At 51.3% G+C, this 57,671-nt stretch carries 44 protein-coding genes, 1 pseudogene, 2 CRISPR repeat arrays and 1 riboswitch (1 of these 48 running past the window's edge); of the genes and pseudogenes, 39 read left to right on the top strand and 6 right to left on the bottom strand.

Translation table 11 applies throughout. The annotated features are described in order from the left end of the window. Positions 1-238 carry the 5' end (the start) of a degradosome RNA helicase CshA gene (locus tag OCV58_RS07425; RefSeq protein WP_154877438.1) on the bottom strand. Its footprint begins 1,343 nt before the window's first position, so only the first 238 of its 1,581 coding nucleotides appear in the window; it begins with the start codon at positions 236-238; its stop codon lies beyond the left edge, outside the window. Positions 239-403: 165 nt separating this feature from the next. Between OCV58_RS07425 and OCV58_RS07420 the strand changes: the two genes are divergently transcribed. Continuing rightward, on the top strand, positions 404-2,557 hold the full coding sequence (locus OCV58_RS07420) for an ATP-dependent helicase (RefSeq protein ID WP_154877452.1): 2,154 nt from the start codon (positions 404-406) through the stop codon (positions 2,555-2,557). 100 nt (positions 2,558-2,657) lie between these two features. Here OCV58_RS07420 and OCV58_RS07415 read toward each other — a convergent pair whose 3' ends face one another. From OCV58_RS07415 to OCV58_RS07405, 3 genes are all read right to left on the bottom strand, one after another. Next, positions 2,658-3,155 carry a flavodoxin family protein gene (locus OCV58_RS07415; RefSeq protein WP_087477464.1) on the bottom strand — a complete coding sequence of 166 codons (498 nt, stop codon included), beginning with the start codon at positions 3,153-3,155 and terminating at the stop codon, positions 2,658-2,660. A 133-nt stretch (positions 3,156-3,288) separates the two neighbouring features. Further along, positions 3,289-3,942, bottom strand: coding sequence for a methionine ABC transporter permease (locus tag OCV58_RS07410; protein ID WP_087477463.1), 654 nt, complete (start codon positions 3,940-3,942; stop codon positions 3,289-3,291). Beyond that, complete coding sequence (locus tag OCV58_RS07405; protein ID WP_154877437.1) at positions 3,923-4,966, bottom strand: methionine ABC transporter ATP-binding protein; 1,044 nt, start codon at positions 4,964-4,966, stop codon at positions 3,923-3,925. The genes OCV58_RS07410 and OCV58_RS07405 overlap by 20 nt, the downstream gene beginning before the upstream one ends. A gap of 95 nt (positions 4,967-5,061) precedes the next feature. Then, positions 5,062-5,159: riboswitch (SAM riboswitch) on the bottom strand. Positions 5,160-5,264: 105 nt separating this feature from the next. On the opposite strand from OCV58_RS07405, the gene OCV58_RS07400 reads away from it, so the two are divergent. The 19 genes from OCV58_RS07400 (at position 5,265) to rlmD (ending at position 29,197) form a co-directional block, all read left to right on the top strand. Further along, positions 5,265-5,414, top strand: coding sequence for a hypothetical protein (locus tag OCV58_RS07400; RefSeq protein ID WP_267312837.1), 150 nt, complete (start codon positions 5,265-5,267; stop codon positions 5,412-5,414). A gap of 182 nt (positions 5,415-5,596) precedes the next feature. After that, positions 5,597-7,108 (top strand): sensor histidine kinase, encoded by a 1,512-nt coding sequence (locus OCV58_RS07395; protein ID WP_154877436.1) that lies wholly within the window; start codon positions 5,597-5,599, stop codon positions 7,106-7,108. Next, positions 7,086-7,775 (top strand): response regulator transcription factor, encoded by a 690-nt coding sequence (locus OCV58_RS07390; protein ID WP_154877435.1) that lies wholly within the window; start codon positions 7,086-7,088, stop codon positions 7,773-7,775. Before OCV58_RS07395 ends, OCV58_RS07390 begins: the two co-directional genes overlap by 23 nt. A 22-nt stretch (positions 7,776-7,797) precedes the next feature. Then, on the top strand, positions 7,798-8,214 hold the full coding sequence (locus tag OCV58_RS07385) for an EamA family transporter (protein WP_267312836.1): 417 nt from the start codon (positions 7,798-7,800) through the stop codon (positions 8,212-8,214). Positions 8,215-8,399: 185 nt separating this feature from the next. After that, a complete protein-coding gene (locus OCV58_RS07380) occupies positions 8,400-9,332 on the top strand; it encodes an NAD-dependent epimerase/dehydratase family protein (RefSeq protein WP_154877434.1) in 933 nt (310 codons plus the stop codon). Position 9,333: 1 nt separating this feature from the next. Beyond that, positions 9,334-10,899 (top strand): ArnT family glycosyltransferase, encoded by a 1,566-nt coding sequence (locus OCV58_RS07375; protein WP_154877433.1) that lies wholly within the window; start codon positions 9,334-9,336, stop codon positions 10,897-10,899. Positions 10,900-10,926: 27 nt separating this feature from the next. Continuing rightward, positions 10,927-11,751 (top strand): undecaprenyl-diphosphate phosphatase, encoded by an 825-nt coding sequence (locus OCV58_RS07370; protein ID WP_154877432.1) that lies wholly within the window; start codon positions 10,927-10,929, stop codon positions 11,749-11,751. A 448-nt stretch (positions 11,752-12,199) separates the two neighbouring features. After that, positions 12,200-12,562: a CRISPR direct-repeat array (repeat unit 32 nt; unit sequence GTCCCTTCTCGTACGAAGGTGTGGATTGAAAT). Between the two features lie 234 nt (positions 12,563-12,796). Then, positions 12,797-14,965: a CRISPR-associated helicase Cas3' gene (cas3, locus tag OCV58_RS07365; RefSeq protein WP_154877431.1), complete on the top strand. Its 2,169-nt coding sequence runs from the start codon at positions 12,797-12,799 to the stop codon at positions 14,963-14,965. A gap of 243 nt (positions 14,966-15,208) precedes the next feature. Then, positions 15,209-15,868, top strand: a complete 660-nt coding sequence (gene cas5c, locus OCV58_RS07360; protein ID WP_154877430.1) for a type I-C CRISPR-associated protein Cas5c — start codon at positions 15,209-15,211, stop codon at positions 15,866-15,868. Next, complete coding sequence (gene cas8c, locus OCV58_RS07355; RefSeq protein WP_267312835.1) at positions 15,865-17,631, top strand: type I-C CRISPR-associated protein Cas8c/Csd1; 1,767 nt, start codon at positions 15,865-15,867, stop codon at positions 17,629-17,631. The genes cas5c and cas8c overlap by 4 nt, the downstream gene beginning before the upstream one ends. Then, entirely contained in the window at positions 17,632-18,534 is a 903-nt protein-coding gene (cas7c, locus tag OCV58_RS07350; protein WP_154877429.1) for a type I-C CRISPR-associated protein Cas7/Csd2, read from the top strand. A gap of 94 nt (positions 18,535-18,628) precedes the next feature. Next, positions 18,629-19,018: a hypothetical protein gene (locus OCV58_RS12265; RefSeq protein ID WP_449566820.1), complete on the top strand. Its 390-nt coding sequence runs from the start codon at positions 18,629-18,631 to the stop codon at positions 19,016-19,018. Between the two features lie 1,120 nt (positions 19,019-20,138). Further along, positions 20,139-21,247: a CRISPR direct-repeat array (repeat unit 28 nt; unit sequence GTTATCTGCCGAATAGGCAGTTTAGAAA). 261 nt (positions 21,248-21,508) lie between these two features. Next, the gene (gene rpsO, locus OCV58_RS07345) at positions 21,509-21,775 is read left to right on the top strand and encodes a 30S ribosomal protein S15 (RefSeq protein WP_087478628.1); all 267 of its coding nucleotides are present in this window, start codon (positions 21,509-21,511) and stop codon (positions 21,773-21,775) included. Positions 21,776-21,911: 136 nt separating this feature from the next. After that, complete coding sequence (locus OCV58_RS07340; RefSeq protein ID WP_154877428.1) at positions 21,912-24,050, top strand: polyribonucleotide nucleotidyltransferase; 2,139 nt, start codon at positions 21,912-21,914, stop codon at positions 24,048-24,050. Between the two features lie 9 nt (positions 24,051-24,059). After that, the gene (gene dut, locus OCV58_RS07335; protein ID WP_095630175.1) at positions 24,060-24,509 is read left to right on the top strand and encodes a dUTP diphosphatase; all 450 of its coding nucleotides are present in this window, start codon (positions 24,060-24,062) and stop codon (positions 24,507-24,509) included. A gap of 73 nt (positions 24,510-24,582) precedes the next feature. Next, positions 24,583-25,140 carry an NUDIX hydrolase gene (locus OCV58_RS07330; protein ID WP_087478625.1) on the top strand — a complete coding sequence of 186 codons (558 nt, stop codon included), beginning with the start codon at positions 24,583-24,585 and terminating at the stop codon, positions 25,138-25,140. A gap of 32 nt (positions 25,141-25,172) precedes the next feature. Further along, positions 25,173-26,345 (top strand): phosphopentomutase, encoded by a 1,173-nt coding sequence (locus OCV58_RS07325; RefSeq protein ID WP_154877427.1) that lies wholly within the window; start codon positions 25,173-25,175, stop codon positions 26,343-26,345. Positions 26,346-26,350: 5 nt separating this feature from the next. Then, positions 26,351-27,655, top strand: coding sequence for a thymidine phosphorylase (locus OCV58_RS07320; protein WP_154877426.1), 1,305 nt, complete (start codon positions 26,351-26,353; stop codon positions 27,653-27,655). A gap of 39 nt (positions 27,656-27,694) precedes the next feature. Then, positions 27,695-29,197: a 23S rRNA (uracil(1939)-C(5))-methyltransferase RlmD gene (gene rlmD, locus OCV58_RS07315; RefSeq protein ID WP_154877425.1), complete on the top strand. Its 1,503-nt coding sequence runs from the start codon at positions 27,695-27,697 to the stop codon at positions 29,195-29,197. On the opposite strand, the pseudogene OCV58_RS07310 reads toward rlmD, so the two are convergent. Next, a pseudogene (locus tag OCV58_RS07310) lies at positions 29,133-29,382 on the bottom strand (transposase); the annotation flags it as partial. The gene rlmD and the pseudogene OCV58_RS07310 overlap by 65 nt on opposite strands. Positions 29,383-29,426: 44 nt before the next feature. Here OCV58_RS07310 and OCV58_RS07305 point away from each other — a divergent pair. From OCV58_RS07305 to drmB, 7 genes are all read left to right on the top strand, one after another. Then, the gene (locus OCV58_RS07305) at positions 29,427-29,738 is read left to right on the top strand and encodes a hypothetical protein (RefSeq protein ID WP_267312834.1); all 312 of its coding nucleotides are present in this window, start codon (positions 29,427-29,429) and stop codon (positions 29,736-29,738) included. A 196-nt stretch (positions 29,739-29,934) separates the two neighbouring features. Further along, positions 29,935-30,429, top strand: a complete 495-nt coding sequence (locus tag OCV58_RS07300) for a type IV toxin-antitoxin system AbiEi family antitoxin domain-containing protein (protein ID WP_154877424.1) — start codon at positions 29,935-29,937, stop codon at positions 30,427-30,429. After that, positions 30,426-30,677 (top strand): hypothetical protein, encoded by a 252-nt coding sequence (locus OCV58_RS07295; protein WP_154877423.1) that lies wholly within the window; start codon positions 30,426-30,428, stop codon positions 30,675-30,677. Before OCV58_RS07300 ends, OCV58_RS07295 begins: the two co-directional genes overlap by 4 nt. A 305-nt stretch (positions 30,678-30,982) precedes the next feature. Then, a complete protein-coding gene (gene vsr / locus OCV58_RS07290; RefSeq protein WP_154877422.1) occupies positions 30,983-32,530 on the top strand; it encodes a DNA mismatch endonuclease Vsr in 1,548 nt (515 codons plus the stop codon). Between the two features lie 16 nt (positions 32,531-32,546). Then, positions 32,547-35,174, top strand: coding sequence for a DrmE family protein (locus tag OCV58_RS07285; RefSeq protein ID WP_154877421.1), 2,628 nt, complete (start codon positions 32,547-32,549; stop codon positions 35,172-35,174). Continuing rightward, positions 35,171-38,857: a helicase-related protein gene (locus OCV58_RS07280; RefSeq protein WP_154877420.1), complete on the top strand. Its 3,687-nt coding sequence runs from the start codon at positions 35,171-35,173 to the stop codon at positions 38,855-38,857. The genes OCV58_RS07285 and OCV58_RS07280 overlap by 4 nt, the downstream gene beginning before the upstream one ends. Next, positions 38,850-40,706 (top strand): MrfA Zn-binding domain-containing protein, encoded by a 1,857-nt coding sequence (gene drmB, locus OCV58_RS07275; RefSeq protein ID WP_154877419.1) that lies wholly within the window; start codon positions 38,850-38,852, stop codon positions 40,704-40,706. The genes OCV58_RS07280 and drmB overlap by 8 nt, the downstream gene beginning before the upstream one ends. Before the next feature lie 1,096 nt (positions 40,707-41,802). Here drmB and OCV58_RS07270 read toward each other — a convergent pair. Continuing rightward, a complete protein-coding gene (locus tag OCV58_RS07270) occupies positions 41,803-42,015 on the bottom strand; it encodes an Ada metal-binding domain-containing protein (protein WP_154877418.1) in 213 nt (70 codons plus the stop codon). A gap of 745 nt (positions 42,016-42,760) precedes the next feature. Between OCV58_RS07270 and OCV58_RS07265 the strand changes: the two genes are divergently transcribed. The 12 genes from OCV58_RS07265 (at position 42,761) to OCV58_RS07210 (ending at position 57,476) form a co-directional block, all read left to right on the top strand. Next, the gene (locus OCV58_RS07265; RefSeq protein WP_154877416.1) at positions 42,761-43,168 is read left to right on the top strand and encodes an MmcQ/YjbR family DNA-binding protein; all 408 of its coding nucleotides are present in this window, start codon (positions 42,761-42,763) and stop codon (positions 43,166-43,168) included. Between the two features lie 1,574 nt (positions 43,169-44,742). Then, complete coding sequence (locus OCV58_RS07260) at positions 44,743-46,380, top strand: putative phage replisome organizer (RefSeq protein WP_154877415.1); 1,638 nt, start codon at positions 44,743-44,745, stop codon at positions 46,378-46,380. A gap of 619 nt (positions 46,381-46,999) precedes the next feature. Beyond that, positions 47,000-47,944: a tetratricopeptide repeat protein gene (locus OCV58_RS07255; protein WP_154877414.1), complete on the top strand. Its 945-nt coding sequence runs from the start codon at positions 47,000-47,002 to the stop codon at positions 47,942-47,944. Positions 47,945-48,165: 221 nt separating this feature from the next. Continuing rightward, on the top strand, positions 48,166-49,206 hold the full coding sequence (hrcA, locus tag OCV58_RS07250; protein WP_154877413.1) for a heat-inducible transcriptional repressor HrcA: 1,041 nt from the start codon (positions 48,166-48,168) through the stop codon (positions 49,204-49,206). Positions 49,207-49,221: 15 nt separating this feature from the next. Continuing rightward, positions 49,222-49,857: a nucleotide exchange factor GrpE gene (gene grpE, locus OCV58_RS07245; RefSeq protein WP_107196524.1), complete on the top strand. Its 636-nt coding sequence runs from the start codon at positions 49,222-49,224 to the stop codon at positions 49,855-49,857. A gap of 33 nt (positions 49,858-49,890) precedes the next feature. Then, positions 49,891-51,753 carry a molecular chaperone DnaK gene (dnaK, locus tag OCV58_RS07240; protein WP_154877412.1) on the top strand — a complete coding sequence of 621 codons (1,863 nt, stop codon included), beginning with the start codon at positions 49,891-49,893 and terminating at the stop codon, positions 51,751-51,753. 23 nt (positions 51,754-51,776) lie between these two features. Continuing rightward, positions 51,777-52,994: a molecular chaperone DnaJ gene (dnaJ, locus tag OCV58_RS07235; protein WP_154877411.1), complete on the top strand. Its 1,218-nt coding sequence runs from the start codon at positions 51,777-51,779 to the stop codon at positions 52,992-52,994. A 19-nt stretch (positions 52,995-53,013) separates the two neighbouring features. Then, a complete protein-coding gene (gene prmA, locus OCV58_RS07230) occupies positions 53,014-53,895 on the top strand; it encodes a 50S ribosomal protein L11 methyltransferase (RefSeq protein ID WP_154877410.1) in 882 nt (293 codons plus the stop codon). Then, complete coding sequence (locus OCV58_RS07225) at positions 53,895-54,623, top strand: 16S rRNA (uracil(1498)-N(3))-methyltransferase (protein WP_087478598.1); 729 nt, start codon at positions 53,895-53,897, stop codon at positions 54,621-54,623. The genes prmA and OCV58_RS07225 overlap by 1 nt, the downstream gene beginning before the upstream one ends. Further along, positions 54,623-55,939, top strand: a complete 1,317-nt coding sequence (gene mtaB / locus OCV58_RS07220; protein ID WP_154877409.1) for a tRNA (N(6)-L-threonylcarbamoyladenosine(37)-C(2))-methylthiotransferase MtaB — start codon at positions 54,623-54,625, stop codon at positions 55,937-55,939. Before OCV58_RS07225 ends, mtaB begins: the two co-directional genes overlap by 1 nt. Before the next feature lies 1 nt (position 55,940). Next, positions 55,941-56,285 (top strand): histidine triad nucleotide-binding protein, encoded by a 345-nt coding sequence (locus OCV58_RS07215; RefSeq protein WP_087478596.1) that lies wholly within the window; start codon positions 55,941-55,943, stop codon positions 56,283-56,285. 267 nt (positions 56,286-56,552) lie between these two features. Continuing rightward, the gene (locus tag OCV58_RS07210; RefSeq protein WP_154877408.1) at positions 56,553-57,476 is read left to right on the top strand and encodes a DMT family transporter; all 924 of its coding nucleotides are present in this window, start codon (positions 56,553-56,555) and stop codon (positions 57,474-57,476) included. The last annotated feature ends 195 nt before the right edge of the window (positions 57,477-57,671 follow it).

The raw sequence follows: 57,671 nt of genomic DNA, 5'->3' as shown, positions 1-57,671 counted from the left end.
ACAGGACGACGGCCTGTATTTCCTTCGACGGCTCGGACGCTAATATTTTTTCTAATACGGGAATGCCGTAGGCTGCCGTTTTGCCCGTACCGGTCTGTGCCTGGCCGATCATATCGCAGCCCGACATGGCGACGGGGATGGCGTTTGCCTGAATCGGCGTCGGTTCTTCAAAGCCCATTTCGTTTAAGGCGTTGAGAATGACGTCGCTAATTTGTAAGGTTTGAAATTTTTCTAACATGTATGCCTCCTTTTGTATAACTTATTTATTATATCATTAGATAGATGAAAAGAATAGAGGGGGGCTGCGTTTTTGCGGCAGGAGAATGGCGGGCTTTCGTATTGAGCGGCGGCGGAATTCCTGTTATAATGAGAAAAACGAATGTTCGCAGAAAGGGAGGATACGATGATGGATTTGCTGCAGGGACTGAACGACGCCCAGCGTCAGGCCGTGACGACAACGGAGGGCTGCGTGCGGGTTATCGCCGGCGCAGGCTCGGGCAAGACGCGAGCCTTGTCGCATCGGTTTGCCTTTTTAGTCAACGAGCTGGGCATCTTGCCGGGCCATATCCTCTGCGTCACCTTTACGAATAAGTCGGCGGCGGAAATGCGCCGGCGCATCCACAACCTGACCGGCGACAACGACACGGGCTACGTCAACACGTTCCATGGCTTCTGCGTATCGGTCCTGCAGGAAGACAGCCACGCCGTCCAGTATCCCAAGAATTTTCTCGTCCTCGATAATGCCGATATCGACGCCATGCTTCAGATGATTTACGAGGAACGGGGGCTGACGCTGCGCAATATGACCTTTTCCGCTGCCCGGGATATGATCGAAATGCGCAAGCTCGTCCAAGAGCCGGAGTATTACGCCGACATGATTACGATGTCCCTGGAGCGGCTGAAAAAGAAGTACGACGAAGCCTCGTCGGCTGCGGACATCATCTTCTACGGCTATTTGTATCAGGAAAAGAAATGCTTCGGCCTCGATTACAACGACCTCATCAAGTTTTCCCTGTATATTTTCAAGGAGCACGACGACATCCGGCTGAAATGGCAACGGCGGCTGGAATACATCATGATCGACGAATTTCAGGATATCGACCTGCTCCAATACGAGCTCATGAGCGTGTTGTGGGGCTATCACAAGAATTTATTCATCGTCGGCGACCCGGACCAGACGATTTATACGTGGCGCGGCGCCAACGTGAAGTATCTCCTCGAATTCGACAAGGCCTTCCCGGGAACGAAGACCATTCTGATGATGGATAATTACCGCTCGACGCCCCAGATTCTGGCGGCAGCCAACGCCCTCATCGACAACAACGTGTGCCGCATGGCCAAGTCTCTCCGGCCGACCTTGCCCGACGGCGACGCCGTGGTCTGCCATTTTTCCGAAAGCCCTCAGGCTGAAGGGCAGTGGCTGGCTAGGCGCATGAAGGCCTTGCGCGAACGCGGCGTGCCTTACAAGGACATGGCTGTCCTGTACCGGGCCCACTACGTGACGCGGACAGTGGAGGAAGCGCTGCTGAAGGAACACATACCCTACGTCATATACAGCGGCGTCCAGTTTTTCAACCGCAAGGAAATCAAGGACGCCCTCAGCTATTTGCGCATCATCGCCTATAAAGACGACTTGTCCTTCCGGCGGATCGCCAACGTGCCGAAGCGCAATCTGGGCAAGCGGCGCATGGCCTTTCTGCAGGAATACGCCGACGCCCGCGGCTGTTCTCTTTATGAAGCCTTGGTCGAAACGATGGATGACGGCCTGTTTAAGGGGACGAAGGCCCGCCAGTTCGTAGATCTCATCGAGTCCTTTGCCGCTGAATACGAGGGCCGGCCCGTATCGGAGGTCCTGTCGGCAATCCTCGACGCCAGCGGCTACGAGAAAGCCCTTCGCACCGAAGGCAGCCAGGAGCGGCTGGACAACCTGGCCGAGCTCAAGCAGGCCGTGTACGAGTATGAAACGACGTGCGGTGAGGAAGTCACGTTGGAGCATTATTTATCCCACGTGGCCTTGCTTACCAACGCCGACGCCGCGCCGGATGACGACAAGGTCAAGCTCATGACGGTTCACGCCGCCAAGGGGCTGGAATTCCCCTACGTGTTCCTGTGCGGCCTGAACGAAGGCATTTTCCCGTCGCGGAAGGTACGGACGATGCAGGCCATGGAAGAAGAACGGCGGCTAGCCTTTGTAGCCCTGACGCGGGCCGAAAGGGGCTTGTATTTGTCCGAAGCGGACGGGCAGCACTTTGATGGTACCGTCCGCTATCCGTCGCGGTTTATCCTGGATATGGGCCCGGACGTGCTGGCGTATGACAATCCGCCGCCGGACAGCCTCGTCCGGGCGACTCGGGACTACATCGAATACAGCGGCAAATACTGGCCTGACCGGGAGGGCAAAACGACCTTTGCGTCGGGCCAGCGGATACGGCACGCCGTCTTCGGCGAGGGAACCGTCATCGACGCCGATATGGACCGGCAAGCCTACGTCGTGCAGTTCGATGCCATGGACACGGCGCGGATGATTTCGTTCCGCGTGAAGCTGGAAGCGATATAACATAGGGAGATTATGCAATGAGGCAGAGAAAAAGGACGCGCCGCCAGATTAAGATGACGCGTCCTTTTGTATGATACATAGTATTGGGTCAAGTATAGTATTATCCCTCTATGCCGAACAACTCGACAGCCTTAGCCGCCATGCGTTCGCCGTAGGTCAGGAAGGTTTCCTTGCTTCCGTCCAGATCTTTGCTTAAGGCTACAGGGCCCAGATGGATGACAGGCGCGCCACATGAGCCGCCGCCGGAATAGGTCATCATGCCGTAGACCATCATATGGTCGAGGATGAGGCGAATGCCCAGGTCGCCGCCGCCGTGGAGATAATCCATCGTCGCGAAGGCTCCGCCCAGCTTGCCGGCGAGCTGGCATTTCTTGCATGGCCCTTCGAGCCAGGACTTGACGTCGGCGCAGACGCTGGCGAAATAAATAGGCGAGCCCAGGACGATGCATTTGCTTTCGGCAGCCCACGCTTCGTCCAAATCGTCGATAGAGCAGGCTTTGGCCTGGACGCCCTGTACCCGTTCCATGCCCTGGGCGATGATTTCGGCCATCTTCTGCGTGTGGCCCGTTTTAGAGTAATACAGTACCATTGCTTTCATACTTCATGCCTCCTTGTTGCATACGTATATATACATCTTACTCATACGGCCCTTTCTTTGTCAAATCCGGCGCTGTATAACATAACCCAGACCATGGCAGGTTCTGCTGCGGTCTGGGTTATATCGTATCTACTTATTTTTTATTTTTCTTGCGCGAGGCGAAGTCGCCGCAGGCCTGGATGAGGTTGACGCCTACGATGAGGATGATGATCGTCGCCAGCATGACGTCGGCGCGGAAGCGCTGGTAGCCGTAGCGGATAGCGATGTCGCCGAGGCCGCCGCCGCCGATTGCGCCGGCCATGGCCGAAGCGCCGATGAGGTTGACGATGAGGACCGTAATGTTGTTGATGATCGTCGGCAGGGCTTCGGGAATGAGGACCTTGCGGATGATCTGGAAGGGCGTGGCGCCCATGGATTCAGCGGCTTCGACGAGGCCGAAGTCGACGTCGCGGATAGACGTTTCAACGAGGCGGCTCAAAAAGGGAATGGCCACGATGGTCAGGGGCACGCAGGCCGCCGTCGTGCCGATGGACGTGCCGGCGATGATGCGGGTCAGAGGAATGATGGCGACCATGAGGATGATAAAGGGAATCGAGCGGATGATGTTGACGATGGTGCCCAGTATCTGATTGATAAAGCGGTTTTCCAGAATATGGCCCCGGCTGGTCGTGACCAGCGTAATGCCGAGGGGAATACCGATGATAGCGGCGATGATCGTCGCGACGGCGACCATGAAAACAGTTTCCTGAATGCCTTGGAGCATTAAATTAATGATTTCTTGGGACATATCCTAAAACCTCGCTTCCGATAGGTAATTCTTTGATGAAGGCGAACGCCTTGGCCTGGGCTTCCATGTCGCCCATGATAACGACGATGAGGTAGCCAAAGGGCTCGTCCTGAATGTAGTCGATGTTGCCGTAGAGAACGCTGACGTAGGTGTTGAACCGCCGCACGACGGAAGCGACGACCGGTTCGTTCGTAGCGGCTCCCTTGAAGCGCAGGCGGACGAGCATGCCGTACCCCGGTGCAGGCTGGTCCGTAATGCCCATCTTGGCGATGCCGGCGGGCAGCTCCATGTTGATAACCGATTTGACGAAGTCCTTCATCGTCTGGGACTGGGGATTGGTAAAGACGTCGACGACGCGGCCTGCTTCCTTGATGACGCCGCCTTCGATGACGGCGACGCGGTTGCAGATTTCTTTGATAACCGCCATTTCGTGGGTAATGATGACGATGGTAATGCCAAGGCGCTGGTTAATGTCCTTGAGCAGCTCGAGGATGGATTTCGTCGTCTGCGGGTCCAGGGCCGACGTGGCTTCGTCGCACAGGAGGATGTTCGGGTCGCTGGCCAGGGCCCGGGCGATGCCGACGCGCTGCTTCTGGCCGCCCGACAGCTGGGCCGGGTAGTTGAACTGCCGGTCCGTCAGTCCGACTAATTCCAAAAGGTCGGCGACTTTTTTCTGGATGGCTTCCTTCGATGCGCCGATGAGCTCCAGGGGGAAGGCGATGTTGTCGAAGACCGTCCGCGACGAGAGGAGGTTGAAATGCTGAAATATCATGCCGATATGCTTGCGTTCCGCCCGCAGCTGGGCGTCGGTCATGTTCGTCAGGTTCTTTTCGTCGATGATGACGTTGCCGCTCGTCGGCCGTTCGAGCATGTTGATGCAGCGGACGAGGGTGGATTTGCCGGCGCCGCTCTTGCCGATGATGCCGAAGATTTCGCCGTCTTCAATGGTCAGGTTAACGCCTTTGAGGGCGTGGACCTGAGCTTTACCGTCATAGGTTTTCGTAATGTTTTCCAGTTTTATCACAATATCAACTCCTTGATTAGGTACGAGTTCAACCGGGTGGCAGTACAACTAAAAAAGCCGTCAAACAGATGACGGCTCGGTATTTCATGTATGTCGCTTCATCTGCCGGAATACTCCGTTGGAATTGGCACCTTCCCTGACGGGGGTTGCCGCAGCGTCATGGGGCCAGTCCCTCAGCTGCTCTGGATGAACTTGTATATTTGGTTGTTGCTTAACATATTATCACTAAGGAACGGGTGTTGTCAAATACAAGAGCTGGGCAGGTATGTAAAATGTGAGAAAAAGAGAGGAGCCTGTCGTGGATATGCCCTTAATTTTTGAAAAAATGCAGGTATTAGAGGAAATATGTAATACATTTTATCAAAAATCTGTATATGATAAAAATATTTATCGTTTATCTGGAGGAGCAAAGCAGGTGGGCCGTTTGGCGGCCGCCGAAGGGGGATAGGGACGGTTTTATGAAGAATTGTAGCTTTGTTTACGTTTTGTTTATCTTTTTGCCGTATGCTTATCAAAAACGGCATCGTGAAATCGACAGGAAGAACATATCGCGAGGGACGCAGGCGGTGCTATAATGCAATAAGCAGAATATTGCGCAGAAGTATTGGGAGAAAGAAGATGTAGATACGTATGGATTCGAGGGACATATCGATTGGCAAGCGGCTGCTGCTGTCTAATTTTATCATGATTTTTATTCCCGTCGCCTTCACGCTCGTCGTGAGCATCGCGATTTTTCTGGGCCTGCACTTCGGCAACATCAACCGGGCGGCCCTGATTTCCTTTATCTGGCCGGAGAGCAGCGGGCCGACCTTGTCCGTTCAGTTTGAATTGAGCCGCCTGTGCGTGCGGGCTGACCAGTATGACGGCGATATGAAGCCGCTGTTTCAGTCGGGCGATCATTTGGAAGACCAAGGGCTGCGCGTCGCGATCTGGAAGGACGGCCGGTTTTTATACGTGACAAACGGCACCGACGGGCAGGAGACGATGGACAACGTGCAGCGAAAGGTGCCGGCCCAGTCGACGGCCTCGTGGGTCTGGTCGGATCAGGGCATTGACTTTTCCTACGTTTCCACGAAAACGGGCATCGTCCTGGCTGTGACGGGCAATGTGCCTCTGCATTCCCATACGAGAGTCTTAAATCTGCACACGAAAGACATCTTGAAAGTCGCCTTTTACGTGCTGACGATTGCGACGGTTATTTTGACGATTTGCGTCGGCCTGTACCTGGCTCGAAAGCTGTCGCGGCAAATCGTGCAGCCCTTGGAAGAACTGCGGGATATTGCCGGCGATATCAGCCGCGGCAATCTGGAGCATCCTGTGACGGTCAAGGGGCACGATGAAATCAGCGACACATGCCGGTCTTTTGAAAACATGCGTCTCCAGCTCAAGGCAGCCGGCGAGCTGCGCGATAAGTACGACAGAAACCGCAAGGAGCTCATCGCCGGCATTTCCCACGACCTGGCGACGCCCCTGACCCGCATCGAAGGCTATGCCAGCGGCTTGAAGGACGGCATTGCCGATACGGCGGAAAAGCGCCGCCATTACGTCGCCATGATTTTGGATACGTCGAAGATGATGACCCGCCTGGTGCGGACGCTGTTCCTCTTTTCCAAGTTTGATTTGGGACAGGTGGAATTCTGCTGGGAAAACGTAGACCTGTGCGGCTATTTGGAAGACTATACGGGCGAGCAGGCCGAGCATTTCCGCCATCAGGGACTGGACATTTCTTATAAGGCCTCTGTAGACGAGGCTGTCGTGGCTATGGACCGGACTCATTTTCAGCGCGTCGTGGAAAATATCATCGGCAACAGCGTAAAATATAAAGACGGCGACGAAGGACATTTAGCTATATCCCTGGACGCTGCCGGAGACGGCGCCGTACGGCTGACCTTTGCCGACGACGGCCGCGGCGTAGGCGAAACCGACCTGCCTAAGCTGTTCGATTCGTTTTACCGGACCGACAAGGCCCGCAGCAACGTGGCTAAGGGAAGCGGCCTGGGCCTAGCCGTAGCCAAGCAGATCATCGACGAAATGAAAGGGAAGATTTGGGCCGAACAGACCCAGCCCAAGGGACTGACGATCTGCATCGAGCTGCCTGTACAAAAGGAAGGGAACCATCATGAAGCATATACTGATCATTGAAGACGATAAAGGCATTGCCGAATTGGAAAAGGACTATCTGGAAGCCAACGGCTTCGCCGTGTCCATTGAAGTGGACGGCATCAAGGGGCAGGAGCAGGCGCTGCGGCAGCCCTTCGATTTGATTTTGCTGGACATCATGCTGCCCGGCCAGGACGGCTTCCAGATTTGCCGCCATATTCGCGAACATAAAAATATCCCCGTCCTTCTCGTGTCGGCCAAGCAGGAAGATATCGACAAGATACGGGGCCTGGGACTGGGCGCAGACGACTACATCGTAAAGCCCTTCAGCCCCAACGAGCTCGTCGCCCGCGTTAAGGCTCATCTGGCTCGTTACGACAGGCTGACGGCCCGGGAGGCGTCGAAGGGCGTCCTCCAGTACGGCGACCTGGAAATCGACGAGTCGGCGCGGCGGGTTTTCATCGCCGGCAAGGAAATAGCGCTGGCCAATAAGGAGTTTGAACTGCTCTTGTTCCTGGCGAAAAATCCCGACATGGTATTCAGCAAGGAGACGCTCTTTGACCGCGTCTGGGGCGCAGAATCCCTGGGCGAAACGGCGACTGTGTCGGTCCACGTGAACCGCATCCGCGACAAGATAGAAAGGGATTCTGCTAAGCCGAAGTATATCGAAACGGTGTGGGGCGCAGGCTATCGGTTCCGCTCGCGATAATAGGCCGAGAGGGAGATGAAGAATGATGTGGGCGCTGTTAGCTCTGGGATCGGCCGTATTTGCAGCTTTGACGACTATTTTGGCAAAAATCGGCGTCGAAGGCGTGAATTCCCATGTGGCGACGGCTATCCGGACGGCTGTGGCCTTAATCATGGCCTTTGGCATGGTCTCCTTGACGGGAAACTGGGACGGCCTCGGCGGCATCAGCCGGAAGGGCTGGCTCTTTCTCATCCTGTCGGGACTGGCGACGGGGGCGTCGTGGCTTTGCTACTACAAGGCGTTGCAGCTGGGCGACGTGTCCAAGGTCGTGCCCATCGACAAGCTGAGCGTCGTCATTACCCTGCTCTTGGCCTTTATCCTGTTTCATGAAACGGCAACGTTAAAAGTCGTCGTCGGCGCAGTCCTCATCACCATAGGGACGCTGTTCATGGTACTATAACTGCATATGGCGTATACGAGAACTGTCGTGCTTCGGCGCGGCAGTTTTTTGCGTTTATGTTCCGGGAAATTTCTTTACCCTCTGTTTATGCTTTCGTAGTTATTCGTTCAAACTTTGTTTAATTTTTCTCCCTATACTTGGGTCAAATGATAAAGACTTAAACATTAGGAGAAAGAGGGAGCATCATGAACATACTCGTTACCGGCGGCGCCGGTTTTATTGGTTCGCATCTCGTACGCAAACTGCTGTCCATGGGACACGATGTCCTCGTCGTCGACGATCTGCGCGGCGGCCTGCGGACAAACGTGCCCGAAGGAGCCCGCTTCGTCTGTCTGGATATCAACAGCCCGTCGCTGCTGGATATCATGGACAGAGGGCGGTTTCAAGCTGTCGTCCACTTGGCGGCCCAGACCCGCGTCGACGTGTCCATCAAGGACCCCTACGGCGACACGAGGGACAATATCATGGGCACGGTCAACGTATTGGAATGCGCCCGCAAGACCGGCGTGCAGCGCGTCGTCTTCGCTTCGTCGGCAGCCGTATACGGCGACCCGCCGGAAACAGACCTGCCCTTGGCGGAAGACTATCGGCTGTCGCCCTTGTCCTTTTACGGCCTGAGCAAGGCGACGATCGAATCGTACCTGCGCTTGTATCACAAGTGGTATGGACTGGATTACGTCATCCTGCGCTTTGCCAACGTCTACGGCGAACGGGCCGAAGTCGGCGGCGAAGGGGGCGTTATCAACGTATTTGCCAAACGGGCTGCCCGTGACATGGACATTACGGTCTACGGCGACGGCAGCCAGTCGCGGGATTACATCTACGTCGGCGATATTGCCAACGGCATCGTCTGCGCCTTGACGACGGAGCAGGCTGACGAAGTATACCACTTGAGCACGGGCCGGGAATCGTCGCTCCTGGACGTACTGGCCGAGCTGCGCCGCGCTTCGGGTAAAGAGCTGACGCCGAATTTTGCCAGGACGCGGAGCGGCGATATATACCGCTCCGTATTATCGAATGAAAAAGCCCGCCGCCTTCTGGGCTGGGAGCCGTACATGAAACTGAAAGACGGCATTATCCTGACATATCAGTATGCTGCGGGACAAGGGGGACGATGAGATGGAATGCTTACATCGCAGTGAAGAACGCTTGCTGAACGCTGCGCCGGCTGTTGCGCCGAACCTGCTGCAGCGGCTGCTGGACGACATAGGATATGTTCCAATCCTGCTGGCTGCGGCCGTCCTCGTCTGCTTTACAGGCAACGCCCTGATCAAAATTACCGACCCTGTCGAATCGAACTATGCCCTGACGGCGATGGAAATGCTGCAGTCAGGCGATTACGTTTCGCCGCGCATTTTCGGCAATTACTGGTACGACAAGCCCGTCTTGTTTTACTGGGAGATCATGGCCGCTTTTTCCCTGTTCGGCACGACGGAATTTGCCGCCCGCTTTTTCCCGTCTGTCTTCGGCCTCATCGGCGTCGTCATGGCCTATGGTTTCGCGTCGCGCCTGTACGACAAAAAGACGGGCTTCGTCGCGGCCTTGGTCCTCGTGACATCGCTGGAATACTTTTACCTTTCTCACGCCGTCATTACGGATATGACCTTGTTCGTCTTCTTTTCAGCGACGCTCATGCTGTTTTATCTCGCCTACAGTGAAGGGCGGCCGCGCCTGTATTATGGAGCTTATGCCTGCGCCGCCCTGGCCGTCCTGACGAAAGGGCCTGTAGGCCTCGTTCTGCCGGGGCTGATTATCGTCCTGTTTTTGCTGTGGCGGAGAGATTTCAAATCCATATTCCTGCATATCAAGCTGGGGTCGGGGCTGCTGCTGTTCTTCGTCATCGCCGGCCTGTGGTACGTGCCCATGTACGTGATGCACGGCGGCGATTTCATCAGCCAGTTCATCGGCGTCCACAACGTCCTGCGGGCTACCGTGTCGGAGCATCCCAGGGATAACGTGTGGTATTACTATACGGCCGTGTTTCTGTTAGGCTTCTTTCCCTGGGTATTCACGCTGCCTCTGGCCGCAAAGAAATATAAACCGGTTCACAAGCTGAGAGCTTGTTTGAGAACGGGAGGCTTTGCCGGCCTGCGCCGCATGGCAGATTCCCTGTCCATGAAGGAACAATTCCTCGTGACCTGGGCCGTCGTCGTCTTCGTGTTTTACCAGTGCATGGCTACGAAATACATGACCTATACGTTCCCGTACATGATTCCTGTTGCCATCGCCTTTGCTGCGTACCTGCGCCATCATAAGCGCCTCGTCGCTGTTCTGACGACGGTTGGCGTTACTTTCTATCTGATCGTGACCCTCTTCGTCGCCGTACCCTTGTGCCGGGAGGCGTCGGCTTATGATGCCGCCCAGGCCGTACAGCGCATGGCCGACGGCCGTACCTGCGTCGCCGTCTACGGCGGGCGCTATCCCGTATCGCTGGCCTATTATTCCGGCTATGACGCCAAGCGGCTGAAATGGGCCGATGAAATAGAAGACTCCCTGCCCGGCGGCATCAACTGGAACGCCAAGAACATCATGCCCTTCATGGCGATCGAAGACTTGGCGCAGCACGACCACGTAGTGCTTCTGGTCCATGAAAACGAAGACGCCAACTTCCACAAGGCCGGCATTCCCGGCGACTGGGTCGGCGTGAAAAAGGCCGGCCGCTGGCTCATCTATGAAAACCAATAATATCGGACAGAAAAGAGGGGACTCATCGTGTATGATTATATTATCGCCGTCGTCCTGGGCATCGTCGAAGGGGCAACGGAATTCCTGCCCGTATCGTCGACGGGGCATATGATTCTCGTCGGGCATCTGCTGGGCTATGACGGCCAGCAGGCCGGCGTATTCGAAGTCTTTATCCAGCTGGGGGCTATCATGGCCGTGACGGTCATATATAAGGAAAAAATCCTGACCATGCTGCATTTTAATGGCTGGCGGCCCTTGCTGCGGCGGGAAAACTGGCGGCGCTCCGATACGGGCCTGACGCTGGTTCACATCGCCGCCGGTGCAGTCCCCGTCCTGCCCGTCGGGTATTTGCTTCATCACTTCATTAAGACCTATTTGTTTTCCGTAGAAACGGTCCTCGTCGGACTCGTCGCCGGCGGCGTATTCATGATGGCAGCTGAAAAAGCCCATGGCAAAACGCTGTGCGACAATGTGGACAAGCTCACCGTCGCCCAGTCCTTCGGTATCGGCCTGTTTCAGATCCTTGCCCTGTGGCCGGGCTTTTCCCGCTCCGGCTCGACCATCGCCGGCGGCCTCTTCCTCGGCGTCGGCCGCAAGGCGGCGGCAGACTTTTCCTTTATCATGGCCGTGCCGGTCATGCTGGCCGCCTGCTTTTACGACTTGCTGAACAACATGTACGTCCTGACGGACAACGACTTCGACATGATTACCATCGGCTTCTTCGTCGCCTTCGCCGTGTCCTACGCGTCGGTCTATTGGTTCCTGAACTTCTTGAACCGCTCGACGCTAACCACCTTCGCCGTCTACCGCTTTATCATCGCTGCCTTGGCAGCCGTGTATTTCTTTGGGTGATACGATTTCAAGCAGCTTGTTGCTGTCTAATGGAGGAAGCGGCGATACTCGTTGTTTTCGATATGCTTCATCCGTCTATTTGCCGTGTATCGCATGCGTCGTGTCGTTTCGTACAGTAGTTTTCCTATAATAGATTGCCTGAAACGTAAGGAACTTTGGAAAGCATGCCCTGTTGGCAAATTAGGTAAGACAGGAAATGATATATGCAGTGATAAAAATAAACGATAGGCAGGCTTCATCTGGTATAATAAAGATAAGAATGCGAATAGTGAGATAACAAAGTCAGCCTGTGCGAATCGAAAGCATGTGGCAGTTTTCCCTTGGTTTCGCACTAAAATGTATGGGAATATTGTTGTTTGTTGATGCGGAAAAACGGTATGCAGTGCCGTATATAGCTACCAATACCTACATTTGCTAAAGTATCTTTCATGATATACTAAATGCAGCAGTCCCTTCTCGTACGAAGGTGTGGATTGAAATATTTTTTCAGCAATAGTATTCATGGTGTCCTCCTGTCCCTTCTCGTACGAAGGTGTGGATTGAAATCGGCATGGGTCAACAGCAACTATGAAAAAGAGCAGTCCCTTCTCGTACGAAGGTGTGGATTGAAATCGTTTGTGACAGCTCAACGAATGGATTCCGGCAAGTCCCTTCTCGTACGAAGGTGTGGATTGAAATCTCGATACCCGTCAAACCGGACAGGGCACATTCCGTCCCTTCTCGTACGAAGGTGTGGATTGAAATAAGTTGCGGCTGGCCCGCCAGCGTTGTTTTTGCGCGTCACTTTTCGCACGAAAGTGCGGATTGAAATATTTATGTCTGTGTATTAGGGCTGTTTTAACGCTTGTCACTTCTCATACAAGGATGTAAATTAAAATCTCGTAGACCATAAATGGTGCTGGGCGAAGCCTCGTCATTTTTCGTACGAAACTATGGTTTGAACTGCTTGATTTGTCAGATAAGGACGCCGCATTCCTTTGTGGAGTATTTCTTCAGTTATCACCGTATTAGCATACTAGAATTTACTATCAATGGGAGACTTTGTATGAACGATATAAAGAAATTCATTGGGCATAAAAATCAAGAGACGGGAGAAGTACAGCCGTTGCCCGTTCATTTAGAGAACGTCGGAAAAATTGCCGAAGCCTTCGCCGCGGTGTTTGGTGCAGGGAAAGCGGGACGGATAATAGGTACCTATCATGATATCGGAAAATACGCAGAGCCGGTGCGGCGGCGTATGGAGACAGGCCAGGGGCGTCCGTATGATCACTCGACGGCCGGTGCGAAAGAATTATATCAAGCCAGCTTGTTTCCGGAGGCTGTTTGCTCAGCGGGACATCACAGCGGCCTGCTCGACGGAGGCAGCCGCGTCAGCAGCAAATATGACGGGACCTTTTTAGGAAGAATAAAAAAAGAAGTTCCCGACGATATTCCCGATTACCAGGCCTATCGGCAGGATTTTCCCAAGCCTCAGGCCGCAGCATCGATGGACGTATGCGAAGAAATACAAAGGTCGGCATTTAACGCCATGTTTTACATACGCATGCTGTTTTCCTGTCTGGTCGATGCGGACTTTTTAGATACGGCCGCCTTTATGCAGAGACGCCGAGCTGCTGAAACGGAGACGTTTGACCGATTAGATACGCTGAAGGAGCGATTGGATGCTTATATACAGAAGTTTCTGAAATCGCAGCATACAGAAATTCAGCGCAAGCGTACAGACGCGCTGCGTCAATGTATCGCTATGGGCGAAGCGGCTGCCGATACGTTGTATACGTTGACGGTCCCGACGGGCGGAGGCAAGACGATTTCCTCTATGGCCTTTGCGTTGCACTACGCTTGCCGGATGAAAAAGCGGCGCATCATTTATGTGATTCCTTATACGAGCATCATCGAGCAAAATGCCGCCGTGTTTAAAGACATATTGGGAGAGAAGAACGTCATAGAACATCATATGAACGTCATGTATGATGATGCAGACGAAAGCAGTACGATGAAGCGGCTGGCAGCAGAAAATTGGGATGGGCCTGTTATCGTGACGACTAACGTGCAGTTTTTTGAATCCCTGTTTCATAACAAGCCGTCTAAATGCCGGAAGCTTCACAATATAGCGGACAGCGTAATCGTGTTTGATGAAGCGCAGATGATACCTGTCGGATTTCTGAAACCGTGCATGCAGTGCATCGACGAGCTGACGACAAGATATACATGCGCTGCCGTATTGTGTACGGCTACGCAGCCGCCGTGGCAGCAATTTTTTGGCGGCAGGCATATTCAGGAAATTTATGGTCAAAGCAGGGAAATGAATCCTTTGGGGCAGCGAGTGGCGATACGAGTTATGCCCAAAGCTATGTCGGTCAAGGAATTGGCCGCGGCATTAGAGACACATCATCAGGCTCTGTGTATTGTAAATCTTAAAAAGACGGCCCGCAGGGTGTTTCGGAAGATGCAGGGGGAAGGTATATATCATTTGTCGACAAATATGTATCCGGCGCACAGGATGGCCGTGCTGAAGGAAATCCGCGAGCGGCTGCGGCGCAGGGAACGATGCATTGTCATTAGCACTTCATTACTCGAGTCAGGCGTTGACATCAGCTTTCCTTATGTGTATCGGGAAATGGCTGGCTTGGACAGTATCATTCAGGCGGCGGGGCGGTGCAGCCGTGAAGGAGAGTGGACGGCTGAAGAAAGGGGCGTTTTTGTTTTTTCTTTTAAGGCGGAGGAAGTCAGGCCAGCTTCCTATATGCGGCAGGAACGGGAAGCGGCGGAACGAATTTGTTCTGCCTTTGCCGGCGATATCCGTTCGCCAGAAGCCGTTCGGGCGTATTTTGAGCTGTTGTATACTATAAAAGGCGATGGATTAGATAAAAATCGGATTATGAACCTGATCCAGGAGAGAATTTTTCCCTTTGCGCAAGTCGCTGATGCGTTCAAGATCATTGAATCTGCAGATATGGCAGTGCTGATTGCTCATCGTGATGAAACGGCTAGGCATATTGCCGAGCGATTGCGGAACGGCGAACGGAGTAAAGAACTGCTGCGTGAAGCGGGCCGGTATTCGGTACGTACAGCGTGCGGTTCTCCTGATGCAGCGTATGAACTGCTGTGCGCTCGGTCGCAAATAGAAATCTTAGATGAAGGTATCAGCATATTGACAGATGCAGAAGCTTACGATGAACAGATGGGCTTACTTGCAGAGGATATATGCCAGTAATATTAGTTTTATGCAGCAAAAATGGGCAGCCGGAGCTGCCCTATTTTTGTGTCCTAATAAGACACTATTTCAATCCATATTGCATTCTGAAAAATGCAATGACTGTTATTATTATAACAAAAATTAGTTTCTATTTACAGAGTGTCGGACTATGGACATTATTCATTACAAATTAATTGACTTGTATGTAAATTTGATGTTAAAATTTATACAATAAAACACTGAAAAAAAGAAGGTGAAAAAATGAGTTATGGAGTATGCGTAGAGGTTTGGGGGGAATACGCCTTGTTTACTCGCCCTGAGCACAAGGCGGAAAGGGTCTCCTACGAGGTACTCACGCCGTCTGCTGCGCGAGGCATATTAGAGGCCATTTTCTGGCATCCTGGGATGACATGGATCATAGACTGTATCTATGTGTTAAAGCCCATCCAATTTGCTGCTGTCAAGAAAAACGAAGTGCGGTCAAAGATTAATGCTCGGACGGTTTCGGCAGCGATAAAAAGGGAACAGGGTTCGCTGTATTTAGCGGCTTCAGAGGATCGACAGCAGCGGGCTGCTGTCATGCTGAAAGACGTGCATTACGTCATTAAGGCCCATTTCGAACTGACGGACAAGGCAAATCCTTCCGACAACCACGGGAAATTTTCCGATATCATCAAGCGGAGACTGCGGCGCGGGCAGTGCTTTCATCAACCCTACTTTGGGCTCAGAGAGTTTCCAGCCCATTTTCGGGAATGGGGTAGTACGGAAATTCAAACGGCCTATCCTAATGAGACAAGGGATTTGGGATATATGCTGTATGACATGGACTATTCGGACCCGATGCATATTAAGCCTATCTTTTTTCACGCCGTATTGAAGAACGGCGTCTTGGACCTTCGGGACTGCGAGGTGCAGCGATGATATTGCAAGTGTTGGTTCAATATTATGAACAATTAATAAAAGAAAATAAAGTGCCTCCCATGGGCTGGGCCAAGGCAAACGTTTCCTATGCCTTGGATATAGGGACTGACGGGCAGCTGCTGCAAATTTACACGCTGATGGAGTCCCGGGCCAGAGGAAAAAAGGTAATCGATGTGCCTCGACTGATGACGGTGCCGCAGCCGCTGAAACGGTCTTCCGGCATTGCGCCGCAATTTCTATATGATAACGCGGCCTATCTTTTAGGAATCGATGGGGCTAAGCCGGAACGGGCGAGGCAGTGCTTTGCTCAGGCAAAACGCCTGCATGAAGACCTGCTGAGACCATATTCAGGAACGGCTGCAGAGGCTATCAAGCATTTTTTTGCTTTATGGAATCCTGAGAGGGCGAGAGAGCATCAAGCTGTGGCTGCTCATTGGGAGGGCTTGGTCAAAGGCGGCGGTATCGTATTCTTCGTCAATGGCCGCAATGTGATGCAGGACTCAGAATTAACGGCGGCTTGGAATGAGCGGAAGCGTCAGAATGAGGCCGTCGTCATGCAGTGTCTGGTGACTGGTGAGCAGGCCCCCATTGCCAGACTGCATCCAAGCATCAAAGGTGTGAGGGGAGCCCAATCCAGCGGCGCTTCCTTGGTTTCCTTTAATGCGCCGGCCTATGAGTCCTATGGTCATGACGACGAGCAGGGCGTAAACGCTCCCGTATCAGAATATGCTGCCTTTGCCTATTCGACAGCCCTGAACTATCTGTTGTCTGGAGAACTGAATCGAAATGCCCAGTGTATTGGCGACATGACGATCGTATATTGGGCTGAAAGGCAGTGCGAGGCGTATCAAAATGCATTCAGCGAATTTCTATGTGCCCAAAGGCCCGATGAAGAAGGGATGAGCGACGAGGTGCTGCGAAGTGTTTTCGACGATATAAAACGGCAGGGCTGGTTTGATTATAAAGGATTGCGAATGGAATACAGCAACCCTTTTTATATCCTGGGATTGTCTCCTAATGCAGCCCGCCTTTCCGTACGGTGCTTCCTAGCCGGGACATTTGGAGATTTTATGATCCATATTGCCAATCACATGGAACGAATGGCGATCGTCAAGCCTTTTTTTGAAACTGGTGAATGCGTGCCCCTTTGGGTCTTGCTGCAGGAAACGGTATCTCCGAAATCACAGCATAAGGCTGTTTCGCCGGCATTGGCAGGAGCCGTTTTACAAGCCATCTTAACGGATCAGGCCTATCCGGAAGCTTTGTATCAAGCGATTATCCTGCGGATTCATGCCGACCAGGGTTCAGGGAAAGTGAATTATCGCCGCGCGGCCTTTATCAAGGCCTATCTCATAAAAAATAAAGGGAGGAATATGACTGTGGGACTGAATGAAGCATCGACAGACAGGGCATACGTTTTGGGGAGATTGTTCGCCGCACTGGAATATGTGCAATACCAGTATGATTCCAAGATCAATACGACGATTAGAGACAGCTACTTCGATTCGGCCTGTACCCGGCCGGCCGTTGTATTCCCTGTACTGCTGAAGCTGGCCAATCATCACCTGGCAAAACTAAGAAAAGAAAAAGCCGGAATAGCGAGGGATATGGACCGCCTGATTTGCAGTTTGTTGAAAACATTACCAGGCGGGGAACAGGTCATACCGATGCATGTATCGCTGAGTAAGCAGGGAGAATTCATTTTAGGGTATTATCACCAGCGAGAAGTACTTTTGGCAAGACATAATAAGGAGGAAGCGTAAATGGCTGACGTAATTAAAAACAGATATGAGTTCGTCATACTTTTTGACGTGGAAAACGGAAATCCTAACGGCGACCCCGACGCAGGCAATATGCCCCGCATGGATCAGGAAACGGGACACGGCATCGTAACAGATGTCTGCCTTAAGCGAAAAATTCGCAATTACGTAGAAATCGCCTGCGAAGACCAGGAAGGGTACCGGATTTACGTAAAAGAAAGAGTTCCCTTAGAGCGCAATGACACGGAAGCATTTAATTTTTTTGGGGTACAAAAGAATAAAGATCAATTAAAAAAATTGAAAAAAGGCAATCCGGAACTGGATATGCAAATCCGGGATTTCATGTGCCGGAATTTTTATGACATCCGTACCTTTGGCGCCGTCATGACGACCTTTGTAAAAAATTCGCTGAATTGCGGACAGGTTCGCGGACCAGTGCAGATTGGCTTTGCCCGAAGCATAGACCCCATCATTCCGCAGGAAATAGGAATTACCCGCGTCACGCATACGACGGAAGCTGACGCAGAGGCCAAAGATGCGCCGGGAACGATGGGCCGAAAGTATGTTGTGCCCTATGGATTGTATAAGGCCGAGGGCTACGTGTCGGCTAACTTGGCCCGCAGGGTCACGGGATTTACAGAAGAAGACCTGAAGCTTCTGTGGACGAGTATTATCAATATGTTTGAACACGATCATTCGGCAGCTCGCGGTAAGATGACTGTACGGGAGCTCATCGTATTTAAACACGACAGCGAATTGGGAAATGCGCCGGCCCATAAGCTGTTTGAAGCCGTTTCGGTTCAAAAAAAATCTGACGAAGCCGTTCCGCGCTCATATGATGACTATGAAGTGCGCGTACATGCAGATAAAGTGCCGGCAGGCGTAACCTGTATGCGAATGATATAAGGAGCCAGCAGATTCACTGATAGTAAAAAGCGCAATCTTGCAGTGGCAAAGGAATACGCCCTAGAGAGTAAGACTGCAGCAGGTAAAAGTGCGAATGCAAAGCATAGGCTGTTTCGCCAATGCATTCGCACTCAAAGCCTTTAATGGTATTAAACTTTGCGGCTATTTGTTATGGTCAGAAGCAAGCATGCTGCATAAAGATATCTATATTTGCTGTATGGAAAACTGTGGTATACTAAATGTAGCGGTCATCCTCTATGCGAGGATGTGGATTGAAATGCACATGCCTAAGTTGCTTATCTTTCGCTGTCTCGTCATCCTCTATGCGAGGATGTGGATTGAAATTCAAATAGTTGTTACTGTTGCGTTGCCGATTTGCGTCATCCTCTATGCGAGGATGTGGATTGAAATGGCAGTGAATCTATTTCAGCGATTGCGCCCCTATGTCATCCTCTATGCGAGGATGTGGATTGAAATATGCTAGAGTTTGGCCACCAGTATGTACGTATATGTCATCCTCTATGCGAGGATGTGGATTGAAATCGTAGACGAGCTGTCGTCTGGGCCTGTGCCTGCGCGTCATCCTCTATGCGAGGATGTGGATTGAAATTGTTTCCGTCATACCGGATTGGCTACCCCGCTGGAGTCATCCTCTATGCGAGGATGTGGATTGAAATTGGGACAGCTCGGCGCTGTAATACTCGGCGTACCGTCATCCTCTATGCGAGGATGTGGATTGAAATAAAGGCAACGCATTACCAAAAGGCATACTATACAAGTCATCCTCTATGCGAGGATGTGGATTGAAATATCAGACGATCTCGCAAAACGCTTGCCTGACTTAGGTCATCCTCTGTGCGAGGATGTGGATTGAAATCAGCTGTATGCCGTGAAGCCTGTCGTTTTTATCAGTCATCCTCTGTGCGAGGATGTGGATTGAAATTGGTGCTCGTACATGTCCCGGTCATCTATCATCAAGTCAGCCTCTGTGTGAGGATGTGGATTGAAATCAGCGTCAGCGTAATATCGTCGGCGCTGTTTGACGTCATCCTCTATGCGAGGGTGTGGATTGAAATATTTCGTGGTGGATTGACCAAGACACTGGCGACCCGTCATCTTCCGTGTGAGGGTGAGGGCGCTTTGCTGATTATTTTCGCATCAAAAGCATACGAAAAGACATCCGTTTGAGTATATTCAATAATTATGTTATATACAGCAGGTATTAGTTAGAGTTTTCTGGACATCAAAAAAGCAAGACTGTATAGCCAGTATTATCCAGATATTTCACAAAGCAGGCGTTGCAGTTTATGAAATCAAAGGATTGTGCAGCGCGATTACTGTATATTCAGATGCACAGTATTACGAGCCGAACCCCATTTAGATTGTTCAGCACGAAAATTGAATTAGGAGAAAAACGTAGTGTTAAAAGTTATAGATTAATTAAGTCCTAATTCCGTAGTACCAGAATTTTAACCCAAATAAAATGGGCAGAGAAAAAACATTGGAAATATGCGGTTTTTGCCAACCGGAAAAATTTGGGGTAAAATAGGGTAAAACCACTGATACGCTAGTAAGTATGCTGTATGGCAGTATGCTTTCTTACAGTTATCTGCCGAATAGGCAGTTTAGAAAACCTTGTACAAGAATTAAAAGCAACCGTGCAAGTTATCTGCCGAATAGGCAGTTTAGAAATTTCGGTCCGTTGGTGATATGCAATATAAGTTGTTATCTGCCGAATAGGCAGTTTAGAAATCCTGCGGAGACTCCGGAATATTCGTAAAATCGTTATCTGCCGAATAGGCAGTTTAGAAAAATAGTACGCCAGTTGCGGCGATTTGTCGTAGTGTTATCTGCCGAATAGGCAGTTTAGAAAAAACGGGAGTACCGGGCACTTGACGTCCAGACGTTATCTGCCGAATAGGCAGTTTAGAAATTATCAGGCATAGCGTCGATGTCGCTTAGGTAGTTATCTGCCGAATAGGCAGTTTAGAAAAATTAAAAATAGGTAATATGTCTTATTGAGTTGTTATCTGCCGAATAGGCAGTTTAGAAACAGTTCAGCGACCAAGATGAAAGCCATCGCCAGTTATCTGCCGAATAGGCAGTTTAGAAATGCAACACCACCTAATACCTGTGTTAAGGCATGTTATCTGCCGAATAGGCAGTTTAGAAATTGTACAGCAGCGTGGCCAACAAATCACGTTGGTTATCTGCCGAATAGGCAGTTTAGAAAACATCGTACCGCCATATCAAAAATTCCAGCATGTTATCTGCCGAATAGGCAGTTTAGAAACTTGAGCAACAGCGGATTATCGCAATGATGCTGTTATCTGCCGAATAGGCAGTTTAGAAATGCACAATCCACAAATCCGGCTTATAGTAGTTGTTATCTGCCGAATAGGCAGTTTAGAAAGATAAAAGGGACATGCACGGCATACTCTTTTCGTTATCTGCCGAATAGGCAGTTTAGAAATGGTGCATTTTTAGAGTTTGCTAGTAATCCTAGTTATCTGCCGAATAGGCAGTTTAGAAAAAGAAGCGGTGGTTATACTGTTATAGGGAATCGTTATCTGCCGAATAGGCAGTTTAGAAACAAAACGCAGCTTCTTCCTGCGGGCTATCAAAGTTATCTGCCGAGTATGCAGTTTAGAAAATATACTTGCCGTAACTCATCCCGGCAGCCCGGTTATCTGCCGAATAGGCAGCTTAGGAATATTACGTCAAAGAAATGCTGATGTAAAGTTGTTATCTATGGCACTGGCGAATTGGGTTGTTTTGCTTTTGTGTGCTCCTATATACTTTTTAATCTTGCCGCAATTGCAGGTCCGGCTCATAATTTTCCGCCAAAAATCTTTACACTTCTTCTGCCATATAGTATAATAGTCATTGTCGTACGGGCGCTCAGTGAATCGAAGACTCCGACGTTCACTTAGCGGTTTGCGAATAGATTATAGTCACAAATGGAGGAAGACAGATGTTAACAGTTGATCAGAAAAAAGAAATCATTGCTAAATTTGGCGCTAACGAAAACGATACGGGTTCGCCGGAAGTACAGATCGCGCTGCTCACGAGCCGCATCGTGTATTTGACGGAACATCTCCGCAGCCACAAAAAGGACCATGCGTCCCGCCGCGGCTTGCTGAAATTGGTCGGCCAGCGCCGCAACTTGCTGGCATACTTGCAGAAACACGACCTCGAACGGTATCGTGCGATTCTCGAAAAATTAGGTTTGCGTAAATAATTGCATAGTTGAGGCTGATGTACATGCATCAGCCTCTTTTTTAAGGAAGCGCAGGGTGGTAGGTTGTAGCGCGCGGACAGGGGCTGTCCGTACGCTAGTGCCTATCACCTGCGGGTATGATGAAGGAGGTACACGAATGGAAGAAAAGAAATTCCAAATGGATTTTGCCGGCCGCCCGCTGATTATCGAAGTCGGCAAATTGGCGAAGCAGGCCAGCGGTGCCGCATTGGTACGCTACGGCGACACGGCTGTATTCGTTACGGCAACGGGTTCGAAGGAAGCTCGCGAAGACGCAGACTTTTTCCCGCTCACTGTCGATTATGAAGAAAAAATGTATTCTGTCGGGAAGATTCCCGGCGGCTTTATTAAACGGGAAGGCAAGCCGCCTGAATCGGCGACGCTCTTTGCCCGCCTTATCGACCGTCCCATTCGGCCGTTGTTCCCGAAGACGTATCGTCACGACGTACACGTCGTCGCCTATGATTTCTGCGTAGATCACGACAATGCCCCGGAAATCGCCGCCATGATCGGCGCATCCGTATCGCTGTGCATGTCCCATATTCCCTTTGCCGGCCCGATTGCCGGCGTCCGCGTAGGCCGCGTAGACGGGCAGTATATCATCAACCCGACCGTAGCCCAGAGCGAACAGAGCGATATGGACATCGTCGTCGCCGGTACGAAGGACGCCATCCTCATGGTTGAAGGCGGCGCCAAGCAGGTTCCGGAAGAAAATATCCTCGACGCCATCATGTTCGCCCATGAAGAAATCAAGAAAGTCGTCGAATTCCAGCTCAGCTTCCTCGACGAAATCAGCGTTCCCAAGCAGGAATTCGTAGAAAAAGAACCGCCGGCCGACATCGTCGAAGCCGTCCATGCCTATGGCGAAGAAGCCATGAAAGCTGCTATTTTCACGGCCGACAAGATGGAACGGGAAGAAAAGATGAACGCCGTCGAAAGCGATATTTATGAGCATTTCGCGGACATCTATCCGGAAGACGGCGACATCGTCGCGGAAATCACTCAGAAGATGATTAAGGAAATCGTCCGTCATATGATCGCCGTCGACAAGATTCGTCCCGACGGCCGCCGCGTCGACGAAGTGCGCCCCGTCAGCTGCGAAGTCGGATTGTTCAAGCGCACCCACGGCACGGGCCTCTTTACCCGAGGTCAGACGCAGATCATGAGCTTTGCCACTTTGGCTCCGCTCTCCGAATCCCAGCATATCGACGGCGTAGGCCTTGAAACAGATCGCCGCTACATGCATCACTATAATTTCCCGTCCTTCAGCGTCGGCGAAACGAAATCGTCCCGCGGACCGGGTCGCCGCGAAATCGGCCACGGCAAACTGGCTGAACGGGCGCTGGTACAGGTATTGCCGAAGGAAGAAGATTTCCCCTACGCCATCCGCGTCGTGTCGGAAGTCCTCGAATCGAACGGTTCCAGCTCCATGGGCAGCGTATGCGGCAGCACCTTGGCGCTCATGGACGCCGGCGTTCCCATCGAAGCTCCCGTAGCCGGCGTGGCTATGGGCTTGGTTACGAAGGGCGACGACTTTACGATTCTGACGGATATTCAGGGCATGGAAGACGCTCTCGGTGATATGGACTTCAAGGTCGCCGGCACGATGAAGGGCGTTACGGCCATCCAGATGGATATTAAGATTAAAGGCCTCAGCCGCGAAATCCTGGCCCAGGCTTTGAAGCAGGCTCACGAAGGCCGCATCCACATCATGGGCAAGATGCTCCAGGTCATCAGCGAACCGCGGAAGGAGCTGTCTCCCTATGCGCCGCGCATCATTACCATGCAGATCGACCCCGATAAGATTCGCGACGTCATCGGGCCGGGCGGCAAAATAATCAAGCAGATTACGGAAGAAACGGGCGCCAAAATCGACATCGAAGATTCGGGCCTCGTATACATCGCCTCCGTCGACGCTGCCGGCGGCGAAAAGGCGAAGGAATGGATTGAAACGCTGACGAAGGACGTCGAAGTAGGCGAAACGTACGTCGGCAAGGTTACGCGCATCATGAACTTCGGCGCCTTCGTAGAAGTGCTGCCCGGCAAGGAAGGCTTGGTCCACATTTCCCAGCTGGCAAAGGAACGGGTAGAAAAGGTCGAAGACGTCGTCCACATCGGCGATGAAATCATGGTCAAATGCGTGGAAATCGATAGCCAGGGTCGCGTCAACCTGTCCCGCAAGGCATTGCTCGGCGGCGGCAGCCCGGCTCCGTCCCATCGCGGCGGCGGCCGTCGTGGCCCCCGCGACAAGAAATAAGGTGCGTATATGACTGGCAGAGGATTTGAAATCGTAACGGCTTATTGTGATAAAGGCCTGACGCTCCCGGTCCGCAAGACGGCCGGAAGCGCCGGCTACGACCTGGCGGCGGCAGAGACTGTCGTACTGCAGCCTCACGCCGTGACTGTCGTGCCGACGGGGCTGAAGGCGTACATGGAAAAGGACGAATACCTGTCCATTTTCATCCGCTCCAGCCTGGCCTTCAAAAAGGGCCTGATGCTGGCCAACAGCACGGGCATTGTAGACAGCGATTACTACAATAACCAGGACAACGAAGGCCATATCATGATAGCTTACTATAATACAAATGATGCGCCCTATACAATTGAAAAAGGCGAACGTATCGGTCAGGGCATCTTTATGAAATATTTGACTGTCCATGACGACGCTGCGGAAGCTGTCCGCACCGGCGGCATCGGCAGCACGGGAAATAAATAAGGTATGCAGAAGGGCGCTTGCAGGCAGGGATATCCTGCCCTGGCGTCCTTTTTGCGTTGAGGAGGAACGCGTTATGAGCATCAGCACGGAAACATTAGTATCTCGTCAGGAAATCATGAAGGGGAAGGTTCTCCACGTCACGGTAGATACGGTTGAAATCGACGACGGCCAGGGCGGCGAAAAGAAGACGGCCGTCCGCGAAGCCGTATGGCACTTCGGCGCCTGCGCTATCCTGCCGGTAACGGACGACGGCAAGATCATCCTCGTCCGCCAGTACCGCTATGCAGCGGGCGAACCGATGCTGGAAGTCCCGGCAGGGAAAATCGAGCACAACGGCGAGTCGCCGGACATCTGCGCAGCCCGGGAGCTGGAAGAGGAAGCGGCCGTTACGGCAGGAGAATTGATTCCCTTGGGCTACGTCTACACGTCGCCGGGCTTCTGCGACGAACGCATTTATTTGTATCTGGCCCGCAAGCTCCACAAGGGGGCCCAGCATCTGGACGACGACGAATTTATGAATATCGAGCGCTACACGCCGCAGGAAGTAGAAGAACTGATTGCGGACAATAAAATCGTCGACGCCAAGACGATTGCCGCTTTTGAAAAATCGCGCAAATATTTAGGGATATAACCACAGGCATATGCCGCAAGGAGGGATGAACCATGAAATTCAATCGGATTATCGTCATCGTAATGGACAGCGTAGGAGCTGGCGATGCGCCGGATGCGGCCAAATTCGGCGACGCCGGGGCCGATACGTACGGCCATATTGACGCCGCCGTACCGCTGGCCGTGCCGAACCTGCGCCGCCTCGGCTTGGGAAAGGTCGCTCATATCCACAGCGTACCGACAGATGTCGTCGGCGCATACGGCCTCATGCAGGAAATTTCCGCAGGAAAGGACACGACGAGCGGCCATTGGGAATTCATGGGAAATCCCGTAGACAACCCGTTCCCGACCTTTCCCGACGCGTTTCCCAAAGAGCTGATGGACTTGTTCACGGCAAAGACAGGGTACGGCTATATCGGCAACGAAGTCGCGTCGGGCACGGAAATCATCGAACGCCTCGGGCCGGACCATTTCCGCACGAAGCAGCCTATCGTCTATACGTCGGCAGACAGCGTATTCCAGATTGCCGCCCACAACGACGTCATTCCGCTGGAAGAGCTGTACCGCATCTGCGATATTACACGCCGCGAAGTCTGCGTCGGTCCCTACGAAGTGGGGCGCATCATTGCCCGGCCCTTCATTGGCGAGCAGGGCCATTTCGTCCGCACCGGCGACCGCCGCGACTACAGCCGCCTGCCAAAGCGGAAAATGGTTTTTGAATATTTGAAGGAAGCGGGCTTCTGCGTCGTCGGCGTCGGGAAAATCGGCGATATTTACGCCCATATCGGCCTGACCGAATCGTACCATACGTCCAATAACGGCGAAGACATGGCTGAGCTGACGAAACAGCTTCTGGCCCATCGCCGGGACAAGGGGCTGCTCATGGCGAACTTCGTCGATTTCGACAGCCAGTACGGCCATCGCCGCGACGTCGCCGGCTATGCCAAATGCATTGAAGACTTCGACGCTGCCTTAGGCGAGTTCCTGCCGCAGCTGCAGGACGACGAGCTGCTGGTCATTACGGCCGACCACGGCAACGACCCGACGTGGCGCGGCACGGATCATACGCGCGAACGGGTGCCTCTGCTCCTGTACAGCCCGGCCTTTACGGCGGCTGCAGATGTGGGCATTCGTCAGACCTACGCCGATTTGGGCATGACGATTATGGATAACTTTGGACTGACAGGGCTGGAATTCGGGACGAGCTTCCTGAACGAATTGAGGTGAGGCATATGTGGCCCATAGACTGCATTGAACATAAAAGGGACGGAAAGGTTCTGACGAAGGAGGAAATCCATCGCTTCATTGACGACTACACGGCCGGAAGGATCGCCGACTATCAGGCGGCGGCCTGGCTTATGGCCGTATACCTGCGCGGCATGACGGCAGAAGAGACGACGGAGCTGACAATGGCCATGGCCCGTTCCGGCGACATCGTCGATTTGTCGTCTATTCCCGGCGTCAAGGTGGACAAGCACAGCACCGGCGGCATCGCCGATACGACGACGCTCATCGTCGCGCCGCTCGTCGCTGCAGCCGGCGTGCCCGTGGCGAAAATGAGCGGCCGAGGCCTGGGATTTACAGGCGGAACGGCAGATAAGCTGGAAGCCATTCCGGGATTTCGCATTGAGCTGCCGGAAGACCAGTTTCTGCAGCAGGTCCGCCGCATGGGCCTCGCCCTCATTACCCAGTCCGGCGACATCGCCCCGGCAGATAAGCTGCTCTACGCTCTGCGCGATGCGACGGGGACCGTCGAAAGCATCCCTCTCATTGCCAGCTCCATTATGAGCAAGAAAATCGCCTCCGGCGCCGACGCCATCGTGCTGGACGTAAAATACGGCGACGGCGCGTTCATGAAAACGAAGGAAGACGCTCGCAAGCTGGCCCGCATGATGGTGGACATCGGCCGCCTAGCCCATAAGCCGACGCGAGCTGTCATTACGTCTATGGAAGCGCCCCTCGGTACGGCAATCGGCAACAGCCTCGAAGTAGATGAAGCCGTCGACGCCTTGTCCGGACGGGGAGGGCGGCGGCTCATGGAAGTCGTGCGGGCGATTGGCGCGCAGATGCTCCTCGTCGGCGGCAAGGCCGGCAGTGAAGCCGAAGGCGAACAGATCATTGACGACCTCGTTGCCAGCGGCAAGGGATTGGCGAAATTCAAAGAATTCGTCAAAGCCCAGGGCGGCAGCGCGTCGTGGATCGGAAAACGGCCTCTTACGAAAGCGCCCCAGATGTTTACGGCCGTCTGCACCGACGAAGGCTATATTACGGAAATCCACGGCCGGGCCTTGGGTGAAATCGCCATGGCTATGGGCGCTGGCCGAGCCCGCAAGGAAGATCCCATTGATCCTATGGTAGGCATCCGCCTGTTCAAGGAGCTGGGAGATTCTATTAAGGCCGGCGAGCCCTTGTTTACCTTATACGGCAAGGCCGGCGCTGACATGGCCTGCATCGCCCAGGAGATTGCGTCTCACATCATCGTGCAGTCCCAGCGGCCGGACCATATAGAACCCGTTATCAGCGAAATCATTACGTAATACCAACGCTGCCCGGCGCAGCGCGAAAGGAAGGAATTCATGAAACAGCACCGGTCTGTTCCTGTTGCAAAAGGAAATACATATACGATTGATATACTCCGCCTCGGCTCCAGCGGCGAAGGCGTAGGGCGGTATGAAAACTTTACGGTCTTTGTCAGAGGGGCGCTGCCCGGTGAAACGGTGCAGGCCAAGGTCGACGTCGTCAAAAAGCAGTACGCCACGGCTATCCTGCAGGACATCATCACGCCGTCGCCGCAGCGCGTGGCGCCCTTGTGTCCCGTATACGCCCAGTGCGGCGGCTGCCAGCTCCAGCACGTGAGCTACGACGGCGAGCTGCAGGAAAAACAGGGCCAAGTACGGGATGCCCTGGAACGCATCGGCCATCTGACGGGAATAGACGTCCTTCCGACCTTGGGCGCAGCGACGCCGTGGGAATACCGCAACAAGATGCAGTTTCCCGCAGCGGCTGCAAAAGGGAAAGCCGTCGTCGGCTGCTACGCCGCCGGCAGCCACCGGGTCATCGACGTCGCGTCGTGCGCCATTCAAAAGGCTGGCAACAACGATATCCTGCGCATCGTTCGCCAATGGATGAACGACTATCACGTACCGGCTTATAATGAGCAGACCCATACGGGCGTCGTCCGCCACGTCATGGGCCGCGTCGGCGTCTGGACAGGAGAGCTCATGGTTTGCCTCGTCACAGCCCAGGTCGATGTGCCTCATACAGCAGAATTAATCGGCATGCTCCGCGAAGAACTGCCCAAACTTACCAGCGTCGTACAGAACATCAATACGCGCCGCACCAACGTCATCTTAGGCCCGGAAACGAAGGTCCTGTACGGCACGCCGACAATTCACGACTCCATCGGTCCCCTGACCTTCAACATTTCCGCCCAGTCCTTCTTTCAGGTCAACAGCGAGCAGGCCCAGCGCCTGTACGAAAAGGCCTTGGAATTTGCCGACTTGCAGGGCGATGAAACCGTAGCCGACGTGTACTGCGGCACCGGCACGATTACCCTGTTTTTAGCCCAGAAAGCCAAGAATGTCTATGGCATTGAAATCGTCGCGCCAGCCATTCACGACGCCGTGAAAAACGCGGCCGATAACGGCGTGACAAACGCGGAATTCATCCTCGGCGACGCCGTAGAAAAACTGCCGGAGCTCATCAAAAGCGGCGTCCGCCCCGACGTCATCGTCCTCGACCCGCCCAGAGCCGGCTGCGGCGAACCCGTCCTCGCAGCCATCGCCCAAAGCCAGCCGAAGCGCGTCGTCTACGTATCGTGCAATCCGGCCACGTTGGCCCGCGATTTGGCCTATTTGGATACTAAAGGGTATAAAGCCGTAAAAGTACAGCCTGTAGATATGTTTCCGCGGACGCACCATGTGGAGACGGTGGTGTTGCTTTCCAAGGGAGAAATCGACTCGAAGAAAGTACGGGTGGAGTTCTCTTTGGAAGATATGGATATGTCGGAATTCCAAGAACAGAGTTACCGTCCGATAAGCTGCCCACCACACGGGTACGGCGGTGGATCTCCCGGTTGAGTCTCTCGAGACAATTGTTGGTACGGATGTGGGTCCAATGTTCACTGGGAAACTCGCAATAAGTCAGCGTTTCATCAATGCCATCCTCCACCTTCTTGGCGGTCTCTTTTAGCTTCATAGAATGTGGTTTGCTCTACCACGGCTTTGGCTTTCTCCCGGGCAGCTTTTTTGCTTTCCTGGGCGTGTCGGTTCATGGAAAAACCGTCCCACCTTTGAGGAATTAGCGGTCATGTTTGAGGGCAACACAGCCAGCGGTGCAGAACGAGCCTACTGGAAAGCGGTGGACAAGCTGACGGAACTTTTGGTTGCCGAGGGTGCGCTCCACGCTGTTCGGCTGAAACAGAAATCCAAGACCAAGCGCAAAAAGAAAATCGCCGTCGCAATCTACGAATATCAGGTAGACTGCGACGGCGAATGGGGAGAAATTTCAGTTGATTTTGAAAGCGGTACAGCAAAGATCATCCAGCTTGCTTGGGATATGACAAGAACAAATCGCTTTGCAAAAAAAGGTAATAACGTATCTTTTGGACTGCGAAAATGAGAAGCTTCACAAGAAAACGGTGATTTCGTTTGAACTGTAGGATCGGTAAATTGTAAGTAATATGTCTATGAAACGCAAAGACCGATATGGGGTCTCAAACAAATATTCGCAGAATTAGCGGGTAGGACGCTCTAAAACAGGAAACGATCAGTATTATAGGTGATTTACCAAACGATACGGAAAAGCACGCAGGTTTATGCAAAATCTCAGCAAAACATTTGACGTTCGGTGCGCGAAAGTATCCTTCCGCATTGACTTTTTTGAGAATTGCGCATATAATTCAATTTGTGAAGTTGCAGCACAAGGTTGGCTTGTGCGTAAAGTTAGTGAAAACATGACCGACAAAGAAATTCTTGAAAAGCTGGCAGACGAATGTGGAGGTATATTCCGCACATCCGATCTCGCAGCTCTCGGCTATAGCACCTATGCTATTCGGAAACTGGTTGATGAGCAAATCATAGAGAGAATCAAGCAAGGCTATTACAGCCTTTGCAAAACGAATGAGCTCATATCCGAGGCGGCACAAATTGCTCAGCTGTTCCCAGATGGTGTGCTGTGCATGTACACGGCCCTGTTCTATTACCGCTATTCTGACCGCCCCTCCCCCTGGAATGGAATATTGCAGTCGACCGGGATACATCCAAATCCCGTTTCAAGCTGGACTATCCCTTTGTACAGCCATACTACATGAAAAAAGAATTTTTGGCCTTTGGCGTTACAGCCGCAGATTACGGCGACTGCACCATGCAGATATTTGACCGGGATCGGCTGATTTGCGAATGCATTTTTTATGAAAATAAAATAGACAGAGAGACTTACAACAAGGCCATCCAGAGCTATGTAGCAGATACGAAAAAGAATGTACCCAAGCTGTTGGAATATGCTGAAAAACGCAAAGTTCTGAAAAAGGTGAAAGATCGGATAGGAGTGTGGCTGTAATGGATATGGGAGCATCCGTCATTGCACGGCTAAAAAACAAAGCAAAAGAGACGGGCAAGCCCCTTGATATGTACCCCGTTTTCTGGACACGGGAACAAAATGGTATGCATTGATCGTTTTCTTCGCCCCGCTTGGGATGCGATCCTTTCCGAAGGAGAGCTTTTCATGCAGCGGAACTGCAAAACTGCCACATGGCATGAAGAAAGGAAGTCTGCTTTATAGAACAACAAGGTTGATATTCTGCAGCTAATATCGAATGCTTCACGGTTTATCGGCCTATATCTTGAAGGTTGGAGAGATGCACAATGGCTCGCAAAAAAAGTAAAGGGCAAATACATAAAAATATGAGCCGGGTGCGCAATAGTGATACCGCGCTGGAGAAACTTCTGTGCGAGGAGCTTGTTCGCCAGGGGCTTACTACGTTTACAAGAAACAATAAGACGATTTTCGGAAAACCAGATATTGCATTTCTTGCTCGGAAAATCGCGATATTCTGTGACGGAGATTTTTGGCACGGATATAACTGGGAGAAGGCGCAAAACGATATAAAAAGCAATCGTGATTTTTGGATTCCCAAAATCGAACGCAATATGCAGAGGGATATTGAGGTAACGGCACGACTGCAGGAACAAGGTTGGACCGTTCTGCGATTTTGGGGACATGAAATACAGAAAGAACTGGAATACTGCGTTTCCGTAGTTTTGGATGAGTTGCGAATTTTCCCTGTTCAACCATATAGAACAATTGACCTTTGTGCTGGCATCGGCGGCATTCGTCGTGGCTTTGAGCTTACAGGGCAGTTTGTGAATGTACTTTCTTCGGAAATTGACAAGTACGCTTGCAGAACATACCAACATTTATATGGGGACAATCCCCAAAACGATTTAACCAGCGATGAATTTAAACAGCAGGTAGAAAACACGGAATATGGAGTACTTTTAGCCGGATTCCCCTGCCAAACATTCAGCCGGGTCGGGTTGCAAGAAGGATTCGAGAACGAAGAAAAGGGCAAGATTTTTTTTCATATATCCGACATTATTAGACGAACCAGACCGTTCGCTTTGTTTTTGGAAAATGTAGATCGTTTGGTTACTCACAACGAAGGTCGAACATTTAAAACCATCATCAAAACGCTTGTAAATGATTTGGGTTACTATGTAATTGGTGTCACAAAAAAAACAGACGGAACACTCAAATATGCACCCAAATCCTTTGTTCGCAACTCCCGCGATTTTGGTGTTCCGCAAAATCGCCCTCGTACATATATAATCGGTTTTGATACGGAGCGTTTTGCCCCGGATAGACTGGCTATGTTGCCAACGGACATGCCTCGTACCCGGGCGGTTGAGCTATATCATGATTTGAATGATTTGTTGGAGCATGATGTGCCGGCAAGGTATTATATGGCATCGGGATATTTGGAGACACTCGTCAAGCATCGAGAACGTCAAGAAGGAAAAGGCTACGGATTTGGTTATCGGATTGTAAATGCGGAAGGAATTGAGAGACCTATAGCCAACACATTGTTGGCAACAGGAGGTTCGGGCCGTGAACGCAATTTGATATACGATCCCAAAGAAGGTATTGCGGGACAGATTATTAAAGGGAAGAAAACCCCTCTCAACGATAAAGGCATTCGTGTTATGACTCCCACCGAGTGGGGGAAACTTCAAGGCTTTATAAACTATGGATTTGTAAACGCCGAGGGAGAGGACGAGTTTTCATTCCCCGAGGGGATTCCGGCAGTCCAACAGTACAAGCAGTTTGGCAACTCCGTCACAATTCCGGTAATTGAAGAGATGGCACGGTTTATGCTTGATTGTTTGGCCATCTTACACGGAGAAGAACCGTAAACGGAGGTGTATGACCATGACGGCAGAAAAACTGGCAAATACTATTCTGAAAAAGTGCGATATTTATTATGGTGATGCGCTGATATCGAAGGAAGCAATCATTGAAAAATATCTGTCTTTTTTTGCCGATTCATTGGTATCAAAGGAGCGAACTGTCAATTTTGCTCTTCATACAGGATCTCTGTGCTTTGATGTTATTTCCGTTGTTGCCGTCGCGCTGGGTTGTCTGTCCTATAACCTGTCTACAAATGACGATATTATCTCTGCTCTACAGATAGACGATATGGTTATGTATAATGGTCAGCGGTATCGCTGGAAAGGTACCCGCGTTGAATACGGTCGGCTTTGTATGGTGATTGAGCAGGACGGGAAAGGAAAAAACGGGAAAATGATCGGGTACCTTCCTCTGGAGGAGAATAAGCACCTGATACAGCCTTATTACGGAGAGTCGCAGATTACTGACGGACGCGGTATTAGAAAGAAAAAGACAAATCGTGAGGATTTTTTATCTTTCGTATTTGATGTGAATATGCAAGAAATCCCTACACAGATTGATGTTTCAATCGTCATTGTGGCTGATCGCAACTCATTTTGCGAGATTTACAAACAAGTCCGTATCGTATATGGAGAAGGCAAAGAAGTTGGTTTGTTGGACATTATTCCGGCGGCGTATTATACCTGTAGTGGTGAAGAATATCAGTTCGGTCTGAATCCGGCAAAAGCGGAACCAGTTTTGAAAGTAACCGGTAAAATTTCAACGGCACGGGATTTGGTTCTGGATAGAAACAGAAATAAAGTAGTAGGTTTATTGGTTATCGGTGGTGCATCTATAACCGAGAACGGGTCTGAACTTGCTGATTTGCTTCGAAGAAAAGTACTGCGTTTTGCTCATGTTACATCCCCAATCAAAGCCGGGATGGGTGAACATATCTTGGAGATGTATGAGGATGCTTCCGTATTTGCTTGTACAAAAAACATGTTATCCAAAAGTAATCAAATGATTTGCAACGACAATCCGCTTACCGAAGAACTCCATCGGCAGATTATGAATGTGATACACAATACTGTTACGGCAATTCCCGTGGGTGAAGGTTGGAGTTGGGATGAATACAAAACCATAAAAAATGCGATTTTTGTCATCAAACAGTCTAATTGGAATGATGCTGTCAAAGACGACTTCGTGGTGGCTGCGCATGGTCTGCTGAATCTTCTTAATTCCGCAGTTTTTCCGTTAGAAATAATGGAAAACGCCATTTGTAACGGACAGATTAACAAAGCGGTTACTTCACCCTACGGACGCATTCAGGAATTATGGGATATTGCAGATCAAGCTGGATCTATGCAAGAACGGTGTATGGTTGTGGCGGATGCACTGGAACGAAAATATCGTGAACGATTGAAAATCTGCCCAAAGGCAAATGCCCTGAGGGAATACTTGAACGAACATAAACTCAGCAAGGTTGCAATCATTGTACCAAAAGCATATTATGCCGACTTACTTCGCATAGTATACCCTAAGCGCTTTTTTGACGAAAATGTAATTTGCGTAACGGCAAATCGTTTCGATAGCCAGAAAAAATACGATGCGGTTTTATGTGTTGGAGAACTGAATAATAAGCGGTTTGATCCGTTGCAATGTTTGGCTGCACGTAATGTCGATGTTCTTCTATATGAATGTGAGGAAAAGGTATTTACATTCCGACGAAAGAAATTCGCAAAGTACGAGCGAAAGCTGAATCGAAGAATCGGTGCCACCCATATGGCAGATGAGCCGGAGGAGGATAACTCTTCTCAGGAAATGCAGATGGAAGAGGAAGTACAGCAGTTCTCTGCCCTGGACGAATATATCGAAGCCTATAATACATTTGATGTTCGCAAATTGGCACAGAGCAGCAGTGCGGGAGGCGTTTATGTCCCGGTGTCCGAAGTTAAACACGTAGGCACTTTTGTTTCGGGAGAGCAAATATTCTTCTCCAAGTATTATTCTGCGGTTGTCTTTGACAGTATGGCAGGAAATGTGGCTGAAAAATCCCCGGAGCAATTGCGACCCGGAGATGTGCTGGTGTTTGTTAAGCGTGATGATTACACCAAGAATATTGTTGACTTCATCTATGAGCGTCTGCTTCGTGATGGACGTTTGGGGCAAGGCGCAATTGAGGCTTACGAAAAGTCTCAATATTGGAAAGAAGCCTTGCGGGAGTACAAGGAAACCAATGGCTTTACTTATCGAAAGGTTGCTCAGAAAATGAGAGAGGCCGGAAGTTCTATGCAGGAGGTCACTATTCGGCAATGGCTCATCGATGACAGTCACATTGTCGGCCCCCGTAAAGAACATACCATGGAGTGTATTGCAATCATAACAGAGGATCCTCATCTACTGGCAGATCCTCATGGCTTTTTTGAGGCGTGTGGAGCGGTGCGTCACGACCGGCGAAAAATTCTTGAATTAATCGTAAAGGCTATCAACGATAAACTTATTGGCAACATACCTGAGGAAGGCAGCGTTCTAAGCATCGTATATAACAATGTGGACAGTCTGTCGGAAATACTGGAACTTGAGTATATTACGGAACTGGACGAAAGTGAAAATATCAACATCAATCTGGTGAATAAACCCATTACAGAAGCGGAGGTATTGATATGACAGGCAGTGAAATTAGACAGACAATGATTTCTGCCCGGGAAGAGTATATCGGTATAATTAGGGATGAACTTTTAGGACCCGGATCAGAATTTTCTTTGCCTGACAGAGAGCATGAACTTATTTCCAGCACCCCTACCAGCCGTTATTCCGCTGGCATTCTGTTCCCGCAAGGAAATGCTGTCAACCAGGATAATGATGAGACTGTTGAATTGGAGGAATCCGATAATTCGGCAGAAAACTCTGGTTCGCCTTCTGCCGAAGATCCAGGTGCCGACCCCGTTCAACAGAAGAAACAGAGAACCTATGCATTTGACGAAACTGCAGATGAAAACTTGGACGAAGAAATCGGAATGGCTACACAGTACATGCCTTCGTCCATGGGCATTACATTCATCGCAAGAGGAAACACAAATATCGTCAGAGGAAGTTTGACTTTTGCCACATACCGAAATGCCAAAGTTCCGGATTGTATGATTCCCTATCTGCCGGATGATCCTGACACCTATACAGTACCGCCTGAATTGGCGCATATTATGGTGTATGACAAGGACGCCCATGCGCTGCGACTGATTTCTTCCGTAACCGCCAAGGAAGCCCGTAGCATTTTTGAGCGCGATACAATTCCGGAAAATGAATTTCGCATACTTCAGAAAATAGTCTACCGTTTTGTTGACTATTGTGCTATGGGGTATGTGCGAGTTCCGCATGAAATTCCGGAATTTGCGCTTGACTTTAGCCATGGGGATTATGCCGATGATGAAGCCAACCACAATCTGGATGGCACTGATGCAAAGCTGGTGGCTTTGAGGCGGAAAATTGGAGATAATTTGTGGTCAATTACCGTTATGTTGGTGAACGACTGGAAGGAATCTCCTGTGAAAGCAAATCGCTGCATTTTCCAGGCCAAGATGAAAGTATCCTCTGAGAATAATGATTTCGTTTTTGTAGAAAGCAATCCCAACGCGGATGTAACCGCGATGGACTCAGAAGAACAGTCGCTGGATTTGTTGTACCGCCACAAAAAAATATACGGAACTGGCTTGGGTACATCCGTAGACTGGGAAATCGATGCGTCTGGAGTTGGGAACATATGGAGTGATTTCTTACCTATAACCGAGGTTCCGTCGATGAGCTTTTCCTTGCCTCAAAGTGATCTCATCAAAGACGAAGAATTGTCCATGAAGTATTTGTCAGACCTTGATCCATCCGACCGAGCTACCAAACTTGCATCCATGCGGAGCTTGGTCGATCTGTATAAAAACTGGGTCGATAGTCTGGAGAAGACAGCTGAAACGCTAGATCCCAGATATGTATCCGCTGCCGCCAACAATATCCGTGAATGCAAGCGCGCATATAAGAGGATGTACGCCGGTATCGATACTCTGTCACACAATGACAATGCATACAAGGCCTTTCTGTTGGCGAATCGCGCAATGTTTATGCAGAGAATTCATATTGCGATGCAGGGAGATATGTCGAAAACCAGCGCCGATCGCTATCCAGGAGATGAAGAAATTGCCGATAGACTTTTGAACATGGATTATAGCCAGGAGAGCGACGGTAATTGCAAATGGAGGCCTTTCCAGATAGCGTTTTTACTGATGGATATAAACTCTATAATTGATGATGAATCTCTGGAGCGGAATATTGTTGATCTGATATGGTTCCCTACCGGTGGTGGCAAGACAGAGGCATATCTTGGACTGACTGCGTTTACAATTTTCTACCGCAAACTGGCACACCCCGAAAACTGCAACGGTACAGCTGTTATTATGCGTTATACTCTCCGCCTATTGGCGGCACAGCAATTTACACGTGCAGCTACACTTATATGTGCTTGCGAGTATATCAGACAAGATTGCGTCCAAAAGCGGCATAAATACCCGGCATATCCTCTGGGAAGAGACCCAATTACAATTGGCCTCTGGATCGGCGGCGCACATATTCCAAACAAAAATGAAGATGCGAAATATCATTTGGAAAAACTTCAAAATGTAAGTAATCATTTTTATGTCAGAAATGAAAAAGAACGTCATAATAAGTTTCAGGTGCTGAAGTGTCCGTGGTGCGGAACCAAGATGGTCAAAGACGATAAAGGCGCCCGTCTGGTCGGCGAATGGGGTTATAGCATGAGCGGGAAACATTTTTATATGTTTTGTCCTCATGAGGATTGTGCATTTACCAAAAGGCTTCCGATTCAAATTATCGATGATGAACTTTACGAAGCGCCTCCGACCTTGCTGTTTGGTACGGTGGACAAATTTGCTATGCTGCCCTGGGACGGACGAATCGGTGCCTTTTTCGGTGCCGGAAAAGAAAATCGCACCCCGGAACTAATTATCCAAGATGAACTGCATTTGATTTCGGGTGCGTTAGGTACGGTGGTTGGCCTTTATGAAACCGCCGTGGATGCAATTTGCGGTCAAAAAGGTGTGTATCCCAAGATCATTGCTTCCACCGCTACAATTCGGAGAGCGAAAGAACAGTGTTCTGTACTGTATAATCGTGAAGTTGTGCAGTTCCCGGCACCCGGTTTGGATGCGGAGGATTCTTTCTTTGCAAAAGAGGCTGTGATTGATTACAGCAAGGGTGTTTACGGACGTAAGTATGTAGGTATTATGCCATCCGGAAAAACCAAGGCTATGACGGAAATCCGTGCCGTGGCCGCGCTTATGCAGAAAGTTTACACCATGGATCTTCCCGAAGAAGTTAAAGACAAACTGTGGACATTGACGGTTTATTTTAACAGCCTGAAGGATTTAGGTAAGGCTTCAACTCTGATAGACGATGACGTTAAGGATTTTATCATTCGTACAGCAAATCGTATGTTTACGGGAAGAAGGCTTATTGTTAGCGCGGATGAGCTTACCAGCCGTGTATCCACCACGGAATTGAATGAGACACTGGACAAGCTGGAGAAAATCGAATATTCAAAAGAAAATGTAGCCGCCAAGCAATATGCTTCTAACGTGCTGCTTGCGACAAACATGATCTCCGTCGGTATTGACGTTGCACGATTGAATGTTATGTTGATGATCGGACAGCCCAAACTTACCAGTGAATATATTCAGGCCTCCAGCCAGGTAGGACGGTCTTTCCCCGGTGTAGTCTTTGTGCAGTACGATGCCACAAAGAGCCGTGACCGTTCCCATTACGAACGATTCCGCTCTTATCATGAATCTTTTTACCGTTTTGTAGAGCCGACCGGGGCAACTCCGTTCTCTCGTCCTGCACGCGAGCGGGCCTTACATGCCGTGCTTGTTTCTATGATACGCCAAGTGGCTGGAATGAGAGAAGATAAGGATGCCATTAATTTCGATGAGAAGCACTTTTCGGAAGCAATAAAAAAAATCGAAGCATTTGTCACAGAACGGGTAACCGGAATTAACGACCGCTCTGAGGGACAGGCAAAGGACAATATAGATGAAATTCGAAGGGAGATCAAGGAATTCTTTGATTTTTGGCAGTCCGATGTGAATGAATGCAACGAAGCAAACCCGTCTATTCCGTTGTATTTTGGCCGTCGATTCATGGTCAATCCACCTGCGGAAGATACACGGCGGCTGCTCAAACCATACGGTTCCACAGGAAAGGACAATGCCATCGCAACTCTAACCTCAATGCGGAATGTGGACACCCCTGTATTGGGGAGTGTTGTAATTTGGGGGGACAACAATGTCTGAACAAGTGAAGACAAAGATAGAAAAGATAGAACTGAATAAAGTTACCCACTCCGTTCGTGCGGCGCAAGCGGTTTTGCAATACGGTGTAGGTGCTATGGTAGACTTTCCGGATCAGACATTGGTTACTGCTGCGCCGGAGTATTGGAGCAGAAAGAGTAGAATCTATGATGATCGTTTTGCCAAAGCCCTGGGGGTAGACTACTTTGCGTTACCAACTAATATTGCGTATTCCCGTTTTCCTGAATGGTACTTTTGCCCTAAGTGTAGAAGATTCCAGCCATTAAAAAAATGGGTAGCTGAATACAGGAAAAACGCCAAAGCAAAAACGCTTGAACGGGACGAGAATATGGTTGAGCATATGCAGTGCCCTAAGTGCCATCAGGACTTAGTTGTAGCGCGTATTGTCACGGTGTGTGAAAGAGGTCATTTAAATGATTTTCCTTGGATAAAATGGGTTCACGCAAAGGCCAAAAAGCCAATTTGCGGAAATCCTGAACTGAAATTTAAGACCGGTGCATCTGGAACGGAAGGGCTAGAGGGATTGAGTGTAAGCTGTTCTTGTGGTGCTATCGCAACATTAAAGGGAGCGTTTGATAAGGATTGCTTTCAAAAATTGGACGAAGACTTAGGAACCAATCAATTCAGATGTGATGGGCATCATCCGTTTCGACATACCAAAGATAAGTGTGATTGCTATCCTAAAACCGTGCAAAGAGGTGCGTCCTCTGTTTACTTTCCTGTGGTACATAGTTCGTTGGTCATCCCCCCGTATGCAGACAAGTTGAATGCAAAAATTGAGCAAAGCAAAGCCTATGACGATTGTATGACTATTATTAGTGATGCAGATCCGGAGGAAAGGAATTCTATAATTACCCGTCGCTTGTCAAAGTGGGTGGATAAAATTGCACTTGAAATTGGTGCGCCTAGTGAAGAAGTAAAGAAAATCCTCATTCGCAAATGGTTAGAGCCGATCCCTGAAGATGTAGATGTAACCAGCATCCAGTATCGTGTAGAGGAATACGCCGCGTTGGCTGGCGAAGTAGGTGCGACCAGCTCAAGTTTCGGCGATTTCTCCCGTGAAGAAATGGATATCTCCGAGTATAATTTGCCTCACATTAAAGCTATTTCCCTTATCGACAAAGTACGTGTGGTAAATGCGTTAATTGGTTTTTCCAGAATACAGCCAGCAATGACCAGTAATGATGCTGGTTTTGTGGATGTAAAGGAACCTGATACTCGATGGTACCCTGCTTATGAAGTGCGTGGTGAAGGCATTTTTATTGAGTTCAACCAAGAAGATATCGATGGTTGGATTGAAGCCCATCCGGCAGTCATTAAGAGAGCCTCTAGGCTGAACCACAATTATGCGACATCGTTTATCGGGAAGAATCATCCACGCACGATAACGCCCAAATTCCTTATGTTGCACACACTATCTCATCTGCTCATTTCTCAGTTGAGTTTTGAGTGTGGATATAGCATCGCTTCTCTGAGTGAACGCCTATACTGCGCCGAGGAAGCCGACGGAAAAAAGATGGCGGGTATTTTCATCTATACTGCCAGTGGCGATGCGGAAGGTACATTGGGAGGACTGGTTCGTCAAGGCAGACCAGATGCATTCCCCAGAATTCTCAGAAAAGCAATTGCGAATGCAAAGACTTGTTCAAATGACCCGGTATGCATCATGAGCAGAGGTCAGGGGCGCGATTCTTTGAATCTTGCGGCATGCCACGCATGTGGCCTATTGCCGGAAACGTGCTGCGAGGAGCGAAATGCATTTCTGGATCGTGGTGTAATCGTTGGTACATATGAAAACCCGGAAATCGGTTTCTGGAATGATATCGATTGATAAGCAAGAATTCCTTTGCAGAACGCCCCTCAGCATGTAAGGCCGCATTCATCTAATATCTTGCTTCATGTTATACCGCCGAGTTTCTTTGTTAGGGGGCATTCAATCGGGTTAGGTGTGGATACTGATACTATGCAGTAAAACTGGATGTCCATTTTCCGAGGGCTATAAAGGGGCTGCGCATCTGCTGAAGTCTTCCGTGATGGCGCAATGACATATTGTCACAGACCCATCATTTTCATGGAGTTCGATTTGATTCCTTGACAATCCATATCCCGACAGAATCACCCCAGCCGAGAGATGCGCTTTCTCGGCTGGGGGCGTGTAGCCAAACCATCATGGAGGCGAGCATCTGTTACCCTCTTGGTAGAGCGTTTTAGTACCTGCATCAGAAATGGAACAGTGTATTGGCAATGGGATTCAGATCATTCCGAAATACTGCAGTGCCTCTCGGATGGCGATTTCTTTTTCTGGAGGGCAGGTTGGTGCTTGCCTGGAATCCTCGGATTTCGGAAGGTTGTAGTTTTTGCCTACTTCCAGCCCACATTTTCTCTTTATCTCAGAAATATAAAGGCTGGAAACCTTTAGCCCGGTATGCTCCAAAACATAGTCCTTGATCTGCGGGTAAGTTGCTCCATCTGATGCTGGTCTATGCCCGTCTGAGCCATGTGGCCGGTACCCAGTGGGGAAACAAGAAGTACATGAATATGGAGCACTTGAAGGTAGCCCTTGAGGACTCCTTCATTGCTGTCTGACTTTATTCTGTTCAGGGTCTGCAAACCATTTTGCGAAAAATACTTGAAACTACCTGAAAAAATCCGGCTATTGGGAATAGCTCGCCATACAAAGCTGTACAGCCACGCTATTCATAAAAAAAATAAACAGGGCTCCCTTGTTTTTTTGCCTGAAATCCGGCAGCAGGGAACCCTGTTTTTTCATATGCGATTTTTAAAAGCTTATTAGTACGAAGTCTGTCTTAACGTGTGAGGCTAGGTGGAGCGCATAGGGACAGGCAAAAATTCTGACATAGCAGCTCGATGGCAGAAATATGTCTTATTGGATTTCAGCCCACAGCTAAACGCTTAGCACGTCTGATTTAAGGCTTGCAAATGCCGCAGGGCTTGTATCCGTTGGCAATAGCCTCATCGCGCGTTTCCAAATACACTCGATGGTCAGCACGTATTTTCTGTTCTGCCCGGCACCCTTCGTAGTGAAATTTCATGCTGTTGGAATTGCCGACATAGGCAGAAGCCAGTGCTGATAGGCCTAAGGTTAGTAAACAGCAAAGAACGGTAATCTTTCGTAACATCAGTATCCCCCTCCATTTCATTATCTGCTTTTTATAGTATTTAACATTTTGAAGTAAAATGCAATAGGAGGAATACAGAATATATACCGATTTTCTCTAAAATGGTGTACAATAAAAGAAAATGAAGCGAGCATGACACAAAGGGCTCTGTTGGTCAATTGAGATGTTACTGGGAATAGAACGAACAGGTGATAGATATGAGGTATCGTGAATGTCCAGGCTGCGGCTGGCCGTATGTTGAAGATGGCGAAGACGCTTGTCCTGAGTGTGGCTGGCTCGTGCCGCGCCAATGCCCTTTTTGCGGGCATGAATACATGGGAAAGCAGACGTATTGTTCCTGGTGCGGACGAAAGATATCAGCCTACCCAGAAGAAATCACGGCTGACGAAGACATAGCGCGCAGGGAAGAGGAATACAATCCATGGATTATCTGCAGGCAATGCCGACAGATTTCGTACGTTCCTGATCCGGAAACACGCATCTGTCCCAAGTGCCATCGGGATATGTACTCGGAACCGCCAAAAGAATCTATGGGCTATGCCGGGTGTTTGCTGGTAGGAGTGCTGCTGGTTGCGTTTTGCTTATTTATGTATTGGATAGGATGAAGGAATGTTCCGTTTTGATGATTTTGCTGGCACTGGCATAGGGACTTAGGCAGATATAAAATGAGACTCTTGATTACAGAGATGCAGTGACACGCAGCTATTTATCATAAATGCAACTATAGTTTTGGCAAGGAGGATGCATGAAATCAATAGTATCTTATCGGCAAGACGTATTGATTTTCGCCTCAGAACAGTACGGCACGGAGCCGGAGTATTTATGGTCGTCTGCGCCTGAGTATGCTGTGCTGCGCCATCGGAATGGAAAGTGGTACGGTATTATCATGAATGTGCCGCAGGAGAAGCTGGGATTGTCCGGGAAGGATTGGGTTGATATTTTGAATGTAAAGTGTGAGCCTGACATGATTGGAAGCTTTCGTCAGCGTGCAGGCGTTCTGCCGGCCTATCATATGAACCGAACTCATTGGCTGACGGTTCTCTTAGATGGTTCAGTGGATAGGGAAACGATTTGCTTTCTGCTCACTATGAGTTATGATTTGATTGAGCGAGGGACGAAGAAACGAAAGCGGCTGCGTCGTGAGTTGAAGTAAACGGGCGTTGGCTGTAAACAACAGGATATCATACCATTCTTGAAGCAGTTCGGCTGGCATGGCCGGGCTGCTTTTGTCGTACTGGCGATATTTTTGATATTGCCTGATGGTGGCTGGCATGGGAAAAATGAGGTAATGTCGTCAGAGGGCAACCCGGCATATGAATCGAGAGCGGGCGTGGAATCAAAAAAGAGCTGTTGTCTGGCTTGATGGATGATGGGCTGTTGAAGCTACAAGATTGAGGATACTGTGTACAGGCTGTGATGCCCATCTATAGCCGGCGGAATGCGAGCTGATATATGAAGCGAGGGCCTGTGTGGAAATGGCAGAAAGACTTGTTGGCTGACATGATTGCAGGCCGTGCTGAGGATGCAGAGGCAGGAAGAGATAGTGATGGAGAATTCCTGCTATTATTGCGAAAGTGAGCCGCAGAATGACGATAGTCAAGGGGCTATCAAGGGGATAGAGGAAAAGAGTTTGCTTGTTTATTGATAGCGTAGTTAGCTGATAGATGAAAGCATGAGGGGATATGATGAAATTTGTCAGCCGCTGATATTTGATAAGAGTCAAGATCCTTATTAACTGCCGAAAGGGATAAGGCCGTGTTTGAGAACCCGGATGGCTAGCGGAGGGATTGAAGGGAAATCATTAGACCGTATTGCCGCATAGGCTAGGGAGTGAATAGATGATTTCAAAGGTGGCAAGAGCCTGTCAGCAACACCTATTGGACGGTATGGCTGAACAAGGACTGATGGGTGATTGCAATCGGTTTGTAAAAAAACGTGGCATTATTGAATACAGATAGCCGTCGACAAACAGATCATTCATATAGGCAGGCCATGTTTGAGAAACACATCCGATAGTGTTTAATAGGTTTATTGGCTGATGGATAGCTGTCACAAGGAGCATGAGGTTATGTCTGTAAAAGCTATTAGATGCTGTTGCCGTATAGGCTGGATAAGTAATACGATGATTTTAAAGATCGTAAGAGCCTATTCGCACCTATTAGACGGCTATGGCTGAACAAGCTATTTGACTGATGGATGCGATTTTTTTGCAAAAAAATTGATAGTGCCGGAATACCCGTCGCTGTCGGTAAAAATAGTATTGCGTTGTATAGTCATGAGATTGTATGGTGTTGAATAGGGTATGCATAAAACTTATCGAATAGGAACGACGCGCTGCCATTGGCTAGTCAAGACAGGCGATATATCGTCAGGTATTCTCGGCGCTGCATGAGCCGTTTAAGGCCCTATTGTAGGGTTATATGTTTTGATTTACATCCATTATAAAACTGAATTACGGCATATAGCCGGCAAGGGCCTATGACTGCAAATGGCGTTGTTAAGCTGTTTTTAGCCTTTGCCTCTTTCTTAGGACGTCGCGGCGTTACGCGTAACGTCTTTTTTTCTTTTTCTCTTTCTTTTTTCCCTGTCTTATTTTTTATTTGGTGTCTTTTCTTTTTTTGATGAATCGTTTTTACTTTGCAGTATATGCAAGTTTTGCAAAATAGGAAATAAATTTGTCTGCTCATGTCCCTTATATAATTAGAAGACAAACGGGGAGGTGCGCTGATGAAGGCGCTGCGGTGGTTTCAGACGAAGGTCGGGTTGTTTCAGGACCCGCGCATGATGTATTTGCTCAGTCAGCCTCATGGCGATTCGTATTTCGTCATCTGGTTTTATCTCAAGGATTTGGCCGGCATGATCAATGACAACGGCTGCATATACGTATCACAAGGGCAGCCTGTGACGACGGAGCTGCTGGCCCGTCAGCTGCGCCGCCGCAAGGCGTTTGTGGAAAAGGTGCTGGACGTGTTTGAGCAGATTGACCTCATCAGCCGCGACGAGGCGGGGTTTATCCGCATCGTGCCCTGGAATGAAATCCAGAGCTTTTCCCGTGACGAAAAGAAGCGCAGCGATGCCCGGGACCGCATGAGACGGTATCGCCAGCGGCAGCGGGAGGGACAGGCGAAGGCAGCAGCTGGTGCTTCCCATAATGAAATGGCTGGCTGTATGCCCGATGAGAGACTACAGGGCGTCAATGGGCAGGCCTGTGAAACGGGATATGTTGCGTCGTATGGCAGGGCTGAATGGGATTGTGTTCAGCATGATGAACAGATTGAGGCTATGCTTGACGAGAAAGTACATGGTGTCGATAAGCCAACACCTGAAACGGAACCTGCTGCATCGTACGGCGAGATGACTATGGGGTGCTTTCGGCATGGTGAGAAGGATATCCTTGTGACCGATAAGAAAAGGCTGCGTGTCCATGGACAGGCACAACAAACGGGATATACCGTGCCGTCTGGCAAGGCTGACTTACATTGTGTTCGGCATGGTGAACAGGTTGGGGCTATGCCTGACGAGAAAGTACATGGTGTCGATAAGCCAACGCCTGAAACGGAACCTGTTGCGTCATACGGCGGGACTGCTGTGGATTATCACCGAAATGGCATGAAGACCGTCGCTGTGACCGATAAGAAAAGACTGCGTGTCAATGGCCAGACACATCAAACGGAATATGCCGCGCCGTATGGCAGGGCTGAATTGGATTGTGTTCAGCATGATGAACAGGTGGGTATTCTGCTTGACGAGAAAATGCAGAGCATCAACGAGCCAATACCTGCAACGGAATACGCTGCATCATGTGGCGGGGCTGATCTGACCTGCACACAGCTTTCCGAAAGGCAGGAACTCGCGGCGTATGAGGGGGACGACATAGACGGCATACAGGGGGAGGAAAGGGCCGAAGGAATAGCGTATGTAACCGAAGACAGGGCATATGCGCCATGTGCAGGCTCTGCCGCAGATTATCTCGACGTGGGGCAGGATACCTGCGGCGATAGGGAGGAGCCGTCGTCTCCGCCGGGCGGCAAGGCCCTCCTGTATTATGAAGCCTTGTTCGGCAAGGCCGACGGGCAGACTGCAGAAGCCTTGCAGGGGTTGGCGCGGCGCTGGGGCGACGAGGCCGTTTGCCGGGCTATTTGCATTGCCTTGAAGAAGGGCGAGTCCAGCGTCCCGTATATCCGTGCCGTATTGGTTCACTGCAAGGGAAATCCCCGCCATGATACGGCGCCCAGTCCGTACGAGCGCGAAAGGTCTATGCCTTCCGGCCAGGGCGGACTCCGCCATATCAGCGATAGGAACTGGGGCAGTCCGGACGTCATCTTAGGCGAAGGCATTTGTCCCGTATACGAAGCGCTGCCATAGGCATAACAGCTAAAGGACGGGCCGCAGATTCAGGTTAACAAGATGTCTGAAAATCAGAATCTACAGGTTCTGACAGCGTTAGGATACGGGTAAAAAAGTATAAACTCATGGCGGGGAAACGTTGTTATTCAAAAATAAAAGAATAATAGAGCAGCGCAGCGATGCTTTGCCGGTACCGTCATGCCGCCTATGGCCTATATGACGCAGCCCATAGCGCTAAATACTGCGCGTAATGGGGAAAGTGTGTACACGTAGCAAAGCAGCGGTGCTCGTACATTCTGAAGGAAATACCGATACAGCAAGGCGGATATCGAAGCAAAAATACTTGCAAAAACGCTATTCTTTTAGACGACGTAAAATAATTGCAGAAAAACTTTAGTGTACAAAAGTAAAGCATATAATGTAACGGTAATGCGCGTTGGCGTGTTGCTGCATATTGTCTATGATGCGAACCATAGCAGCAATAGATTGAGGAAATTATCAAAAAAATTCCTGTCAAAACGATACCCACAACAACTTTACACTATCATTTTTTTGCTTTTTTACTAGCCAAACAGTTTGCCGATTGTTACAATAAACAGTAAAAGCAACATATCATAATATTTGCGAGGCGATATCTATGAGTTTGGCTACGGAAAAAGAATTTAAAAATATTCACGAGTTCATTGAGCGGCGATTGGGCGGTCGGAAACCGGCGTCCGACGAAGAATTGAACCAGCTGATTCAGGAATATATGGACCAGACGAATACTATGCTGGAAGCACAGGAGCCGCTGACGGAGGAAACGGCGGAAGACGTATTCGACTGGTTAGAGCTGGCCGGACGAGCCAGGAGCAAAAAGGTGCAGAGACGGTATCTGGAAAAGGCGAAGGAACTGGAGCCGAAAAATCTGGACGTATTGTCTGCCCTGCTGTTTTTGGATAAGCGGGCCTATCATGAGTATCTGCCCGACGTTGAACGGCTGCTGGCTCTGGGCAAGGAAGATCTGCGGGAGCGGAAGATTTACCAGCAGTCCGTAGGCGACTTTTATCAGGTTTTGGAGACGCGCCCGTATATCCGGCTTATGCATATGTATATGTTTCTGCTGCAGCAGTGCATGATGCTGCGGAAGGCCATCGCCGTAGGCAAGGAAATTTTAAAATTAAACTGCAGCGATAATCTGGGCGTCCGATATACGCTGATGCACTTGTATGTCTATATGGAAGACGAATACAACGCCCTGAAGCTGATGCGTCAATTCAAGGAAGTCGACGATACGGCCGGATTTCAGCTGCCTCTGGCGCTGCTGTATTTCCAAGAGGGGAAATCAGAGGAAGCCAAAGGCGTATTGAAACGATTGAGCGCGACGTACCGCGGGTTCCGGTCCTTCCTCAAGGATGCGGCGGAACTACGGCTGCTCGATGAATCCGAATATATAGATGAATATCAGTTGTATACGGAAAGCGAATTAGTCAGCTGTTATCAGGAAAACTTGTTCCTGTGGGATTCGCGGCAGGAATTTTTCCAGTGGGCCCGGAAAGCGATGACGCCGCCCCGGAAGAAGAAAGGGCAGACGACGACGTAACGGTATATAGAGAGCAGTCCGGCTGGCAGCGGCCGGGCTGTTTTGCTATAGATAGGATTGCATCAAAAAAAGTTGTTTGACTTTTTGACTAATTAGCCGTTTTTTGGCCTAAAATCATTGACAAATACTTGCAATCATGCTATCTTTTATATAGTCATTAGCACTCAAATTGCATGAGTGCTAATTAATAAGTCAAATGAGCAGAAGCAGAGGTGATGCATATGGATTTGGATGAGAGAAAACAAAAAATATTGCAGGCCATCATTCAGGACTATATCACTTCTGCCGAACCGGTCGGCTCGCGGACTATTGCCCGAAAGTACAATTTAGGAGTCAGTGCCGCGACGATCCGCAATGAAATGTTCGATTTGGAAATGCTGGGGTATTTGGAACAGCCCCACACGTCGGCCGGGCGGATTCCGTCCATCAAGGGCTATCGGTTTTACGTCGACTGCCTGCTGGAGCCGACGCAGATTTCCGAGGAAGAAAAGCGGTTCGTCCAGTCCTGGTTCCACGATAAGATGAACAACGTCGACCAGATTTTCCAGTCGACGGCCAAGGTCTTGTCCAAGATCACCCACAACGTGACCTTGGTCATGGCGGCCCAGCAGGTGAGCTCGAAGCTGAAGTACATCCGCTTCCTGCCTCTGGATTTCCGGCGGGCCATCATGATCGTCGTTACCGATTCGGGCCAGATCGAGAACTGCATTTTCCCGAAGCCCGAAGATACGGACGTAGACGAGCTGAACGTCATCGCCGAAAAGCTGACGCATTACCTGGCCGGCCTTCCTGTGAGCCGCATCAACATGGAAATGCTGGAGCAGTTTCACGAATCCATCGTCGGCGACCTGGAGCTGTACCGGCTGGCCTTCCGGTCTATCCATCAGGCCTTCCGCCGGGAGCGGCAGCTGTACAAGGGCGGGGCCATGGAGCTCTTAAACAAGCCGGAGTTCAAAGACGTAGCGAAGGCGAAAAACTTGTTCACCATGCTGGAGGAACAAGACGTCATGGCCAATCTGTTCAACGACGGCGGCCAGGAGCCGCAGAAGACCGTGACCGTGCGCATTGGGGAAGAAGCAAACCTATCTCCTATCAATGATTGCAGCATCATTGAGGCGACTTTCAAGGCAAACGACGTCGTCCTCGGCAAGATTGCCGTGCTGGGGCCGACGCGCATGGAATATGCCAAGATCATCGGTCTCCTCGATTTCATGAAGCAGCATGTGACGAATATTTTAGAGCATTATCACGACGATACATAGGAGGCTTTCATACAGATGAGCAAAGATAAAGAAAAGGATAAAGAAAAAAAGCACGAACAGCAGGCTGCTGCCGAAGCGGCAGAGGCTGAAAACGCGAAGGTAAACGAATCGGCTGAACAAGCGGAACCGGCGCAGGACGCAGGAGACGCTCCGGCGGCAGATGAGGAACAAGCGGCGGAGGATGCCGCTTCGACCGATGCCAAAATTGCGGAAGCAGCCGTAGCGGATATGAAACAGCGCTACATGCGTCTGCAGGCCGACTTCGCCAATTTCAAAAAGCGGACGGCCGGCGAAAAGCTTCAGATTTCTGAAGTCGTAAAAATGGAAGTCCTGCAGAACGTCCTTCCCGTCGTCGACAACTTCGAACGGGCCCTGCAGGTGCCGCAGGATAAGCTGACGGACGATTTGAAATCCTTCGTAGACGGCTATGAAATGATTTACAAACAGCTCATGACCGTCTTGGAAAAGGAAGGCGTTGTGAAAATCGACGCCGTCGGCAAGCCCTTCGACCCGAACTACCATCAGGCAGTCATGCGGGTAGCCAGCGACGAATACGACAACGACGTCGTCGTCGAAGTGCTGCAGGAAGGCTATTTGCTGGGCGACAAGACCTTGCGCCCGGCTATGGTAAAGGTTGCATTTAACGGTTAATTATCGTAGAAAGATATTGAGGAGGAATTTATCATGAGTAAAGTAATTGGTATTGACTTAGGTACGACAAACTCTGTTGTAGCTGTTATGGAAGGCGGCGAACCGACCGTCATCACGAATACAGAAGGCTCCCGTCTGACGCCGTCTGTCGTCGGCTTTTCCAAGACGGGCGAACGCCTCGTAGGCCAGCTGGCAAAGCGTCAGGCCGTTTCCAACCCGGAAAACACCATTTCTTCTATTAAACGTCACATGGGCGAAAGCTACACCGTCGACATCAACGGCGAAAAATACACGCCTCAGCAGATTTCCGCTATGATTCTGCAGAAATTGAAGGCCGACGCTGAAAGCTATTTGGGCGAAAAAGTAACCCAGGCCGTCATCACGGTTCCGGCATACTTCAACGACTCCCAGCGTCAGGCTACGAAGGACGCCGGCCAGATTGCAGGCCTCGACGTACTTCGTATCGTCAACGAACCGACGGCGGCTGCCCTGGCCTACGGCCTCGATAAGGGCGGCGAAGGCAAGATCCTCGTATTCGACCTCGGCGGCGGTACATTCGACGTATCGATCCTCGAACTGGGCGACGGCGTCTTCGAAGTTAAAGCTACCAACGGCGATACCCACCTCGGCGGCGACGACTTCGACAATGCCGTCATGAACTGGATGGTCAGCGAATTCAAGGGCCAGACGGGCATCGACCTCTCGACGGATAAGATGGCGGAACAGCGCTTGAAGGAAGCTGCTGAAAAAGCGAAAATCGAACTGTCCACGGTTCTCTCGACGAACATCAACCTGCCGTTCATCACGGCCGACGCTACGGGCCCGAAACACCTCGACTTGACTCTGACGCGCGCTAAATTCAACGAATTGACGGAAGACCTCGTACACCGCACGATGGAACCGACGAAGAAAGCCATCGCCGACTCGGGCTTCACCATCGACGAAATCGACAAGATCATCCTCGTCGGCGGCTCCAGCCGTATTCCTGCCGTACAGGACGCCATTAAATCCATCCTCGGCAAGGAACCGAGCAAGGGCGTCAACCCCGACGAATGCGTTGCCATCGGCGCAGCTATCCAGGCCGGCGTTCTCGTAGGCGATGTCAAAGACGTACTGCTCCTCGACGTAACGCCGTTGTCCCTGGGCATTGAAACGCTGGGCGGCGTATTTACGAAGATCATTGAACGGAACACGACGATTCCGACGTCCAACAGCCAGGTATTCTCCACGGCTGTCGATAACCAGCCGTCCGTCGACGTACACGTCCTTCAGGGCGAACGCGAAATGGCTGCCGACAACAAGACACTGGGCCGTTTTGAACTGTCCGATATCCCCGCAGCTCCGCGCGGAGTACCCCGCATCGAAGTTACCTTCAACATCGACGCCAACGGTATCGTAAACGTTTCGGCAAAAGACCTCGGCACAGGCAAAGAACAGAAGATTACGATTCAGTCTTCGTCGGGCCTCGACAAGAGCGAAATCGACCGCATGGTTAAGGAAGCTGCGGCTCACGAAGCAGAAGATAAGAAACGCAAGGAACTCATCGAAGCGAAGAACAACGCCGACTCCCTGATTTATCAGGCTGAAAAGACGATTAAGGATCTGGGCGACAAAGCCGACGCCTCCAAGGTTTCCGATATTAAGAGCAAGATTTCCGACTTGAAGGAAGCCATGAAGGGCGACGACCTCGACAAGATCAAATCGGCGTCCGAAGCCGTCACGAAACCGCTCTACGACCTGACGAGCGAAATGTACAAGCAAGCCGGCGCGCAGCAGCAGGCTCAGCAGGGCCCGGTCGGCGCAGGCAGCGCTCAGGGCGGCGCACAGCAGAGCGCCCAGGGCGGCGAAAAGGTAGTCGACGCAGACTATAAAGTCGTAGACGACGACCAGAAGTAAGGTAGATAAGAGGGGTTGCCCATATGAGTACGAAACGAGATTATTACGAAATCCTCGGCGTTCCTAAAGACGCCAGCGACGCAGAGATCAAAAAGGCTTTCCGCAAGTTAGCCATCAAATACCATCCGGATAAAAACCGGGACGACCCCAAAACTGCCGAAGAAAAGTTTAAGGAAGTCAACGAAGCCTACCAGGTCTTGTCCGATAAGAACAAGCGCGCTCAATACGACCAGTTCGGCCACGCCGCCTTTGAAAACGGCGGCGCCGGCGGTCCGGGCGCGGGCGGCTTCGGTGGGTTCGGCGGCTTTGGCGGATTCGGTCAGGGCGGCGGGTTCGGCGGCTTTGAAGACATCTTCGCCGATTTCTTCGGCGGCCAGGGACGCCGCCAGTCGGCAAACGGCCCGCAGCGCGGCGCAGACCTGCGCTTCGACGTGGATATTTCCTTTAAGCAGGCCGCCTTCGGCACGGAAATGGAAATCCAGGTCCCGAAGGATGAAACGTGCGACCACTGCAATGGCAGCGGCGCCGAACCGGGCAGCGACGTAGAAACGTGCCCCGTCTGCCACGGCACGGGCCAGCAGCGCGTCGTCCAGAACACGCCCTTCGGCCAGATGGTCAACGTCCGCACCTGCTCGCACTGCGGCGGCACGGGTAAGATCATCAAGAAGAAGTGCACGAAGTGCCACGGCGACGGCACGGTCAAGGTCCGCAAGAAACTGAAAATCAAGATTCCTGCCGGCGTCGACGACGGAGCCCGTCTCCGCGTAGCCGGCGAAGGCGAACCGGGCGTACGCGGCGGCGGCCACGGCGATTTGTACGTATACATCTTCGTCCGCCGGGACCCGCAGTTTACGCGGGAAGGAAACGATATCCTGTCGCAGGAAACGATTTCCTTCGCTCAGGCGGCCTTGGGCTCGACGATCCGCGTCGATACGCTGGACGGCAAGATCGAGCTGAAAATTCCTGCCGGCACGCAGACCGGCACGGTATTCCGCATCCGCGGCAAGGGCGTGCCCGTCTTAGGCGCGAAGGACCGCCGCGGCGACCATCACGTACAGGTCACCGTAGCCGTACCGAAGAAGATGAACGCCAAGCAGAAGGAACTGCTGAAGGAATTTGCCTACGCAGGCGGCGAAACCTGGGTGGGGGAGCCTAAGCCGGCCCAAGCATCGCCGGAAGGATCCAAAGAAAAATCTAAGAGCAAAAAAGGCTTTTGGAGCAAATTAAAAGAAGAACTTTGAAGATAAGGGAGAACATTCGATGAAATGGAATGAAATCGATTTGATTGTTTCCCCAGAGGCCACCGATTTGGTGGCCCTTCTTTTATATGAATGCGGTGGCAGCGGCTCGATCATCCACGACGACGAAGCCGACGAGCTGGGCCGCATCCGTATAACGGCGTATTTCCCGCCGGAGCAGAAGGACGCTGTGGAAACGGTACGAACGCATATGAGGGAGCTGGCCCGCCGCGACGCGGCATTAGGCAAGTGGCAGATCCGGACGAACCTGACCGACGACACGGACTGGCTCTATTCCTGGCAGGCCTATTTTCACCCGAAGAAGATATCGGAGCATTTCTGGGCCGCACCGGCCTGGGAGCCGGCTGAGCCGGGCGAGGGCGAAGATGTCGTAGTCATCGAGCCGGGACTGGCCTTCGGCAGCGGCTTCCACGACACGACGTGCATGTGCGTCCAGTATTTGGAACAGGCCGTCAAGCCGGGAGCCGAAGTATTCGACATCGGCACGGGGACGGGCATTTTAGCCGTGGCAGCGGCCAAGCTCGGCGCAAAGCACGTCGTTGCCGTCGATTTCGATGAAAAGGCTGTATCTCAGGCCGTCATCAACGCCAACCTGAACAACGTGAGCGATGTCGTCGACGTGTACAATAGTGATTTGCTGGCCGCCGTATCGGCCGAGGGCAAGAAGGCCGACGTCGTCGTGGCCAATTTGGTGACCAACGCCGTCCTGGCCTTGCTGCCGACTCTGCCGCCGTACATGGAAGCAGGCGGCGTCCTGATTGCCAGCGGCATCATTGACGAGCGCATCGGCGAGGTACGCCGCGCCGCAGGGGAAGCAGGCTTTGCCTGGGAAGACGAATGCCTGCAGAACGGCTGGTACGCCGTGCGCATGAGGAGACTATAATGCGGAAACTATTTACGGATTTCCCCATTTGCGGGAACTTTGAGCTGTCGGCTGACGACGCCCGCCACGTCCTCGTCGTCCTCCGCCATACGGTAGGCGACACGCTGGCCGTGACGGACAGCACAGGCGCGACGTACGAATGCGTCATCACGGCCGTGCAGGGCCATTCGGCCATGCTGACGCCGGCGAAAAAGCTGTCCGACGGCGACGAGACGGCCGGCGAGGTCGTCCTGGCGGCGGGGCTTTTGAAGAGCGACAAGTTCGACTGGGTCGTCCAGAAGGCGACGGAGTTGGGCGTCAGCCGCATTGTTCCTGTACAAATGGAAAATTGTGTAGTAAAATTAAATGAAACTCGCCGTCAAAGCCGGCGGGAACGGTGGCAGCGCCTGGCCCTGGAAGCGGCGAAGCAGTGCGGCCGCAGCGACGTGCCGCCTGTAGAGGACGTCGTCGAGTTCCAGGCTCTGGTGGACCAGTACGGCCATGAGCGGTTCGTCATTCCCTACGAACGGGAAACGGCCCCGCTGGCCGACGTATGCAGCCAGATCCGCACGGGAAACGTCGTGCTCTGCATCGGCCCCGAAGGCGGGTTTTCACCGAAAGAAATACAATACGCCGAGGCGCACGCCGCCTGGTGCCGTACCGTTTCCTTAGGGCCCCGCATCCTGCGGGCCGAAACGGCGTCCCTGGCCGCCTTGGCGATTGTCAAATACGAAAGAGGATTTAAATAATGGCGACTATTGCTTTTGCGACGCTGGGATGCCGCGTCAATCAATACGATACGGACAGCATGCGCGGCCTGTTTTTGGCCGAAGGCTTTGCCGACGCCGATTTTAACGACGCCGCCGACGTGTATGTCATCAACACCTGCTCGGTAACCCAGATGGGGGAAAAGAAATCGCGGCAGCTCATCCGACGGGCGAAAAAGCGCAATCCTAAGGCTGTCGTCGTCGTGACGGGCTGCTACGCCCAGCTCGATCCGGAGCTGTTGGCGGCTATGGACGGCGTCGACGCCGTCGTAGGCACCAATGAAAAGAAGAATATCACAGCCATCGTCCGAAAGCTGCTGGGACGTGAAGCCGACGGGACGATACAGGCCGTGCACGACGTCATGAAGGGCGACGAATTCGAGGAAATTCCCCTCTATCCGTCGGCAGTGGAGCATACGCGGGCCGACCTAAAGATTCAGGAAGGGTGCAATAATTTCTGTACCTACTGCATCATACCGTACACGAGGGGCGGCTTGAAGTCGCGCCGGCCCGACGCCGTCATAGCCGAGGCGCAGCGCCTCATTTCCTACGGCTTTAAGGAGCTCGTCCTGACGGGCATTCACTTGGGCGCATACGGCAAGGACCTGCCGGAACGGCCGACGCTGGCTCTCATCCTGCGGCGTCTCCTGGACGAGACGGACGTGCAGCGCATCCGCATGGGTTCCGTCGAATCGCTGGAAGTAGACGACGACCTCATCGAGGTCATGAATTCATCCGACCGCATTTGCCCGCACCTGCACCTGCCCCTGCAGTCCGGCTCTGACGCTATCCTGAAGGCTATGAACCGCCAGTATACAAAGGCCGAGTACAAAGGCTTGATTGCCGAGCTGCGCAGCCGCATTCACGGCCTGACCATCTCGACGGACTTGATTTTAGGCTTTCCCGGTGAAACGGACGAGCTGTTTCAGGAGACGATGGAAACGCTGGAAGAACTGAAATTTTCCCACATCCACGCCTTTCCCTATTCGCAGCGGCCCGGCACGCCGGCGGCAGCCATGCCGCATCAAGTCGACCCGCAAATAAAGAAAGAGCGCGTCGAAATCGTCAACGCCTTGTCGGCCCGGCAGAAGGACGAGCTCCTGGCTCAGATGGTCGGCAAGACCGTCCATGTCCTCATCGAGCGGCAGGACGGTACGAATGGCGAAGGCTTTTCGGAAAACTACGAACGGGTCTGCGCGGAAGGCCTGACGGAACCTTGCGAAGGCGCAATCGTTCCCGTCGTGCTGGACCGGGCGGACAACCATATACTTTACGGTACATTAAAGGAGGATGCTTAACATGGAAGACTGCTTATTCTGCAAGATCATCAAGGGAGAAATCCCCAGCACAAAGGTGTATGAAGACGACAACTTCTTCGCCTTCAAGGACATCGCGCCTGTCGCGCCGGTACACGTCCTGGTCATTCCGAAAAAACACGTCGCCAGCATCGCGGCTCTGACGGAAGACGACGCCGACGTAGCGGGAAAAATGCTCTTCGCCATACAGAAGGTCGCTCAGGAACTGGGCCTGGACAAAGACGGCTACCGCGTCATTTTCAACACCGGCGAAAAAGCCGGCCAGACGGTACACCACATGCACGCCCACATCTTAGGCGGCAAGGAAATGGCCTGGCCCGGCGTATAAGCGATGGAAGAAGGCATGTCCAAGCGGCCGCGCCCTGCCGGCCGGCCTAAAAAAAAGAGAAAGCTTCCCCATGTGTCATTGCGCGGCGGATCCGGTATCCGCGTCATATCCATTGTGATGCTTGCCGCCATTATGGCCTTTCTCATACTAAAAGGATTATAAGCATGGCAACAGCCTGCGCAGCGAAAGCGATTGCTTGGCGGCGCAGGCTTTTTGTATTAGTGATATCCGCCGGCGTATTCGCGTCGGCAGAGCGAGGTGCGTCGTATGATGAAGAAAAGCCGCAGCCGTATCCTATGGGGCTGTCTCTGCGCCGTCGGCTGCGAAACCCTGTTCGGCCTGAGCTATATCTGTACCAAGGAGGCGACGCAGGCCGCCAGCGCCCTGACATTGCTGGGATGGCGTTTTTTCGTCGCCTCTGCGTTCATGACCCTGTGCGTTGCGTTGGGACGGGTGCAGGTGCGCTGGAAAGGGAAGCCAAGAAAGCCTTTGCTGGCCGTGGCTCTCTGCAATCCCGTCGTCTATTTTGTCGCCGAGACCGTAGGCATCAGCCAGACGACGGCTTCGGAAAGCGGTGCCTTTTTAGCCTGCATCCCTGCCGTATCGCTCCTGGCTTCGACGCTGCTGCTGGGCAAATCACCGCGGAAGCATCAAGTCGCCGGCATTGCCGTGACTCTGGTCGGCGTCCTTACGACGGTCCTAGCAGCCGGCGCGTCGGCGAGCTTTTCTCTTTCCGGCTACGCCGTCCTGACGATTGCCATCCTGTCTTACGCCTTGTACAGCGTGTTTGTCGAAAAGGCCGCGGCCTATACGGGGGCGGAGCTCACGATGGCCATGATGGCGGCCGGCGCAGCTGTATTCATTCCCCTGGCTCTTGTCGAAGGATGGCATACGGAGACACTGGTTGATAGCCTGTGCCTGCCCTTGACCAACTCAGCCTTCCTCGCTGCTATTCTGTATCAGGGCGTGGGCTGCTCCGTCCTGGCTTTTTTCTTGTCCAACATAGCCATCGCCAGCATCGGTGTAAACCGCACGGCGTCGTTCATCGGCATTTCCACCGTCGTAGCCATCGCCGCCGGCGTCACTATGCTGGGCGAGACCTTTTCCCTGACGCAGACCATCGGCGTCGCCGTTATATTGTCCGGCGTGTACATCGCCAATGCGAACATCGGAAAATCTAATGGGATGTAACCAACAAAATACCTCTTGCCTGTCCATGAAATATCACGATTTGCTTTCTCGGCAAAAAAATGGTAAATTGCAAGTTGAATTTGAACAACCATAATCAGGAAACACACTCACTAGCATAAACTTCATCGAGGAATGCATCAAATAGCTCTGACGGCGTATGGTAGCCCAAAACACGCCGTGGGCGCTGGTTCAGCG

This window comes from Megasphaera stantonii (assembly GCF_025567065.1).
Taxonomy (GTDB): domain Bacteria; phylum Bacillota; class Negativicutes; order Veillonellales; family Megasphaeraceae; genus Megasphaera; species Megasphaera stantonii.
This window is presented reverse-complemented; position numbering and strand designations above follow the sequence as displayed.

Excerpts from the sequence above, each read along its gene's own strand:
- OCV58_RS07420 (WP_154877452.1), top strand. The coding sequence starts at position 404 with ATGATGGATTTGCTGCAGGGACTGAACGACGCCCAGCGTCAGGCCGTG.
- OCV58_RS07415 (WP_087477464.1), bottom strand. The coding sequence starts at position 3,155 with ATGAAAGCAATGGTACTGTATTACTCTAAAACGGGCCACACGCAGAAG.
- OCV58_RS07410 (WP_087477463.1), bottom strand. The coding sequence starts at position 3,942 with ATGTCCCAAGAAATCATTAATTTAATGCTCCAAGGCATTCAGGAAACT.
- OCV58_RS07395 (WP_154877436.1), top strand. The coding sequence starts at position 5,597 with ATGGATTCGAGGGACATATCGATTGGCAAGCGGCTGCTGCTGTCTAAT.
- OCV58_RS07390 (WP_154877435.1), top strand. The coding sequence starts at position 7,086 with ATGAAGCATATACTGATCATTGAAGACGATAAAGGCATTGCCGAATTG.
- OCV58_RS07385 (WP_267312836.1), top strand. The coding sequence starts at position 7,798 with ATGATGTGGGCGCTGTTAGCTCTGGGATCGGCCGTATTTGCAGCTTTG.
- OCV58_RS07380 (WP_154877434.1), top strand. The coding sequence starts at position 8,400 with ATGAACATACTCGTTACCGGCGGCGCCGGTTTTATTGGTTCGCATCTC.
- OCV58_RS07375 (WP_154877433.1), top strand. The coding sequence starts at position 9,334 with ATGGAATGCTTACATCGCAGTGAAGAACGCTTGCTGAACGCTGCGCCG.
- cas3 (WP_154877431.1), top strand. The coding sequence starts at position 12,797 with ATGAACGATATAAAGAAATTCATTGGGCATAAAAATCAAGAGACGGGA.
- cas5c (WP_154877430.1), top strand. The coding sequence starts at position 15,209 with ATGAGTTATGGAGTATGCGTAGAGGTTTGGGGGGAATACGCCTTGTTT.
- cas8c (WP_267312835.1), top strand. The coding sequence starts at position 15,865 with ATGATATTGCAAGTGTTGGTTCAATATTATGAACAATTAATAAAAGAA.
- cas7c (WP_154877429.1), top strand. The coding sequence starts at position 17,632 with ATGGCTGACGTAATTAAAAACAGATATGAGTTCGTCATACTTTTTGAC.
- OCV58_RS12265 (WP_449566820.1), top strand. The coding sequence starts at position 18,629 with ATGCAAAGCATAGGCTGTTTCGCCAATGCATTCGCACTCAAAGCCTTT.
- rpsO (WP_087478628.1), top strand. The coding sequence starts at position 21,509 with ATGTTAACAGTTGATCAGAAAAAAGAAATCATTGCTAAATTTGGCGCT.
- OCV58_RS07340 (WP_154877428.1), top strand. The coding sequence starts at position 21,912 with ATGGAAGAAAAGAAATTCCAAATGGATTTTGCCGGCCGCCCGCTGATT.
- dut (WP_095630175.1), top strand. The coding sequence starts at position 24,060 with ATGACTGGCAGAGGATTTGAAATCGTAACGGCTTATTGTGATAAAGGC.
- OCV58_RS07330 (WP_087478625.1), top strand. The coding sequence starts at position 24,583 with ATGAGCATCAGCACGGAAACATTAGTATCTCGTCAGGAAATCATGAAG.
- OCV58_RS07325 (WP_154877427.1), top strand. The coding sequence starts at position 25,173 with ATGAAATTCAATCGGATTATCGTCATCGTAATGGACAGCGTAGGAGCT.
- OCV58_RS07320 (WP_154877426.1), top strand. The coding sequence starts at position 26,351 with ATGTGGCCCATAGACTGCATTGAACATAAAAGGGACGGAAAGGTTCTG.
- rlmD (WP_154877425.1), top strand. The coding sequence starts at position 27,695 with ATGAAACAGCACCGGTCTGTTCCTGTTGCAAAAGGAAATACATATACG.
- OCV58_RS07305 (WP_267312834.1), top strand. The coding sequence starts at position 29,427 with ATGTTTGAGGGCAACACAGCCAGCGGTGCAGAACGAGCCTACTGGAAA.
- OCV58_RS07300 (WP_154877424.1), top strand. The coding sequence starts at position 29,935 with ATGCAAAATCTCAGCAAAACATTTGACGTTCGGTGCGCGAAAGTATCC.
- OCV58_RS07295 (WP_154877423.1), top strand. The coding sequence starts at position 30,426 with ATGAAAAAAGAATTTTTGGCCTTTGGCGTTACAGCCGCAGATTACGGC.
- vsr (WP_154877422.1), top strand. The coding sequence starts at position 30,983 with ATGGCTCGCAAAAAAAGTAAAGGGCAAATACATAAAAATATGAGCCGG.
- OCV58_RS07285 (WP_154877421.1), top strand. The coding sequence starts at position 32,547 with ATGACGGCAGAAAAACTGGCAAATACTATTCTGAAAAAGTGCGATATT.
- OCV58_RS07280 (WP_154877420.1), top strand. The coding sequence starts at position 35,171 with ATGACAGGCAGTGAAATTAGACAGACAATGATTTCTGCCCGGGAAGAG.
- drmB (WP_154877419.1), top strand. The coding sequence starts at position 38,850 with ATGTCTGAACAAGTGAAGACAAAGATAGAAAAGATAGAACTGAATAAA.
- OCV58_RS07270 (WP_154877418.1), bottom strand. The coding sequence starts at position 42,015 with ATGTTACGAAAGATTACCGTTCTTTGCTGTTTACTAACCTTAGGCCTA.
- OCV58_RS07265 (WP_154877416.1), top strand. The coding sequence starts at position 42,761 with ATGAAATCAATAGTATCTTATCGGCAAGACGTATTGATTTTCGCCTCA.
- OCV58_RS07260 (WP_154877415.1), top strand. The coding sequence starts at position 44,743 with ATGAAGGCGCTGCGGTGGTTTCAGACGAAGGTCGGGTTGTTTCAGGAC.
- OCV58_RS07255 (WP_154877414.1), top strand. The coding sequence starts at position 47,000 with ATGAGTTTGGCTACGGAAAAAGAATTTAAAAATATTCACGAGTTCATT.
- hrcA (WP_154877413.1), top strand. The coding sequence starts at position 48,166 with ATGGATTTGGATGAGAGAAAACAAAAAATATTGCAGGCCATCATTCAG.
- grpE (WP_107196524.1), top strand. The coding sequence starts at position 49,222 with ATGAGCAAAGATAAAGAAAAGGATAAAGAAAAAAAGCACGAACAGCAG.
- dnaK (WP_154877412.1), top strand. The coding sequence starts at position 49,891 with ATGAGTAAAGTAATTGGTATTGACTTAGGTACGACAAACTCTGTTGTA.
- dnaJ (WP_154877411.1), top strand. The coding sequence starts at position 51,777 with ATGAGTACGAAACGAGATTATTACGAAATCCTCGGCGTTCCTAAAGAC.
- prmA (WP_154877410.1), top strand. The coding sequence starts at position 53,014 with ATGAAATGGAATGAAATCGATTTGATTGTTTCCCCAGAGGCCACCGAT.
- OCV58_RS07225 (WP_087478598.1), top strand. The coding sequence starts at position 53,895 with ATGCGGAAACTATTTACGGATTTCCCCATTTGCGGGAACTTTGAGCTG.
- mtaB (WP_154877409.1), top strand. The coding sequence starts at position 54,623 with ATGGCGACTATTGCTTTTGCGACGCTGGGATGCCGCGTCAATCAATAC.
- OCV58_RS07215 (WP_087478596.1), top strand. The coding sequence starts at position 55,941 with ATGGAAGACTGCTTATTCTGCAAGATCATCAAGGGAGAAATCCCCAGC.
- OCV58_RS07210 (WP_154877408.1), top strand. The coding sequence starts at position 56,553 with ATGATGAAGAAAAGCCGCAGCCGTATCCTATGGGGCTGTCTCTGCGCC.